Source organism: Arthrobacter globiformis NBRC 12137, assembly GCF_000238915.1.
Classification (GTDB): Bacteria; Actinomycetota; Actinomycetes; order Actinomycetales; family Micrococcaceae; genus Arthrobacter; species Arthrobacter globiformis.
Map to the genome: position 1 here is coordinate 1 of NZ_BAEG01000116.1, position 56,962 is coordinate 56,962.

At 66.5% G+C, this 56,962-nt stretch carries 52 protein-coding genes and 1 pseudogene (1 of these 53 cut by a window edge); 31 read left to right on the forward strand and 22 right to left on the reverse strand.

All coding sequences use genetic code 11. From position 1 onward, the window contains the following. Positions 1–810, reverse strand: an 810-nt coding sequence (locus tag ARGLB_RS21355; protein WP_003806223.1) for an ABC transporter permease, incomplete at its 3' end; no start/stop codon positions are given. A 71-nt stretch (positions 811–881) separates the two neighbouring features. Continuing rightward, positions 882–1,877, reverse strand: a complete 996-nt coding sequence (locus ARGLB_RS21360) for a substrate-binding domain-containing protein (protein WP_003806224.1) — start codon at positions 1,875–1,877, stop codon at positions 882–884. Between the two features lie 268 nt (positions 1,878–2,145). Between ARGLB_RS21360 and ARGLB_RS21365 the strand changes: the two genes are divergently transcribed. From ARGLB_RS21365 to ARGLB_RS21375, 3 genes are all read left to right on the forward strand, one after another. After that, entirely contained in the window at positions 2,146–3,042 is an 897-nt protein-coding gene (locus ARGLB_RS21365; RefSeq protein ID WP_003806225.1) for a sugar phosphate isomerase/epimerase family protein, read from the forward strand. 5 nt (positions 3,043–3,047) lie between these two features. After that, the gene (locus ARGLB_RS21370; RefSeq protein WP_003806226.1) at positions 3,048–3,278 is read left to right on the forward strand and encodes a hypothetical protein; all 231 of its coding nucleotides are present in this window, start codon (positions 3,048–3,050) and stop codon (positions 3,276–3,278) included. 99 nt (positions 3,279–3,377) lie between these two features. After that, entirely contained in the window at positions 3,378–4,790 is a 1,413-nt protein-coding gene (locus ARGLB_RS21375; RefSeq protein WP_003806228.1) for an MFS transporter, read from the forward strand. 61 nt (positions 4,791–4,851) lie between these two features. Here ARGLB_RS21375 and ARGLB_RS21380 read toward each other — a convergent pair whose 3' ends face one another. Together ARGLB_RS21380 and ARGLB_RS23430 are read right to left on the reverse strand one after the other, a co-directional pair. Beyond that, the gene (locus ARGLB_RS21380; protein WP_003806230.1) at positions 4,852–5,331 is read right to left on the reverse strand and encodes a hypothetical protein; all 480 of its coding nucleotides are present in this window, start codon (positions 5,329–5,331) and stop codon (positions 4,852–4,854) included. Positions 5,332–5,415: 84 nt separating this feature from the next. Next, positions 5,416–5,817 (reverse strand): CBU_0592 family membrane protein, encoded by a 402-nt coding sequence (locus ARGLB_RS23430; protein WP_003806231.1) that lies wholly within the window; start codon positions 5,815–5,817, stop codon positions 5,416–5,418. A gap of 264 nt (positions 5,818–6,081) precedes the next feature. Here ARGLB_RS23430 and ARGLB_RS21390 point away from each other — a divergent pair, with 264 nt between their 5' ends. Continuing rightward, a complete protein-coding gene (locus ARGLB_RS21390) occupies positions 6,082–7,005 on the forward strand; it encodes a LysR family transcriptional regulator (RefSeq protein WP_003806232.1) in 924 nt (307 codons plus the stop codon). Between the two features lie 153 nt (positions 7,006–7,158). Then, a complete protein-coding gene (locus ARGLB_RS23435; RefSeq protein WP_139023443.1) occupies positions 7,159–7,308 on the forward strand; it encodes a lmo0937 family membrane protein in 150 nt (49 codons plus the stop codon). A gap of 18 nt (positions 7,309–7,326) precedes the next feature. Here ARGLB_RS23435 and ARGLB_RS21395 read toward each other — a convergent pair whose 3' ends face one another. Together ARGLB_RS21395 and ARGLB_RS21400 are read right to left on the reverse strand one after the other, a co-directional pair. Beyond that, positions 7,327–9,333: an ABC transporter ATP-binding protein gene (locus ARGLB_RS21395; protein ID WP_003806233.1), complete on the reverse strand. Its 2,007-nt coding sequence runs from the start codon at positions 9,331–9,333 to the stop codon at positions 7,327–7,329. Continuing rightward, positions 9,330–11,093, reverse strand: coding sequence for an ABC transporter ATP-binding protein (locus ARGLB_RS21400; protein ID WP_003806234.1), 1,764 nt, complete (start codon positions 11,091–11,093; stop codon positions 9,330–9,332). Before ARGLB_RS21400 ends, ARGLB_RS21395 begins: the two co-directional genes overlap by 4 nt. A gap of 159 nt (positions 11,094–11,252) precedes the next feature. Between ARGLB_RS21400 and ARGLB_RS21405 the strand changes: the two genes are divergently transcribed. From ARGLB_RS21405 to ARGLB_RS21460, 12 genes are all read left to right on the forward strand, one after another. After that, complete coding sequence (locus ARGLB_RS21405) at positions 11,253–11,750, forward strand: hypothetical protein (RefSeq protein WP_003806235.1); 498 nt, start codon at positions 11,253–11,255, stop codon at positions 11,748–11,750. Further along, positions 11,747–12,268, forward strand: a complete 522-nt coding sequence (locus tag ARGLB_RS21410) for a YbaK/EbsC family protein (protein WP_003806236.1) — start codon at positions 11,747–11,749, stop codon at positions 12,266–12,268. Before ARGLB_RS21405 ends, ARGLB_RS21410 begins: the two co-directional genes overlap by 4 nt. Before the next feature lie 19 nt (positions 12,269–12,287). Then, entirely contained in the window at positions 12,288–13,136 is an 849-nt protein-coding gene (locus ARGLB_RS21415) for a PhzF family protein (protein WP_003806237.1), read from the forward strand. Between the two features lie 382 nt (positions 13,137–13,518). Next, a complete protein-coding gene (locus tag ARGLB_RS21420) occupies positions 13,519–14,100 on the forward strand; it encodes an AAA family ATPase (RefSeq protein ID WP_003806238.1) in 582 nt (193 codons plus the stop codon). Between the two features lie 284 nt (positions 14,101–14,384). Further along, on the forward strand, positions 14,385–15,344 hold the full coding sequence (locus tag ARGLB_RS21425) for an SRPBCC family protein (RefSeq protein ID WP_003806239.1): 960 nt from the start codon (positions 14,385–14,387) through the stop codon (positions 15,342–15,344). Between the two features lie 512 nt (positions 15,345–15,856). Then, positions 15,857–16,951, forward strand: a complete 1,095-nt coding sequence (locus ARGLB_RS21430; protein ID WP_245531589.1) for a glycosyltransferase family protein — start codon at positions 15,857–15,859, stop codon at positions 16,949–16,951. After that, the gene (locus tag ARGLB_RS21435) at positions 16,938–18,155 is read left to right on the forward strand and encodes a glycosyltransferase family 4 protein (protein ID WP_003806243.1); all 1,218 of its coding nucleotides are present in this window, start codon (positions 16,938–16,940) and stop codon (positions 18,153–18,155) included. Before ARGLB_RS21430 ends, ARGLB_RS21435 begins: the two co-directional genes overlap by 14 nt. Continuing rightward, positions 18,155–19,360: a glycosyltransferase family 4 protein gene (locus ARGLB_RS21440; RefSeq protein ID WP_003806244.1), complete on the forward strand. Its 1,206-nt coding sequence runs from the start codon at positions 18,155–18,157 to the stop codon at positions 19,358–19,360. Before ARGLB_RS21435 ends, ARGLB_RS21440 begins: the two co-directional genes overlap by 1 nt. Next, a complete protein-coding gene (locus ARGLB_RS21445; RefSeq protein WP_003806245.1) occupies positions 19,357–21,264 on the forward strand; it encodes an ABC transporter ATP-binding protein in 1,908 nt (635 codons plus the stop codon). The genes ARGLB_RS21440 and ARGLB_RS21445 overlap by 4 nt, the downstream gene beginning before the upstream one ends. Continuing rightward, positions 21,261–22,556 carry a phosphotransferase family protein gene (locus tag ARGLB_RS21450; RefSeq protein ID WP_003806246.1) on the forward strand — a complete coding sequence of 432 codons (1,296 nt, stop codon included), beginning with the start codon at positions 21,261–21,263 and terminating at the stop codon, positions 22,554–22,556. The genes ARGLB_RS21445 and ARGLB_RS21450 overlap by 4 nt, the downstream gene beginning before the upstream one ends. Next, positions 22,553–23,653 carry a phosphotransferase gene (locus tag ARGLB_RS22555; RefSeq protein WP_003806247.1) on the forward strand — a complete coding sequence of 367 codons (1,101 nt, stop codon included), beginning with the start codon at positions 22,553–22,555 and terminating at the stop codon, positions 23,651–23,653. Before ARGLB_RS21450 ends, ARGLB_RS22555 begins: the two co-directional genes overlap by 4 nt. A gap of 1 nt (position 23,654) precedes the next feature. Continuing rightward, entirely contained in the window at positions 23,655–25,070 is a 1,416-nt protein-coding gene (locus tag ARGLB_RS21460; protein WP_003806249.1) for a UDP-glucose dehydrogenase family protein, read from the forward strand. A gap of 13 nt (positions 25,071–25,083) precedes the next feature. On the opposite strand, the gene ARGLB_RS21465 is transcribed toward ARGLB_RS21460, so the two are convergent. Next, the gene (locus ARGLB_RS21465) at positions 25,084–25,290 is read right to left on the reverse strand and encodes a hypothetical protein (protein ID WP_003806251.1); all 207 of its coding nucleotides are present in this window, start codon (positions 25,288–25,290) and stop codon (positions 25,084–25,086) included. 395 nt (positions 25,291–25,685) lie between these two features. Between ARGLB_RS21465 and ARGLB_RS21470 the strand changes: the two genes are divergently transcribed. Together ARGLB_RS21470 and ARGLB_RS21475 are read left to right on the forward strand one after the other, a co-directional pair. Further along, entirely contained in the window at positions 25,686–26,000 is a 315-nt protein-coding gene (locus ARGLB_RS21470) for an ArsR/SmtB family transcription factor (protein WP_003806252.1), read from the forward strand. After that, the gene (locus ARGLB_RS21475) at positions 25,997–26,410 is read left to right on the forward strand and encodes an SRPBCC family protein (RefSeq protein ID WP_003806254.1); all 414 of its coding nucleotides are present in this window, start codon (positions 25,997–25,999) and stop codon (positions 26,408–26,410) included. The genes ARGLB_RS21470 and ARGLB_RS21475 overlap by 4 nt, the downstream gene beginning before the upstream one ends. 95 nt (positions 26,411–26,505) lie before the next feature. Here the strand turns inward: ARGLB_RS21475 and ARGLB_RS21480 are convergent, their stop codons facing one another. Genes ARGLB_RS21480 through ARGLB_RS21490 form a run of 3 tightly spaced genes read right to left on the reverse strand, consistent with a single transcriptional unit; the run spans position 26,506 to position 30,205 of the window. Beyond that, positions 26,506–27,828, reverse strand: a complete 1,323-nt coding sequence (locus tag ARGLB_RS21480; protein ID WP_003806255.1) for an MFS transporter — start codon at positions 27,826–27,828, stop codon at positions 26,506–26,508. Further along, entirely contained in the window at positions 27,825–29,423 is a 1,599-nt protein-coding gene (locus ARGLB_RS21485; RefSeq protein ID WP_003806256.1) for an acetate--CoA ligase, read from the reverse strand. The genes ARGLB_RS21480 and ARGLB_RS21485 overlap by 4 nt, the downstream gene beginning before the upstream one ends. Before the next feature lie 14 nt (positions 29,424–29,437). Further along, positions 29,438–30,205, reverse strand: a complete 768-nt coding sequence (locus ARGLB_RS21490; RefSeq protein ID WP_003806257.1) for an enoyl-CoA hydratase/isomerase family protein — start codon at positions 30,203–30,205, stop codon at positions 29,438–29,440. Between the two features lie 113 nt (positions 30,206–30,318). Between ARGLB_RS21490 and ARGLB_RS21495 the strand changes: the two genes are divergently transcribed. Then, on the forward strand, positions 30,319–31,212 hold the full coding sequence (locus tag ARGLB_RS21495; RefSeq protein ID WP_003806258.1) for a LysR family transcriptional regulator: 894 nt from the start codon (positions 30,319–30,321) through the stop codon (positions 31,210–31,212). Positions 31,213–31,225: 13 nt separating this feature from the next. Here ARGLB_RS21495 and ARGLB_RS23775 read toward each other — a convergent pair whose 3' ends face one another. Next, positions 31,226–31,378 (reverse strand): hypothetical protein, encoded by a 153-nt coding sequence (locus ARGLB_RS23775; protein ID WP_003806259.1) that lies wholly within the window; start codon positions 31,376–31,378, stop codon positions 31,226–31,228. A 183-nt stretch (positions 31,379–31,561) separates the two neighbouring features. Here ARGLB_RS23775 and ARGLB_RS21500 point away from each other — a divergent pair, with 183 nt between their 5' ends. The 7 genes from ARGLB_RS21500 (at position 31,562) to bcp (ending at position 39,241) form a co-directional block, all read left to right on the forward strand. Continuing rightward, complete coding sequence (locus ARGLB_RS21500) at positions 31,562–32,362, forward strand: hydroxypyruvate isomerase family protein (protein WP_003806260.1); 801 nt, start codon at positions 31,562–31,564, stop codon at positions 32,360–32,362. 88 nt (positions 32,363–32,450) lie between these two features. Next, positions 32,451–33,329, forward strand: a complete 879-nt coding sequence (locus ARGLB_RS21505; protein WP_003806261.1) for a 2-hydroxy-3-oxopropionate reductase — start codon at positions 32,451–32,453, stop codon at positions 33,327–33,329. A 121-nt stretch (positions 33,330–33,450) separates the two neighbouring features. Further along, positions 33,451–35,229, forward strand: coding sequence for a glyoxylate carboligase (gene gcl, locus ARGLB_RS21510; RefSeq protein WP_003806263.1), 1,779 nt, complete (start codon positions 33,451–33,453; stop codon positions 35,227–35,229). Between the two features lie 68 nt (positions 35,230–35,297). Continuing rightward, entirely contained in the window at positions 35,298–36,539 is a 1,242-nt protein-coding gene (locus ARGLB_RS21515) for a glycerate kinase (RefSeq protein WP_003806264.1), read from the forward strand. Further along, entirely contained in the window at positions 36,532–37,875 is a 1,344-nt protein-coding gene (gene allB / locus ARGLB_RS21520; RefSeq protein ID WP_003806266.1) for an allantoinase AllB, read from the forward strand. The genes ARGLB_RS21515 and allB overlap by 8 nt, the downstream gene beginning before the upstream one ends. Positions 37,876–37,885: 10 nt before the next feature. Then, the gene (locus ARGLB_RS21525; protein WP_003806267.1) at positions 37,886–38,686 is read left to right on the forward strand and encodes a winged helix-turn-helix domain-containing protein; all 801 of its coding nucleotides are present in this window, start codon (positions 37,886–37,888) and stop codon (positions 38,684–38,686) included. Positions 38,687–38,761: 75 nt separating this feature from the next. Then, complete coding sequence (gene bcp / locus ARGLB_RS21530) at positions 38,762–39,241, forward strand: thioredoxin-dependent thiol peroxidase (RefSeq protein WP_003806269.1); 480 nt, start codon at positions 38,762–38,764, stop codon at positions 39,239–39,241. A 139-nt stretch (positions 39,242–39,380) separates the two neighbouring features. Here bcp and purU read toward each other — a convergent pair whose 3' ends face one another. The 7 genes and pseudogenes from purU to glyA form a co-directional block, all read right to left on the reverse strand. Next, the gene (gene purU, locus ARGLB_RS21535) at positions 39,381–40,280 is read right to left on the reverse strand and encodes a formyltetrahydrofolate deformylase (protein ID WP_043420185.1); all 900 of its coding nucleotides are present in this window, start codon (positions 40,278–40,280) and stop codon (positions 39,381–39,383) included. Between the two features lie 2 nt (positions 40,281–40,282). Next, on the reverse strand, positions 40,283–41,656 hold the full coding sequence (locus ARGLB_RS21540) for an L-serine ammonia-lyase (RefSeq protein WP_003806271.1): 1,374 nt from the start codon (positions 41,654–41,656) through the stop codon (positions 40,283–40,285). Beyond that, the gene (locus ARGLB_RS21545) at positions 41,656–42,291 is read right to left on the reverse strand and encodes a sarcosine oxidase subunit gamma (protein WP_003806272.1); all 636 of its coding nucleotides are present in this window, start codon (positions 42,289–42,291) and stop codon (positions 41,656–41,658) included. The genes ARGLB_RS21540 and ARGLB_RS21545 overlap by 1 nt, the downstream gene beginning before the upstream one ends. Then, entirely contained in the window at positions 42,284–45,226 is a 2,943-nt protein-coding gene (locus tag ARGLB_RS21550; RefSeq protein WP_003806273.1) for a sarcosine oxidase subunit alpha family protein, read from the reverse strand. Before ARGLB_RS21550 ends, ARGLB_RS21545 begins: the two co-directional genes overlap by 8 nt. Then, positions 45,223–45,595 (reverse strand): annotated as a pseudogene (locus tag ARGLB_RS23880) (sarcosine oxidase subunit delta). Before ARGLB_RS23880 ends, ARGLB_RS21550 begins: the two are co-directional and overlap by 4 nt. A 30-nt stretch (positions 45,596–45,625) precedes the next feature. Beyond that, positions 45,626–46,846: a sarcosine oxidase subunit beta family protein gene (locus tag ARGLB_RS21560; protein ID WP_003806275.1), complete on the reverse strand. Its 1,221-nt coding sequence runs from the start codon at positions 46,844–46,846 to the stop codon at positions 45,626–45,628. Then, the gene (gene glyA, locus ARGLB_RS21565) at positions 46,843–48,183 is read right to left on the reverse strand and encodes a serine hydroxymethyltransferase (protein WP_003806276.1); all 1,341 of its coding nucleotides are present in this window, start codon (positions 48,181–48,183) and stop codon (positions 46,843–46,845) included. Before glyA ends, ARGLB_RS21560 begins: the two co-directional genes overlap by 4 nt. Before the next feature lie 153 nt (positions 48,184–48,336). On the opposite strand from glyA, the gene ARGLB_RS21570 reads away from it, so the two are divergent. Together ARGLB_RS21570 and ARGLB_RS21575 are read left to right on the forward strand one after the other, a co-directional pair. Beyond that, complete coding sequence (locus tag ARGLB_RS21570) at positions 48,337–49,008, forward strand: GntR family transcriptional regulator (RefSeq protein WP_003806277.1); 672 nt, start codon at positions 48,337–48,339, stop codon at positions 49,006–49,008. Positions 49,009–49,171: 163 nt separating this feature from the next. Then, positions 49,172–49,645: a hypothetical protein gene (locus tag ARGLB_RS21575; RefSeq protein WP_003806278.1), complete on the forward strand. Its 474-nt coding sequence runs from the start codon at positions 49,172–49,174 to the stop codon at positions 49,643–49,645. Between the two features lie 13 nt (positions 49,646–49,658). Here ARGLB_RS21575 and ARGLB_RS22560 read toward each other — a convergent pair whose 3' ends face one another. Next, positions 49,659–51,137, reverse strand: a complete 1,479-nt coding sequence (locus tag ARGLB_RS22560) for a CBM96 family carbohydrate-binding protein (RefSeq protein WP_083839724.1) — start codon at positions 51,135–51,137, stop codon at positions 49,659–49,661. Positions 51,138–51,528: 391 nt separating this feature from the next. On the opposite strand from ARGLB_RS22560, the gene ARGLB_RS21585 reads away from it, so the two are divergent. Next, a complete protein-coding gene (locus tag ARGLB_RS21585; protein ID WP_003806280.1) occupies positions 51,529–52,311 on the forward strand; it encodes a helix-turn-helix transcriptional regulator in 783 nt (260 codons plus the stop codon). 110 nt (positions 52,312–52,421) lie between these two features. On the opposite strand, the gene ARGLB_RS21590 is transcribed toward ARGLB_RS21585, so the two are convergent. Further along, the gene (locus ARGLB_RS21590) at positions 52,422–52,961 is read right to left on the reverse strand and encodes a hypothetical protein (RefSeq protein WP_003806281.1); all 540 of its coding nucleotides are present in this window, start codon (positions 52,959–52,961) and stop codon (positions 52,422–52,424) included. 265 nt (positions 52,962–53,226) lie between these two features. Here ARGLB_RS21590 and ARGLB_RS21595 point away from each other — a divergent pair, with 265 nt between their 5' ends. After that, on the forward strand, positions 53,227–54,294 hold the full coding sequence (locus tag ARGLB_RS21595) for a quercetin 2,3-dioxygenase (protein WP_003806283.1): 1,068 nt from the start codon (positions 53,227–53,229) through the stop codon (positions 54,292–54,294). A gap of 161 nt (positions 54,295–54,455) precedes the next feature. Here ARGLB_RS21595 and ARGLB_RS21600 read toward each other — a convergent pair whose 3' ends face one another. Further along, a complete protein-coding gene (locus tag ARGLB_RS21600) occupies positions 54,456–55,694 on the reverse strand; it encodes a DUF3500 domain-containing protein (RefSeq protein ID WP_003806284.1) in 1,239 nt (412 codons plus the stop codon). Continuing rightward, positions 55,672–56,962: the 3' portion of an FAD-dependent monooxygenase gene (locus tag ARGLB_RS21605; RefSeq protein ID WP_050934451.1), read on the reverse strand. 443 nt of this gene lie beyond the right edge of the window; only the last 1,291 of its 1,734 coding nucleotides appear in the window; the start codon falls outside the window, past its right edge; it ends in the stop codon at positions 55,672–55,674. Before ARGLB_RS21605 ends, ARGLB_RS21600 begins: the two co-directional genes overlap by 23 nt.

A 56,962-nucleotide genomic window follows, 5' to 3' on the forward strand; every position in this document is an offset into this window, starting at 1 on the left:
GCCCTCACCGGACTGCACAGTGTTGAAGGCGAAAAGGTTGTGCATGCCCAGGATCCAGCCGCAGAACCCCACGGCCATGAACAGCCCGATCTTGGTCTTGGTCACCGGCACACCCACCGCGCGGGCGGCGTTCGCGTCGCCGCCGGCCGCGAAGATCCAGTTGCCCACCCGGGTGCGCAGCAGCACCCACGACGCCACCGCCACCAGCGCGATCCAGATGAACACCGTGACGTTGACCTCGATACCTGCGATGTTGACGCTGGAGGCAAAGATCGCCCGTGCTGCCGCGAATCCTTCAATGTCCGAGACGGAAGGGGTTGCCACCGCTCCGCCGATAAGGCGGGTCAGGCCCAGATTCAGGCCGGCAAGCATCAGGAAGGTCGCGAGGGTGACGATGAAGCTGGGCAGCTTGGTCTTGATCAGGATCCACCCGTTCAGGAACCCGATGCCCAGCGAAACGACGAGGGCGAAGGCGACCCCGATCCAGATATTCATGCTGAAGTACCAGCTGAACATGGATGCCGCCAGGGCAGACGTGATGACGGCGACGCCGGTGGAAAGGTCGAACTCGCCGCCGATCATCAGCAGAGCCACACCCACGGCCATGATGCCGATCGTGGAACTGCCGTACAAGACGGTGGCCAGCGAGTTCGGCTGCAAGAACACAGGGGCTATCGCGGAAAAGAAAATGAAGAGGACAACTGCTCCGACGAGTGCTCCGATTTCAGGCCGGACAAGCAGTTTCTGAAGGGGACTCCGTGAGCTGACGCGCTCATCAGGAGTGAAGGTTGTTAGGACAGCATTGGCCATGATTTTGACTCCTTTGCGTGGGGCGCCGGGCCCAGTACCGAATCCGGCACCCCACGGTTATCTCTTGCTGTTTAGCGGATGCCCGACTGGGCGAACTTGGAGACCTCGGCGGCGTTGGTCTTGTCGACGACTGCGGGACCGGTGTAGACCTGCTGGCCCCCTCCGACCTTGAAGCCGCCAACCTTGTTCAGCCAGATGGAGTCGACTGCTCCATAACCCTGGAGGTACGGCTGCTGGTCGACGGTGAACTCGACGCTTCCGTTCTCAACGGCCTTGGCCAGGTCCCCGTTCAGGTCGAATGAGGCGACCTTGACCTTGCTTCCGGCTTCCTTTACGGACTTCACGATGGTCAGCGTGAACGGGGCGCCGAGTCCGATGATGGCGTCAGCATCCGGGGTGGACTGAAGTTTGGCGGTGACGGTCGAAGCCACCGAAGTCATATCGGCACCATTGACATTGAGGCTTTCGGACCCCGGGACCTGCTCCTTTACGCCCGCACACCGGTTCTCCAGCCCCACGTGTCCCTGTTCCTGGATGACGCAGATGGGATGCTTGATCCCCTCGGCGGCGAGCCGCTGGCCGACTGTCACGCCGGCGAGCTTGTCGCTCTGGCCGAAGTGGGTGATCGCACCCATGGCCTTGGACTGGTCTTCGCCGGCATTGAAGCTCACTACCGGAATGCCCGCGTCGACCGCCTTTTTCACGACGTCCTTCAAGGCGTCCGGCTTCGCGAGGGTGACCAGGATCCCGTCGACTTTCTGGTCGATGGCCTGCTGGACCAACTGCGCCTGGCGGCCGCCCTCAGCGTCACCGCTGTAGAGCAGCTCCACGTTGTCCTTCTTGGCAGCGCTTTCTGCGCCTTTCCTCACGATGTCCCAGAATGTGTCGCCGGCCGCCGCATGGGTGATCATTGCTACCTTGAGCCGGGCGGTGTCGGCCACTTGGCCTCCCCCGCTGCCGGAGGCTGCAGGCTCGGTCTTGCCCCCGGTGCTTGAGCACGCCCCCAGTGCCAGAAGTGGAACGACGGCCAGAGCGGTCATGCCCCGCCGCCAGTTGAACTTTGCCACGTGAAATCTCCTTTGATTCGCCATACCCGACCGTGAACTGCTGCTTCTGAACCCTGCCAAGACATGGAGGGAGGACGGGGGCCGGTGGTTTTGTGAACGGATGTGATCCACATCATTTTGTGGAACGGTCCAACGTTAGAACGCGCGGGAAGCATTTGTCAATGGACCGTTCCATCGCACCAATGGACCGTTCCATCGAACTGTGGTTTTATATGAGGACACCTCGCCGCTCTGGCCAACGACCATCATTTGCTTCAAAGGAGAAACAATGACCACCAAGCCTGCTCCGGAGCTGGTCGCATCCTGCTGGACCAGCGCAGGAGACGCTGCGCCCCTGCGGAACCCCGAGACCAGTCCCGTCCCCATTGCTGAGCGGATCGAAGCGATCGCTGCCACCGGATGGTCAGGATTTGGATTGGCTCACGACGACCTTGCCGCTGCCCGCTCCACCCTCGGATTCCACGGGCTGCGAAAGCTGATCGATGATGCCGGGCTCAGCTATGTCGAGGTCGAATTTCTGAGCGACTGGTGGGACGACAGCCTCAGCCATGACTGGCGACCCAAATTCGATCTCCTCCTCGATGCCGCCGAGACGCTGGGCGCACGTTTCATCAAAGTCGGAACGGCTTTCGGGGACGCTGCACCGGATCTGGAAATGTTCGTTGATCCATTGCGGCGCCTGACCGCAGAAGCAAAGGCAAGAGGCACCCGGATTGCCCTCGAACCCATGGCTTTCTCCGCAGTCCGGTCCATACCTGCAGCCGCCGACCTGATGCGGTCCGTGGGCATGCCGGAATGCGGCCTGGCGGTGGATTACTGGCATGTCTTCCGTGCCGGCACCACGCTGGAGGAGCTCTCCGCAGGCCTGACCGCTGACCAAATCTTTGCAGTGGAGCTCAACGACGCAGACGCAGACGTACGGGGAACACTGTTCGAAGACACCCGGGACAACCGACAGCTGTGCGGGCACGGTGCACAGGACGTCACCGGCTTCATCACCACGCTGCAGGACCTCGGCTTCGACGGACCCTGGGGAGTGGAGATCCTGTCAGAAGATCACCGGTCGCTTCCGGTCCGTGAGGCACTGCGGTTGGCACGCACCACGGCATTGGAGTGCTTTCCAGCATTGCGCAGGCAACCGGATAACGCTCTGGAAAGTGTCTGAACACCGTGAAAAATCAGCTCCATCTCCAGCACGACTGGGGGCCTGTGGCGGGCGAACTCGTTGAAATCCGCCATGGCGGGCAGGCTGTCCGCGCGGGAATCGTGGACGGAGTGACCGCGGACGGCGGCATCCTGTGGCTGGCCGCCCAAGGGGCGGAGCCCCGCTCCATGTTCGAGCGCTCACAGGGGTTCAGCGTCTGGATCGAATACAGGTGGGAATCAGCCGCCGCGCAGTAGTTCGTTGGGCCTAAGGGAAGCGGACGACGGCGGGACGTCCCGCCGTCGTCCGCTTACGGGCCGTATCCGTGCCGGTCTGCTGTCAGTACACTGGGACGCATGACCGAGCAGGAACCCGCCCCGGTCGCGGATGCCGAGGCTCCGACTCTGACCGATCCCGACGCCGTCGATACGTCCTTGCGCAGTCCCAAACAGCGGTCCCGCACCTTCGCCGGAATCCTGGTGAATACCGCGCTTGCCAACATCACCACCAGCTATCTCTGGTTCGCCCTGACGTTCTGGGTGTACCTGGAGACGCGCAATGTGATCGCCACCGGCGTGGTCGGCGGCGCCTACATGCTGTTGATCGCCCTGTCCAGCATCAGCTTCGGCACCTTCGTGGACCGCTACCGCAAACTGGCCGTGATGCGCTTCGCTGCCGGCTTCACCCTGGTGATGTTCGTGCTGTCCGGGGTCATGTTCCTCCTTACGCCCGCCGCCCAAATCCTGGATTTGGCCCAGCCCTGGTTCTGGATCTTTACGCTGATCATCCTGGTCGGAGCGGTGGTGGAAAACATGCGCAACATTGCGCTGTCCACCACGGTCACCATCCTCATCGAGCCGGACCGGAGGGCCAACGCCAACGGGCTCGTGGGAATGGTGCAGGGACTGATGTTCATCATCACCTCGCTGCTCTCCGGGCTGTCCGTCGGGCTGCTGGGCATGGGGTGGACGATCGTCGTCGCCCTGGTTCTCACCGCCTTGGCGTTCGCGCACCTGCTCACCCTGCGCATGCCAGAGGAAGTGCGTGCCGCCGCCACAGATGCGCAAGGCGGATTCGACCTGCGCGGTTCACTCGCTGCCGTGCTTGCCATCGCCGGATTGTTCGCGCTCATCCTGTTTTCCACGTTCAACAACTTCATCGGCGGCGTCTACATGGCGCTGATGGATCCGTACGGACTGGAGATGTTCTCCGTGGAGATGTGGGGGGCCGTCTTCGCTCTCGGCTCCACCGGCTTCATCGTGGGCGGCGCACTGATCGGCAAATTCGGGCTCGGCGCCAACCCGCTGCGCGCCATGCTCATCGCCGTGGCGGTGATGGGGCTCCTCGGTGCGGTGTTCACGTTGCGGGAGTGGGCCTGGCTGTACGTCGCGGGCATCTGGCTGTATCTGGTCCTGATACCGTTCGTGGAAGCCGCCGAGCAGACCGTCATCCAGCAGGTGGTGCCCCTGCCCCGCCAGGGCCGGGTGTTCGGATTCGCCATGGCCTTCGAGTCCGCTGCGGCACCGGTCACCGCATTCCTCATTGCCCCGATCGCCCAGTTCTGGATCATCCCGTACGCACGGTCCGCCGAGGGCGCCGCCCAGCTGGCCCCGCTCCTGGGCGAAGGCACCTCCCGCGGCATCGCCCTGGTCTTCCTGGCGGCAGGAGTCATTATGATCGCGGCCGCGTTGGCGGCTTTTCTGACGCCGGTCTACCGCAGGGTTTCGGCATCGTATGCGCGGGCCGCTGCTGGCCCGGAAGCGGGATGACCTTCCGGGCCTCCGCGGCGGTCACAAACCGCGAGGCCTAGGTCCGCGGTGTGATGCAGGGCTACCGGTACCAGCCCACGGCGCGGTCGTAGTTGCACTCCAGCGCGCCTGTACCTGGGTCAGTGCCTCCTCCGGCCGGGAAGTAGATGGCGCCAAAGTTAGCGGCGTCCGCTTCGATCCGTCCCTGGGCCCAGATCTGAGCTGCCTCCAGATCGGTCTCGGGGATGGGTTCCCGCGTGGTGCGGCCCGTCTCGTGATGGATGTCCAATTGGTACTCCCCGGGCTGGGACGTCCCGGGATAATTGCCGGGGTCCTGCTCGTCCCGTCGGCTTATGAGCACTTGGGCGGCAGCATGGAGAGTGGACTGTTTGCTTGGTGCGCTGCCTTGCTGCTGCTGTTTAATTCGGAGGCCCGATGCCGCGCTTTCAACGGTGTCCTCTGGCGTGACGAGGTAGTCTGAGCCGCTGACGTCAGCTTCTGAGCCCCCGACACTTTTCAGATGCTGCCCGAAGTGATCGGAGCTGCTTTGGATGGGGTTCATGCACCCTCCTTGAGGGTATTCGCGGCGATTGCCGACAGGTCCCACCCTAGACCTATTTCACCGCTTTCGGGTCGTGCGCCCGGGTTATGCGCAGCGGGCAGCCCGAGGCGCTTCAATGATAGCGAGCTGGCCGGTTTCGGGGACGCCCGGAAACTGCACCTGCGGCGCTTCAACAATGGCCAGCTGGCCGGTTTCGGGGACACCCGGAAACTGCACCTGCGGGGCCTCTGCAGCGGGCGCCGGCGACTCCTGTGTGGCGCGCATGCGAAGAAGTGCCACCGCGGAAATGAGGAACCAGGCGACGTTCGTGACCACGGACGGCCACGCTTCGTGGAATGCGCCATTGACAATGAAGGCGCACGAACCGAGGAGATTCGCGGTCTGGAATCCTTTGCCGGCCTTCAGCCAACCCATGGACACAGCCAGGTACGCACTGAGAATCGCAACCGCGCCGGCCCAACCGGAGATCTCCCACAGCAGTTCCATGATGTCCTTTCAGAGTTGATGCCCGGCCGCCATTCGCTGGGCGGAGTGAAGATGACGGGCGATATGTTTTGTTTGGAAGAGGCGTCATTGCCGGAGGGAAACAGGCATCGCTGGATCGGCGCATGCTCAGCCGTCCGGGCGTGGATCTCCATCGCTGGACGGTCCGGCCTGTATCCCTTGTCCCTACTTTTACTGCAATTATGGGGACGGAACAGCTTTAGATCAATTGCATTCCACTGAAGACATGGTTTAGAACTACTTAACATGGATATCGATCCGCGCCGGCTGCGAGTTCTTCTTGCGGTTGCCCGTACGGGCGGAGTGCTCGCCGCGGCTGACGAACTGGGGATTACGCCGTCTGCCGTGTCCCAGCAACTCAATAAATTAGAGGACGAGACGGGTCACGCTTTGGTGGTGCGAACGCCCAAAGGCTCGGTCTTGACACCCGCGGGCCTGGCCATAGCTGAAGCCGGCGAGGAGATCGAACGCGCACTCAGCGTCGCCCGCGCCCGGATAGAAGGCGGGGCCAAGATCGCGGGGGTCGTGCGGGTGGGCGGATTCACCAGCTTTGTCCGTACGGTGGTGATCCCGCGCCTGCCCGAGTGGCGCATCCAGTACCCGCAACTGCAGATCCGGATGATTGAGGACGACTACCCCGCCTTGATGCGGCTGCTCCGGCAGCGCGCGCTCGACGCCGTCGTGGTCGAGCTAGATTCGACGACGCCCGGTCAACGTTCGCTCTCCGCTGGCATGACCGAGGAGCCCCTCCTGGACGAGCCCTGGAAACTGGTCGTACCCGCGGGTGCCCTGCTCAGCACCGAGAACATCGATCTTGGCCGGCTGCCTCTGCCGTGGCTCGGCGTCGAGCCCTCAGCCGCCAACGCTGCGGTGCTCGGTCGGCTCCGTGAGTCCACCGGAGCCCAGATGGAGACCGTGCACCAGTACCAGGACACGCTGACCGCCCTGGCACTGATCGCCGCCGGCGAGGGTGTCGCCATTGTGCCCACGTTGGCGCTGACCGGAGTCGTCCAGGACGGCGTGGACGTCCTGGACGTCCCCGGGCTGGGTACGCGACGCATCGTTCTGCGGCGGTTCGACCGGCGACGGTCAGCCAGTATGCCGGTGGACACGGTAGCTCGCCTTCTGCGGGAATCGGCTGCGGCGTTCGACACCCGGTCGACAACCTGACCTGCTCTTTATGTGTCCAGTGCTCTCTGGACACATAGGCGGGGTACGGCTATTTGCGGCTGCCTGCTCCGGGCGTAGGGTGAAAGCACCGCAGCTGGAGCGGCGGGGACGCCACATAGCGTTTCCATCCGCGAGGAAACGAAGGAGATTCTCATGTTGCTTTGGATAGCCATCATCATTGCAGTTCTCTGGCTTCTCGGCCTGCTCGGCAACATCGGCGGCGGACTAATTCACCTGCTTTTGGTCATAGCCGTGGTGGTCCTGGTCTTCCACTTCATCCGCGGCAGGTCCTCCCGCGTGTAGGACGACAGGACGACAGGTTTAAACCTCCGCCGCGGGCGCCGCGAACTGCGCCTCGTACAGCAGCGCATATGCACCGCCCGCGGCCAGCAGGGACGCGTGCGTGCCCTGCTCCACGATCTGCCCGGCCTCCATCACCAGGATGAGGTCGGCGTCACGGATCGTCGAGAGGCGGTGCGCGATCACGAAGCTCGTCCGGTCCGACCGCAGCGCACTCATCGCCTTCTGCACCAGCAGCTCGGTCCGGGTATCCACCGAACTGGTGGCCTCGTCCAGAATCAGCACCGATGGCCGGGCGAGGAACGCACGGGCAATGGTCAGCAGCTGCTTCTCGCCGGCGGACACGTTGGAGCCCTCATCCTCGAGCACCGTGTCGTACCCTTCGGGCAGGGCGCTCACGAACCGGTCCACGTATGTCGCCTGCGCCGCCTCAAGGATTTCCGCTTCCGACGCCGAGGGCCGGCCGTACGCGATGTTGTCCCGGATGGTCCCGCCGAAGAGCCACGTATCCTGCAGCACCATGCCCATCCGCGAGCGCAGCTCGCGCCGGGGAACCGAGGTGACGTCCACGCCGTCGAGCGTTATCCGCCCGGCGTCCAGCTCATAGAACCGCATCATCAGGTTCACCAGGGTGGTCTTGCCGGCCCCGGTGGGGCCGACGATCGCCACTGTCTGCCCCGGTTCCGCCACCAGGCTGAGGTCCGTGATCAGCGGCTTGTCCGGTGAGTAGGAGAACGAGACGTTCTCGAACACAAGGCGGCCCCGGCCGCCAACAGGAGCAGGGCCGGCATCCTCAACCGACTGCTCGTCCTCATCCAGCAACGAGAACACCCGCTCAGCGGACGCCACCCCGGACTGCAGCAGGTTGGCCATGGACCCCAGCTGGGCCAGCGGCTGGGTAAACTGCCGCGAGTACTGGATGAACGCCTGCACATCGCCCAGCTGCATCGCACCGGACGCCACCTGCAGCCCTCCCACCACCGCGATCCCCACATACACCAGATTCCCGATGAACGTCAGTGCCGGCATGATGAGGCCGCTGATGAACTGTGCCCCGAAGCTCGCCTCAAACAGCTCCGCATTCTTCTCCCGGAACCGCTCCTCCACCTCCCGCTGCCGGCCGAACACCTTCACCAGCGCGTGCCCCGTGTACGTCTCCTCGATCTGCCCGTTCAGCTCCCCCGTGTGCTTCCACTGGGCCACGAACAGCTTCTGCGAACGCTTGGCGATCAGCGCCGTCGTCACCAGCGTCAGCGGCACTGTGACCAGCGCTATCAGCGCCAGCACCGGCGAGAGCAGGAACATCATCACCAGCACGCCCAGCACCGTCAGCAGCGACGTGACGGCCTGGCTGATCGACTGCTGCAGGCTCTGCGAGATGTTGTCCACGTCGTTCGTCACCCGGCTGAGCAGTTCGCCGCGCTGGATGGAGTCGAAATACCGCAACGGAAGCCGGTGGATCTTCGCCTCGATCCGCTCGCGCAGCCGGTACACCGTCCGCTGCACCACGCCGTTGAGCACGTACGCCTGGATCCAGCCGAACGCCGACGCCAGCACATACAGCGCCAGAGCCCACAGCAGCACGTTCGCCAGCGCCGCGAAGTCGATTCCCGCCCCCGGCGTCAGGGTCATCGCCCCGAGCATGTCCGCCTGCGCATCCTGGCCGGACGCCCGCAACCCGGCGATCACCTGTTCCTGGCTCGCCCCGGCCGGCAGGTTCTTGGACACCGCGCCGGCAAAGATCAGGTTGGTGCCCTCGCCCAGCAGCCGCGGCCCGGTCACCGAAAACGCCACGCTGACGACGGCGAGCGCCAGTACCAGCACCAGCCACGCCCGCTCGGGGCGCAGCTCCCCCAGCAGCCGCAGGGCGGACGGCCCGAAGTTCAGCGCCTTCTCCGCCGGGACATTCATCCCGGCGAACGGTCCGCCGCGTCCCGGTCCGCCGGCGGGCCGGGGAATGCGTACGACGTCGGCCTGCCGGGTTCCCGGGGCAGCCCCGGTTCCCCGGGGGCGGCTTGAGGTGCTCATGCCGCCTCCTCCGCCGCCAGCTGCGAGGACACTATTTCGCGGTACGTCTCCGACGTCTCCAGCAGCTCCCGGTGCGTTCCGCACCCGACGATCCTGCCGCCGTCGAGCACCAGAATCTGGTCCGCGTCCACGATGCTGGAGACGCGCTGGGCGATGATCACCAGCGTGGCACCGGCGGTGTCCCGCCGCAGCGCCTGCCGGAGCCGGGCGTCCGTCGCGGTGTCCAGCGAGGAAAACGAGTCGTCAAAGATGTACAGCTCGGGCCGCTTCACCAGCGCCCGGGCGATCGCCAGCCGCTGCCGCTGCCCGCCGGACACGTTGGTGCCGCCCTGTGAAACGGGCGCGTCCAGGCCGCCCTCCATCTGCCGCACAAAATCCTCGGCCTGCGCGGTGGCCAGCGCCCTCCACAGCTCCTCCTCGGTGGCGTCCGGCTTGCCGTACAGCAGGTTGCTCCGCACGGTCCCGGAAAACAGGTACGGCCGCTGCGGCACCAGGCCGATATGCCCCCACAATCGGTCCGGATGCAGCTCGCGCACGTCCACGCCGCCCATCCGCACCGACCCGGAGGTGGCGTCGAAAAGCCGCGGCATGAGGTTCACCAGGGTGGTTTTCCCCGAGCCGGTACTGCCGATGACCGCCGTCGTCCGGCCTGCGGCGGCGGTGAAGCTGACGCCGCTCAGGACCGGCCGTTCGGCACCCGGGTAGGCGAATCCGACGTCGCGCATTTCCAGCTCACCGCGGGCGGTGCCGGTTCCAGTCTCGGTGCCGGCCTCTTCCGCGAACACCACCGGGTTTGCCGGCGGCCGGACGGACGACTCCGTCTCCAGCACCTCGCCGATCCGGTCAGCCGAGACGGCCGCGCGCGGGATCATCACGGCCATGAAGGTGGCCATCATGACGGACATCAGGATCTGCAGCAAATAGCTGAGGAACGCCACCAGTGTGCCCACCTGCATGGAGCCGTCCTCGATCCGGAACGACCCGAACCAGATCACCGCCACGCTGGACACGTTCAGCACCAGCATCACCACGGGAAACGCGAGCGCCATCAGCCGCCCGGCCCGCAGCGCCGTGTCCGTGACGTCCGCGTTGGCGCCCGCGAAGCGCTCCGTTTCCAGGTCCTCGCGCACAAACGCCCGCACCACCCGGATGCCCGCCAGCTGCTCCCGCAACACCCGGTTAACGGCATCGATCCGCAGCTGCATCAGGCGGAACAGCGGCACCATCCGGCTCACAATCAGGCCGACACCGATCAGCAGCACCGGCACGCTCACCGCGATCAGCCACGACAGCTGGGCATCCTGCCGGACGGCCATCACCACGCCGCCGATGCTGAGCATGGGCGCGGCCACCATCAGTGTGGCGGACATCAGCACCAGCTGCTGGACCTGCTGGACGTCGTTCGTGGACCGCGTGATGAGGCTCGCCGGGCCAAACCGGGTGACCTCCTGTTCGGAGAACCCGCCCACCCGGGTGAAGATCGCCCCACGCAGGTCGCGCCCCATCCCCATCGCCGCCTTGGCACCGAAGTACACTGCCGTCACCGCGCAGGCAATCTGCAGCAGGGTGATCAAAAGCATGAGGCTGCCCACGCGCAGGATGTAGCCGGTGTCCCCTCTGGCAACGCCCAGGTCAATGATGTCCGCGTTCAGCGTGGGGAGATAGAGGGAGGCAACGGACTGCGCCAACTGAAAAACGACGACGGCGATCAGCAGCCGCCGTTGCGGCTGCAGGTACCTGACAAGAAGCTTCCAAAGCATCCAGGTGCACCCTCGCAGCAGGTCCTCGAAGTGATGGGAAGGCCAGTGTACGTCCGGCGGCTGGGGACAGACTGTAGGCTGGGGCCGTAGCCGGAATTCCGGAAACGGCAAATTCAGCACCGTAAATCGAACACCGCAAATTGAAGAATGGGGACTTCATTGAGCGATCAGCAGTTGGGCTTTGGCGAGCCCGGAAACATACCGGCGGCTGTCCGGCTCTCGGCAGCCTGCTGGGTGGCCAGCGCCGTGGTGGCCGGCATGATGCCCGTCATCCTGGAGGTGGCTGGCATCGACTTTGGCCAGTCGATCCCGGACTGGGCGGTGCCCTATCTGGTGGCGTTCGCCGTCCCGCTGACAGCCCTGCAGGTATTGGCGGCCCAGCATTTGCTGCAGGGTGCCAGATGGGCCCGCATTCTCCTCACTGTCGCCGCAGCCCTGTCGGCGCTCGGCGCACCCGTCGACCTGACGGCCTTAATCCTTGCCGGGCTGGTCCTGACGCTGGCCGGGGCAACGCTGATGTGGCTGCCCGCATCCAACCGCTTTTTCGTGCTGCACCGCAGCGTCCCCGTCTATCCCGTGCCGGCACCTTCCGGCGTTGACACGGCCCTCGCTGACACCGGCCTCGCTGATACCGCCCTCAAGGGAGAACCTCTGTGACTGACACGCTCCTTCTGCCCGCCGTGGCCGAGGCCCTGGCCGCCCACGGCGTGGCCCACGAGGTCCTGGAATGCTTACCGGATCTGGCGGACACTGCGGAGTTCTGCGCCCACTACGGCTTCAGCCTGGAGCAGGCGGCCAACACCATCCTGGTCGCCTCCAAGAAGGTGGAGCCGCCCCGCTATGCGGTGTGCGTGGTCCTGGGCACCACCCGGCTGGACGTGAACCGCTCGGTCCGCGCCCTGCTCGACGTCAAGCGTGCCTCCTTCGCCGACGCCGGCACCACCACCGCGCTGACCGGCATGCTGGTGGGCGGCGTCACCGTGCCCGGCATCGTCGGGCTTCCCGTGTATGTGGACCAGGCCGTGATGGACGTGCCCCGGGTGGTCATGGGAGGCGGCAACAGGTCCAGCAAGATCGTCCTGGACCCGGCCGAGCTCCTCAAACTGCCGGGAGTCGAGGTGGTGGACGGGCTCGCCGGAGCGCGTACAGCCCCCAGCCACGATATGCAGGGCTGAAGTCCAGAGGAGGAACAGCATGTCCGCCACCGTGAACGAATATCCCTTTTCGCAAGTCGACGTTTTCGCCCCCGGGCCAAGGCCCGGCAACCCGGTTGCCGTTGTCCATGACGCCGACGCCCTGACCGCCGACCAGATGCAGAGCTTCGCGAACTGGACCAACCTCTCCGAGACGACGTTCCTGCTGAAGCCGACACAGCCGGAGGCTGACTACCGCCTGAGGATCTTCACACCAGCGTCCGAGTTTCCTTTCGCCGGGCACCCCACGCTCGGCTCCGCGCACGCGTGGCTGGAGAATGGCGGCCGCCCGCAGCGCCCGGGCGAACTCGTCCAGGAATGCGAGGTGGGGCTCGTGAAGATCAGCCGAACCGACAGCGAACAGTTCTTCGAGGCGCCGCCGCTGCTCCGTTCCGGTGCCGTGGAAACAGAAGTGCTGGAGCGGGCCGTTGCGAGCCTGGGCATCACATCCGAACAGGTTCTGGACAGCAACTGGGTGGACAACGGACCCGGCTGGCTCGGTATCCGGCTGGCCTCGGCCCGGCAGGTTCTCGACCTGGCGCCCGACTTCGTGGCCATGGGGCGGCTGATCGTGGGTGTCATCGGCCCCTACGGAAACGGCGGCCCGGCGGACTTTGAGGTGCGCGGCTTCCTTCCCAGCCTGGGCATCCCCGAAGATTCAGTCACCGGCAGCCTGAACGCAGGCCTCGCCCAGTGGCTGGTCGGTTCGGGTGCAGTGGCCGCCAACTACACCGTCAGCCAGGGCACCGTCCTGGGCCGCGGCGGCCGCCTGACCATCACCAGCGAAGGCGGCCGCATCTGGGTCGGCGGCACCAGCCGCACAGTCATCCGGGGCAGCGTCTTCCTGTAGTTTCCGAGGCCGCTCGAATTCCCGCCCGTTCGACGAACGTGCCGGGGACGGGCCGGTGCCCCATTGCGCCTGCCCGTCCCAGTCCGTGGTCTTCGTCGGTGACCTGGATGGTGATCTTCGTGTCGGGTCTCTTGCGGGGCCGCGGCGCTTCTGCACGGCCCCTGCGCAATACTGTCCCCCGCAACGCTCAAGAATGGCGCAACTTTCGGGCAGGATCACTGCAAGATCCGGTGGGCCCGCCGTCGTGCGTTTTAGGGCCGTGCGCGGACCGTGAAGACTGCTGCGGACGGCTGGTGATTGGAACAAAGCAAGTGACGTGCGCCTCAAAGCAGCAACGTTGCCCGGCCCCTTAACGTTGGACAGTGAGACGGAAGGAGGCCACATGCTCATTGTTCTGACAGGAATCGACGGTTCGGGAAAGACGACGGCGGCCCGTTCCCTGGTTGCCGCAGTCCGGGCGGAGGGTAAGGACGCGCTTTTGCTGAGCAACTATGCCGGCCGGCGGCGGATGTCGCTGCTCAGCGCCAAGCTCGGCATCAGGCTGCCATCCCGCCTGGCCGACGCCGCCGAAACCACCATGCGGGTATTCAACGTGCTGGTGTCGCATACCCGGGCATCCCGGTTCCATGGCCTTGTTGTCATGGACCGGCACCTTCATTGCCAGCTGGCGCTGCGCGAGGCAAAGGGCCTGCGCCGCGGACGGCTGCTTCCCTGGCTGCTCCGCACGCTGCCCGCCCCGGACGTGGTTCTCCATCTGGACGTCAGCCCAGAAACCGCGCACCAACGGATCCTGGCGCGCGGGACGGACGAGGAATCCGTGGCCGAACTGGCCGCCCTCCGGAATGCCTACCGCGCACTGCCCGAGCACGCGGACATGGTTAGGATCGACGCCGGCGGCACCCCGGGCGACGTGCTGGCCAGGCTGCTTGACGCCGTCGATTTCCGCCGTCGACTCAAGGTTTAGTCAAGAATTCACGAAACGGCCAAATAGGCCTTCCCTCAGGTTCCGCCGGCTGTACATTGGTGCCAGCTCTCCTCTTTCCCCCCAAACCGGAGTGCTGGAAGCCTCCGCGCTGGAGTCGTCTGATTCGCGCGGAGGCTTCCCCTTTCACCCTCCGCACCGCCTTCACCCCGACACCGCCGGCCATGGCATCCTCTGGCCACGCCCCGCCCTCAACGATATAGTAAGCATGCTGATGACTTCGGATTGCCGGACCATCATCTGTTCACTTCGACGAAGGAGACACTATGAGCACGAGGGTTGAGAAGCGCATTCTGGTGAACGTGCCGGTCAGCACGGCATACAACCAGTGGACCCAGTTCGAAGATTTTCCGCATTTCATGGGCGGCGTCAAGAAAGTGACCCAACTCAGCGATGACCGCCTCGAGTGGGTGGCTGAGATCGCGGGCGTGAAGCGCAAGTGGGAGGCACGGATCCTCGAGCAGAAGCCGGACCAGAAGGTTGCCTGGGCCGCCACGGAGGGGGCCACCAACGCCGGCTCGGTGGAGTTTGAAGACGTGGGCGGAGGCCAGACCTCCATCAGGCTGTTCATCGACTACGAACCCGAGGGGCTCGTGGAGAAGATCGGCGACAAGCTGCACGTCGTGGAGCACCAGGCCGAGGCAGACCTCAAGAGGTTCAAGGCATTCATCGAGGACGAAGGCTACGCCAGCGGCGCCTGGCGGGGATCGGTCAATGAAGGCGGCTCGGTGGGGACCCCTGGCGTTGAGCACGCTGCCGGGTCGCTCGGCGACAGCGGCAAGGCCGGCGTCTCCGGCAAGATGGCGGCTGCTGCCGGAGTGGCGGCTGCTGCGGGCGCGGCAGCAGCAGTTGCCGCGGGCGGCAAGGACAAGGACGCCGACACCGTTTACGTCGTCGACGAGACGGTCACCCCGGTGGTTCCGGAGTACACCGAAACCACCGTCGTTACCGACACGACCGACGCCCCGGGCTTCTCCGGCGGAACTGCGGCGGACACCGTTGCCGGCGGAACTGTTGCCGGCGGAACTGCAGCCGGCGCCGGCTCGGCTCTGACGGACGAGACCGTCGCCCATCCCTTCGACCAGACCAACGGACTGATTGACGACGAAGGCGACTCGGACGAAACCGCCGCGAGCGACACACGCAGCGCCGCAGACCGGGCCGAAAGCGCAGACCGCGATCCCGGCACCATCCCGCCGCTGGGCGGCACGTCCGGCCAGCACTAGCAAAACCAAGTGCCGCCGTCGACCTTTTTTCGACGGCGGCTGCCAACACAATCCCGAAACGACGGCGGGAATACCCGCCGTCGTTTTTTAGTCGTTTGCTGCCTTAAATATCCGTTCGAACGCTTTGTATTGAGCATTGACCTCCACGTCACGCCGTGGCAACGTGGGATTCATCTTTCATGCCCCCAATGCTCGGGGCAGAGCGCAAGCCGTTTCTTGCCGTGGCGCGTATGCCCGGCAAACTAAAGTTAATGCCTCAATCGTTGCGGCAGCGATGCCGCGTGCCCGGACATCTGAGATCTTTGGCGGTTCTCTCATTTCCGACAAAGTCTTCTCTTAGAGGCCTGCCGAACAAGCGTTGTGTTGCGCTTCGGCAGGCTGTGGGGGCCCAAATGGAACACTTAAGAATTGTTCTTTATTCACACGACTCGGTGGGTCTCGGTCACGTTCGGCGCAATCTCGCGCTTGCCCACGCCCTGAGTAACCAGCTTCCCGTCCTGACGGGTCGTCCTGTGACAGGCATCCTCGTTTCCGGCACGGCACTGGCCCCCGGGTTTGACGTTCCTGCCTGCTGGGACTGGGTCATCCTGCCCGGAGTGGAAAAGAGCACTGCCGGCTATCAGCCCCGCAACCTGAGCGTTCCGATGCAGGACCTCATCTCGCTCCGCGCCGGCCTGCTCGAATCCGTGCTGGGCAGCTTCCGACCCGACCTGGTGGTGGTTGACCGCCACGCCACCGGCATCCACCGCGAACTTGAAGCCGCCCTGCGCCGGGCACGCGCGGCCGGGCCCGTCCGCACAGTTCTGGGACTGCGCGAGGTCCTGGATGAGCCTAAGGCAGCGATCGCCGAATGGGAGAAGGTGGGCGGCGCGCCACTGGTCAAAGACCTGTTTGACGCCATCTGGGTTTATGGGGACCCCGCTGTGCATGATCCCGTTGCGTGCGGGGAAATACCGCTGACCGTAGGGAAGCTGATCCACTACACCGGCTACCTTGCGGCAGGGCGGCCGCCCGGCTCCGGGAAGCTCCGCGTGCAGCGCCCTTATTTCATGACGACGGTGGGCGGCGGCGCTGACGGGCACGCCCTGGCAGCCATGGCAGCGGCGACCGATCTGCCGCCGGGAGTGGGGCACCTGATCGTTGCCGGGCCGCAAATGCCCGCCGAACAGCTCAACGATCTGCGCCTACACGCCACGGCGGGCACCAGAATCGTGGACACTCTGGACGACATGGTGCTTCATCTGCGGGGGGCCCAGGCCATCGTGTCCATGGGTGGCTACAACACCGTGTGCGAAATCATGAGCACCGACGTTCCTGCCCTGATTGTGCCGCGCATCCACGCCCGCTTCGAGCAGCGGATCAGGGCCGCCTCCCTGGCTTCCGCGGGGTACCTGGAATATCGCGAGATCACCACATTGACGCCGAGGTTCCTCTCCGGCTGGCTGGTCCGCCGGCTGGGCAGCAGGGTCGACCGGAGGCAGGCGCGGCTTGACGGGCTGGTCCGCGTGCCGCAGCTCGCGGCCGAACTCCTGCAGCCCCTGCTGCACCCTGACGCATCCTCGGCGGCCAGCAGCTCACGGGAAGGTGCCGCGCATGTTGCAATCTGAACCGGCTACCGCCTACATCCTGAAAATGTACCCGCGGTTCTCCGAAACGTTCATCGTGTCAGAGATTCTGGCACGCGAGGCAGCCGGCGACAGGATCGAGATCTTCTCCCTGCGCCCGCCCAACGATCCGCGGTTCCATCCCGAGCTGGCGCGGGTCAAGGCACCCGTAACGTATATTGGCCGCCCGAAGAGCGCCGAGCGTGTCTGGGAGACCTTCCGCGCCGCGGAAGCCGCCGGTCTCGCCCCGGCTGTGTCCCGGGTTTTCGCGGAACTGGCCACCATGGACACAAACGATGCTCTTCAGGCCATCAACCTCGCCGTCACCCTGCAGAACCACAAGATCAGGCACATGCACGTTCACTTCGCGTCAATCCCCACGACCGTGGCGAGGCTTGCCTCGGCCATTACCGGCATCCCCTATTCCTTCACGGCCCACGCGGTGGATATTTTCGTTGGGGCCGTCGACGACGATCTCCGGACCAAGTTTGACCAGGCCCACCACGCCGTGACGATCAGCGAGTACAACCTGAGGTTCCTCCGCCGCCGCTTCCCGGACGTTACCTCCCGCCTGCACCTTGTGCGCAACGGCCTGGAGCTCGAGCGCTTCCCGTACCGCGACCCCCGGCCTGTCGGCGCCACGGTGCGGGTAGCCGCCGTCGGACGGCTCGTGGAGAAGAAGGGATTCCAGCATCTGATGCCGGCGGCCGCGGAGCTGGTGTCGCAGGGTTTCCCGCTGGACATGAGGATCGCCGGCACGGGGGTGTTGGCCGACCAGCTGCAGTGCACGGTCGGTCAGCTCGGGCTGGACAGGCACGTGAGGCTGCTCGGTCCGCAGACCCAGGACCAGGTCCATGAGCTGCTGGACTCCTGCGACGTGTTCGTTGCTCCCTGCGTCGTAGCGGCGGACGGCAACGCGGACGGGATGCCAACGGTGCTGCTGGAGGCCATGGCCGCCGGGGTGCCCTGCATCTCTACGGCAGTAACGGGCATTCCCGAGGCTGTACGGAACGGGCAGACCGGAATCCTGACGCAGCCCGGCCAGCCCCATCTGCTCGCCCAAGCGATCCGCCGCATGAGTTCACCAGCCACAGACCGGGTTGTGCTGGCCAGGAACGCCCGCGCACTGATCGAGAAGGAATACGACGCGCGGCGGCAGGCTGAGGCGCTCCGGGCCCTGTCGCCGGCGGCAAGGAAGGTAGCGTGATGCGCGTCGCCTATGTTTGTGCCGACCCGGGAGTCCCGGTCTTCGGCACCAAGGGATCATCAGTCCATGTGCAGGAAATCGTGCGGGCTTGGCACCGGGCCGGGGCCGATGTCACGGTCTACTGCACCCGTGCAGGGACCGACCGGCCGGCGGATTTGGCCGGGCTGCCCGTCGTCGAAATCCCGCCTCACCGCGCTGACCGGGCAGGGCCTGTTTACGGGGCCGGGCCAGCTTCTGGGGAGGAGCGGGAGCGTGCCATCGAAGAGGCAGCAGCGGCCCTGGCGGAGGCGGTGGTCCGGGACGGCTGCGACGTGATCTACGAGCGCTACTCGCTCTTCAGCCGGGCCCTGGCCATGGCCGCCGGAGCCCTACGGGTCCCAGGGGTGCTGGAGGTTAACGCGCCGTTGATCGAGGAACAGCAGCAGTACCGGCAGCTGTTCGACCGCCGTCTGGCCGAGGCCGTACTCCATCGCAACGCCCTGGCAGCGGACACCGTGGCCGCTGTCTCGGAGCCCGTGGTGCGGTGGGTGAAGCAGCGCGTTCCCGAGGCCAGGACCGTGCTGGCACCCAACGGCGTAAACACGGAACGGATCCGTCCCCGGCCGCGCGGCCGCCGCCACCCGCGCCAACTGACCGTGGGATTCGTGGGCAGCCTGAAACCCTGGCACGGTGTCCCCGCCCTGCTCACCGCGGTGGCGCTGGCCAACGCCGAGGCAGGCACTGACGGAAGGTGGACCGTGAAGATCATTGGCGACGGCCCCGGCAGGCAGAACCTCGAGAGGGCTGCAGCGGGGCTGGGCGTCGAGGCGGAGTTCACCGGCGCCGTGCCGCCTGATGCGGTGCCCGGGCTGCTGCATAAATGCGATGCCGCCGCTGCTCCATACCCGCAGCCTGTCCCCGACCGGGACGACTACTTTTCACCGCTGAAGGTCTACGAGTACCTTGCCGCCGGCATGCCGATCGTGGCCACGGCGGTGGGCCAGATACCGTCCATCCTGGAAGACGGACGCACAGGCCTGCTCGTTGCGCCGGGCGATCCGGCGGCCTTCGCCGCAGCATTGAACCGTCTGGCGGCTGACGCTGCGCTCCGCGAACGGCTGGGCACCCAGGCCCGGGCCGCCGCCGTCGAACACCACAGTTGGGACGGTGTGCTTGCCCTGATCACCGAGTCGCTGGCAATCCGGCGGGAGGTGGCTTGGCCATGACCGCGCACGCCCACCGGGCCCAGCCGTCAGCGCAGCAAGCGGCCGCCGCGCGGAAGCAGGCGTGGCCGCCACGGCGCGGGCGGAACGCCGGGCCGTCAGTACCGGAGTCCGGGCTTCGGCGCACGCTGCGGTGCGTGCGCCCGCATCTCCAGGGCCATCGCCTCCTCATGACTGGTGGATTCGCCGGACTGACGTTCGACGTGGTTTTCCGCCTGGTGGAACCGTGGCCCCTCAAGCTAGTGGTCGATGCCGTTTCCCGCTCGCTTGGCGCCACACTCCACAAACCCGGGCCCTCGATGGACGCCAGCCTGCAGACGCTCATCCTGTGCGGGGCGGCGGTGGTGGCCATCAGCATCGGGCGCGCCATCGCCAACTACTGGTCAGCAGTCTGCTTCGCCCTCATCGGCTCGAGGGTCGCTGCGGACTTGAGGGCACGGGCCTTCCGCCACGTGCAGAGCCTGTCCATGCGCCACCACACACGTGCGTCCACCGGGGACACAGTTCAGCGACTGGTGGGTGATGTGTCCCGCCTGCAGGACGTGGCAATCACCGCCGGGCTGCCGCTCATGGGCAACATGGCCACCCTGGCGGCGATGATCGGCATCCTGCTCCTGCTGGATCCCCTGCTCTCGTTGGTAGTGGTTTTGGCAGGCGGCGTCTTCGTGCTCCTGTCCCGCGCCAGCTCAGGCCAGATCACGGCGGCGGCCGGCAACTCCCGCAAGGGTGAAGGGCACCTGGCCACGACGGCCGCGCAGACTTTGGGTGCCATCCGCGAGGTCCAGGCTTACGGCCTGGAGGACACCATCAGTTCCAGCTTCCGCAGCAGCAACCAGGCAACCTTGGGAACGGGTGTTGCGGCGCTGCGGCTCGCCGCAGGCCTCGAGCGGCGCACGGACGTGCTGATCGGCGTCGCCACGGCAGTGGTCTTGGCCGGCGGCGGCTGGCGGGTCATGGAGCACGTGATCACGCCGGGTGACCTGGTGATATTCCTGATGTACCTCAAGACGGGAATGAAACCGCTCAAGGACGTGGCGAAACAAATTGGCCGGATCGCCCGGGCCACAGCCTCCGGTGAGCGCGTGGCGGACTTGCTGGAAGCACAGACGGACCTGCCGGAGTCCGCCCATGCCCGCCGCCTGGACAACAGGAACCCGGACATCGTGATTGAAGGCGTCTCAGCGGGTCACGGCGACGGAATGGTGCTCCACGGGATCCACCTGACCATTCCGGCCGGTGAGCACGTGGCCATCCTCGGCCCGTCCGGCGCCGGAAAGTCCACTCTGGCCAGCCTGATCCTGCGCATGCTCGATCCCGCCACGGGGTCGGTCAGGGTGGGCGGCGCGGACCTGCGGGAACTTAAAATCGCGTCCGTGCGGTCCCATGTGTCCATCCTGCTGCAGGACTCCGTGCTGTTCGGTGCCTCCGTCCGGGACAACATCCGGTTCGGCCGGCTCGACGCCACGGACCGGGAAGTCGAGGAGGCTGCTGCCCTGGCCCAGGCCGGCGACTTCATCCGGTCTCTTCCGGACGGCTACGACACAGTACTGGGCGAAGCGGCGAAGGACCTCTCCGGCGGCCAGCGGCAGCGGATCGCCATTGCCCGTGCCATTCTCCGGCGGGCCCCGATCGTGATTCTCGACGAAGCGACAGCTGGCCTGGACCCCGCCTCCCGGGATTCCGTCCTGCAGGCCCTCGCCGCCCTAACCCGCGAACGGACCTCCATCACGATCACCCACGATCCCCACTCCGCTCGTTCCTGCGACCGCATCGTGTGGCTCGAAAACGGCAGGATTGTGGAGGAGGGACGCCCGGAGGAGCTGCTGCGGGATCCCGGGTCCAGGTTCTCCCGCTGGATGGATGACGAAGACCCCAGCCGGCCCGACGAGAAGCTGGAAGTGCAATGAACGCCTCGCACTCCGAGTTCAAGAACCCGGACCGTTCCTTGGCCGGACGCGATGATGCGCTCCCCGGCCTGCCCTACCTGTTGGACGACGCCCGCCTGTCCTCGTTGCTCGGCGAAACCGTCCGCGTGACCCGGGTCCGCTACAAACCCCGCACCTCCCTGCTGGTGGCATTCCGGCGCATCCGCAACGGGAGTTTCGATTACGGCTGGGCGCACACCTTGTCCTCTCCCGCCAAGCTGTTGAGGCGCGAAAGTACATCACGGTCCCGTGGCGGGAACGTACGCATTCTCCGGCCCGATCCCAGGCAGGACGACATGCTGGTGGCGGTCGGCGGCACTGCCGACGACTGGGCCCTGCACAAGAACCTGTTGTGGCTTTACGAGCACGGCATCGAACGGCTAGGGCTCCACTACGGGCCGGACACTGGCCTGCCGGCCGGCAGCAGCGTGCTGCGCTACAAGCCCGAACGTCGGCTGGTGCTCTTAGCATCCAGCACCGCGGCCCCGGTAGTGCTCAAGGCCGCCGCGAAACCTGCCTCGCCCGGACAACAAGCACATTTCCTGGACCGGCTACGCCTGCACGGTGTTCCCCTCCTCCCCCAGTTGGGGGACACGGAATGCCTGGCGAATGGAATCAGCGCCTGCGTGGCCTGGGGCCGGGGTGACCTCACCGAGTTCGACGACGATTCCAGAGCCTTCACTGCCGGGGAAGCCCTGGCCAGACTGCATGGGATACCGATCACCGGCAGGACGGTTGCCGAAGCGGCTGATTCCAGCCTCCAGGACGGAGCGGGCAGCTGGCTGGCCCAGGTCACCGCGCAGCTGAAGGCCACCCGCAGCATGGTCTCCTCTCTAGTCCCTGCATACGAGGAACCGGCACGGTGCATCGAGGCCGAGCTCGGTTTCCTGCTGTTGGAAGGAGCCGGGTCCGGCCGGGTCCTGGTTCATGGCGACTTCTCTCCGGATCAGGTGCTGGTGGGAGGGTCAGAGGTTCGTCTTATCGATTTCGACCGTGCGCGTCCCGGGATGGCGGAGGCCGATCTGGGATCGTTCGCCGCAGTGGAGGAGACGGTGCTGCCGGGATGGGAGAGAGCACATGCAGGTGGCCCGAAGACAGCCCGCCTCATCGAAGGCTACGTCGGAGCGGGCGGCCGGTTCTCACAGACCGCGGTAGATGCCTGGGCTGCTTTCCGGCTCTTTAACAACAGCGTTGAGCCCTTCCGGAACCGGTCCCCGGAATGGGCGGCAGGCATGTCCTGGCATCTCAACCGGGCAATGGAGCTGATCTCGTGAACTGGCATCCTCCCGTTCCCCACCGGGTGACCGACGCCGCCGGAACCGTTTGGTCCGTCCGGCGGGCGTGGCCCGGCGCTTCGGCGGGCCGATATGTCCTGGAAGTCCGGAATCCGGCCCGGCCCGGTGTCCTGGCGGGCCACTTCAGTGAGGGCCGGTTCGACCCCGTCACTGTCAATGACCACCGCTTGCCCGCCCTCTCCGCAGAATCGTCGAAGGGCGAAGTTGTGGTTCACCGGGCCCACAAACGCGCTGTGCTGCGCACTTCGGCAAGCTACATCAAGGTGTTCCGCCCCGGATGGGCGCCCGCGGCGGCCGTCGGCCACGGCACAGCCACCGCTCCCCCGGCCGGTGGCGGCTTCAGAACCCCCCGGCTGATCAGCGTCGGGCAGGATGTCCTGGTCTTCAGCCCCGTCGCTGGCCGTTCCTTCTACGAGCTCGGCCAGGATCAAACCGGCATCACCGATGCGTTCTATGCCAGCAAATGGGATGAGTGGCAGCGGGCCTGGACGGCGACTTTAACCGGAGCCGGCAGCACGGCCTTTCTGGAGCGCCTTCCGCTGCACGACGCAGAGGCGGAACTGGTCATCCTGCGGCGTTGGATCGAGCACTGGCTGCGCCACAGCGAGGGCATCGCCGAAGCCGCTAAGGAACGCGCGGCTCTCCTGGCACGGGCCGATGTGGTGACGGCCGGCCTCCTCGCCACGCCGCGGGATCGCCTGGGCTGGGCCCACGGGGACCTGCATGACAAGCAGATGCTTGGCCAGGGCTACCCGGGTGCGCCGGGCCTGCTGGATTTTGACGAGGCCTGCACGGCCGAGGCGGCCTTGGATCTGGCCAATCTGGACGTGCATCTGGAACTCAGGTGGCGGCAAAAACTGCTGACCACCCGACGGTATGACATCGCCCACGCCAGCATAATGTCCGCGGCCGAACGCATTCACGCCAGCCCCGGCAGGCTTGCCGCCTATGCCGCTTCCACACGGCTCCGGCTGGCATGCCTGTATTCGTTCCGGCCGCCTTGGGGGCCGCAGGCAGCCACGTACCTAACGTCCCTGGACCCGGCCCCGCGGGAACAGCCAGAAAGCCGACACTAACATGATCAATTTCCCAAGGCGGGAAGCGGACGCGCTTTCCCTGTCCGTTATCGGGACCGGGTACCTTGGCGCAACGCACGCCGTCTGCATGGCACTGCTGGGGCACAGCGTGGTGGGGATCGACGTCGACGAGAACAAGATCCGTTCACTCGCCAGCGGAACACTGCCGTTCTACGAACCGGAACTGCAGGAACTGCTCCGCCGGATGCTGGAGAGCGGCAGACTAAGCTTCAGCACCGACTTCTCCGCCGCGGCGGGCGCAGACATTCATTTCCTGTGCGTCGGTACCCCGCAGATGCCCGACTCGCCGGCCGCCGACCTCCGCTTCCTGGACGCCGCCCTCGCCCGGCTGGCACCGCACCTGGACAGGGCCTGCCTCGTCGCCGGCAAATCCACCGTGCCCATCGGCACCGCCGAGCGGCTCGCAGCATTCCTCCGGTCGAGCTCGCCCGCGGGTGATCAAGCCGAACTCGTCTGGAACCCCGAGTTCCTCCGGGAAGGGCACGCCGTCGAGGACACCCTGCACCCGGACCGGCTCGTGTTCGGCGTGGCGTCCGAGTGGGCCCGGGATCGGCTGGCAGCCTGCTACGCGCCCGTCATCGCCGACGGCACCCCAGTGGTGGAGACCGACCCCGCCACCGCCGAACTGGTCAAGGCCGCCGCCAACTCCTTCCTGGCCACCAAAATCTCCTACATCAACGCGATGGCCGAAATCTGCGAAGCCACCGGCGCCGACGTCAACCAGCTCGCCACGGCCCTCTCCTACGACAACCGGATCGGCGGCCGGTTCCTCAAGCCCGGCCTCGGCTTCGGCGGCGGCTGCCTGCCCAAGGACATCCGCGCCTTCACCCACCGGGCCAAAGAGCTCGGCGTCGGGCAGGCCGTGGGCTTCCTGCAGGAGGTCGACGCCATCAACCAGCGCCGCCGCCAGCGCACCGTGGACCTCATCACCGAAATGGCCTGCGGGGACCTGGCCGGCGTGCACGTCACCGTCCTCGGCGCAGCCTTCAAACCCGACTCCGACGACATCCGCGACGCCCCCGCCCTCGACGTGGCCCGCATGCTCCACCAGGCCGGAGCCAAGGTCACGGTGTTCGACCCCAAAGCCATGGACAACGCCCGGCGCGCCTACCCGGACCTCGCCTACGCCGACACCCTCGAAGCCGCCGTCACCGGCGCCGAGATCGTGGCCCTCCTCACCGAATGGGACGTTTTCCGCCGGGCGGACCCCGCCGCGCTCGGCGCCCTGGTGCAGCGGCGGAACATCGTCGACGGCCGGCACGCACTCGACGCCGAGGCCTACCGCGCCGCCGGCTGGGACTACCGCGCCCTCGGCGCCCCGAGCAAGCTGCCGGCCCCGGTTTCCCGGGGGCAGGGTTCATTCATTGCAGCGGCGCATGTGGCTGAGCCCGTATAGCAGGCAGGACCGGTCAGAGCGCGGGGTCCGGTGTTCCTGCTGACTTGTTGCGGGTTTCCATCAGGTGCAGCTGCAGTTTCGCTTCTGCTTCCCGGCGCCGTTTGGCCTGCTCACGCATCTTCCGTGTTGCCTCGGAGCCTTCGGAGTGGATCAGTCCGGCCGTTGGATTGCGGGGAACGCCACCGCCGGAGGGTGCCGCCGCCATAAGTTCTTCGCCCATGCCCCATCGTCACATGGTCGTGACTTTGCGGGAAGAGTTGCCGCCGGAGCGTGACCGGATCGGAACCTGGCGGCATTCATAAGGGCCGGCGGCGTTTGGGAAGGCGCCCCGGGCTCGTAAGGATCGCTCTCCGGGGCTCTTGCCGTCGGCCCCATCTTTATTTTACGAGCCCGGAGCCCCGTAAAACAGGGCTTTTCAGGTTTCCCGGATCCCCAAATCAAGCGAATATCCGGCAAATCTGCACCGCTTTGCTGCACAGCCGGAGGACCCACCCCCCGGAAACCACGGAATCAGCGCCGGCACCGCCGGGAAAGAGGTGCAGATTTGTTCGGGCCACCGACTCGGCTGACCGGCCCCGGCTTTCATTTCGGATTTTTCCGACATATCCTGCAGGCGTGCTTCCCGATATCTTCGGCGCCTTGGCCAACCCGGCACGGCGCACCATCCTCGACGAGCTCCGCAACGGTCCGCGGACAGCGGGCGACCTCACGGGTCTGCTCGAGCAGAGCCGCTCCGCAGCATCGGAGCACCTCGCCGTGCTCCGCGAGGCCGGGCTCGTCCGGGAAGAGCGGCGCGGCAGGCATCAGGTGTATCACCTGCAGGCCGCCGGCATGGCCGAAGTGGGCAGCTGGCTAAAGCATTACGAGCACTATTGGAGCCGGCGCCTCGACGCGCTGGGCGACCTACTTGACGAGGAGAACCCATCATGACTGACAACACGATCCGCCTCACGCGCCACTTCCCGCATCCACCGGAGGCGGTGTGGAAGGCAATCACGACGCCGGAACTGCTCGCCCGCTGGTGGGCGCCGGGTGACATCGCCCCCACCGTCGGCCACCGATTCACCCTCGACATGGGAGCTTGGGGCACCCAGCAGTGCGAGGTCCTCGGCGTTGACCCCGGCACGTCCATCAAATTCCTGTTTGCCGAAGGCGCCCTGGACACCACCATCACGTGGACGCTTGAACCCGTCGAGGACGGCACGGTCCTGCACCTGGAGCACGCCGGCTTCAAGCTCGATACCCCGATGGGCCAGCAGGCCTTGCAGGGCATGGGCAAGGGCTGGCCCGGCGTCCTGTCGCGGATAGACGGGGTCCTCGTCGACGCAGCGCGTCCTTAGTCCGGCAGCGCGAATATCCCGCAACCAGGGAAAGGCCGGCACCGCTGGTGCCGGCCTTTCCCTGGTTTCCCCGCAGCCGGGGCTTCCAGTGCGAACTACAGAACTGTCGTACGAGACAGGGAGAGGTTCTTCGTCTCCCTGAAGAAAAGAATAACGACGACGGCGGAGACTACCGCCACGCCCATCAGGTAGAAGGCGGGAGCCAGGGGTGTGCCGAAGCCTGCGACCAGGCCGGTGGCCACAAAGGGCGCGGTGCCGCCGAAGAGAACGTAGGCCAGGGTGTAACCGATGGCCGAGCCGGACGCCCGGACAGAGCTGGGGAACATCTCCACCAGGGCCGGCACGTTGGAGGTTCCGATCACGGCCACCAGGGCGCCCAGGATGCTCGTCCCCAGGATGGCGAAGCCGAGTCCCAGCGGCATGATCGCGAAGGCGGGAATCGTCATCACCACGAAGCCAACGCACGCCACCAGCAACATCCTCTTGCGTCCATACTTGTCACTGGCCCTGGCCGCGACCGGGCAGGTCAAAGTGTAGACCAGCATGGTGACCACGCTGGTGATCATCGATTCAGTGCTTGAGTAGTGGAGGCTGGATGTCATGTAGGCGATCATGTAACTGCTCATCAGGTAGTAAGCCACGGCGTTGGTGATGCTGTAGCCGAAGAGCGTGAAGATCTGCCGGGCACACATGCGGACAGCGTCGCCGAGCGGCCTCTTGGCCACTTCACCCTTGTTCTCGAGTCCCCGGAAAACGGGAGTGTCATCCACGCGCGACCGGATGTACAAACCGATCAGGCCAAGCGGCGCAGCGAGCAGGAAGGGGATCCTCCAGCCCCAGGCCTGCAGGTCGGCCGGGCTGAGGTTTGCCGTAATGGCGGCGCCGAGCAGGGCGCCGGCGACGGAGGCCAGGCCCACAGTGGCCGGAATGATGCTGGCGTAAGTGGCACGCTTGCCAACCGGGGCGTACTCAACAATGAAGGCGGATGATCCGGTGTACTCGCCTCCTGTGGTGAAGCCTTGGACGGCCCGGAAGACGAACAGCAGGATGGGCGCCCAGATGCCGATCACGGCGAATGTTGGCAGGATGCCGATACAGAACGTGGCTGCGCTCATGATCACCACGCAGAGACCGAGCATCTTGTTGCGTCCGATCCTGTCGCCGTAGCGGCCGAAGAACGCTGCCCCGAGCGGCCTGGCGATGAAGCCGCCGGCGAAGATCGCCCACACGGCCAGCAGGGACGCCGTCGTCGAATAGTCCGGGAAGAAGAGCTTTGCGATCGTCACCGACATCACCGCATAGGCGGCGGAATCGAACCATTCCACGAAGTTTCCGACGGCGGCCGCTGCGGCCACGCGCTTCAGGCTGCGCCGGGGGGAAGACTCAGTTTCAGCGACGTTCTGGGTCATGGTGTTCATGATGGCTGTCCTTCGAGACGGGGAGAAGGGGTTGTGTGCGGGCGTTCACGCAGTTGCGCGCGCTGGACTTTTCCGGTGGCCGATTTCGGCAGCTCGGCGACGTATTCGATGAATCGCGGGTAGGCGAAGCGGGAGAAGTTCTCCTTCACGTGGGCCACGATGGTTTCACTCAGTTCCGCTCCCCCACAGTGGCCGGGCATCAGTTCCACCCATGCCTTGATGGACTGGCCTCGGAGTTCATCGGGCACGCCGGTAACCGACACGTCCCGCACGGGATCGAGTTCGCGAATGACTGCCTCCAGCTCATAGGGCCCCACTCGGTAGCCGGACGTTTTGATGACGTCGTCAGTTCTCCCCAGGAACCAGAAGTAGCCGTCATGGTCCGCGTAGGCCTGGTCCTTGGTGTGGTACCAGCCGCCCCCGAATGCGGCGGCGGACGCCTCGGGCAGGTTCCAGTATCCCAAGGGAAATTGCGGGTTGGAGCGCGCGCGGAGGCAGATCTCGCCGGTCTCGCCGACGGGAACTTCCTGCTCATGCGAGTCCAGCAGCCGGACGTCCCATCCAGGAAGTGGTCGGCCCATGGATCCGGGTTTCACCGGAACGTCCGGGTAATTTCCCAGCAGCGGATACGACTCCGTTGAACCGTAGTAGTCGAGCAGCGTCACGCCGTACTGCGACCGGAACCAGGCGATCAGGTCCTGCGTCAGCGGCTCATTGGACGAACAAACCGTCCGCAAGGACAGCGGGAAGCGAGTCCCGGCGTCGGGCACGTCTTCGCGCAGCTTGCGCAGGAACGTCGGGTTGACGAGCGCGCTGGTGACGCCGTTGCGGCTCATGCTGTCCAGCAGGGCCGCGGGGTCGAAGCCGCCGGCGGGGCGGAAGACCAGGTGGGTGGCGCCGAGCCGCAGCGGGCCCATCAGCTTGGCGAGCGACCATGCCCAGTCCCCCGCGCCGTAGAAGACGTCGCCGTCGCCGATCTGGTGACAGAACTCGAACTCGTTGTGCCCCAGGAGCGTCCTGTGGGCGTGGACGATTCCTTTGGCCCGGCCTGTGGTGCCCGACGTGTAGAAGATGAGGGCGGGATCGTCGGCTTTCGTTTCGACGTCCTGGAACTCCGTGGGCGCCTCGGCGATTGTGGGGCTGTCGATATCGATGAACGTCCCGTCGTAGCCGTCGAACAGTGATTTTGCGGAGTCCTCGGCGAGGATCACCGACGCGCCGCTGTCTTCGAGCCGGAAGCGGATGGGTTCTGCCGCCCAAAGCAGGGACATGGTGACCAGAATGGCACCGGTCCGCAGCACGCCGAGGTAGGCGGCGGGGGTGTCGGCGCGCTGCGGCAGGAGCACGGCGACGCGGTCGCCTTTTTTGATACCGGCGGCCTGCAAGGTGGCGGCAATCTGGCGGGAACGGTCCTGGATTTCGCCCCAGCTCACCTCTCGTTGACCTTCGACGGCGGACTCCAGGATGAGTGCGCGCTTGCTCCGCGGGTGCCGGTCGGCAACGTCCACGGCCATGTTGTAGTACTCCGGCACCTCCCAGCGGTGGGCGTCGAGCAGTTCTGCGTAGCGGTCCTGGGTGGCAGTGTTCGGCGTCACGACTGCGGCTCCCCTCAGCGTCCGCGGCCCGCGAGGAAACGGGCCATTTCCCGCTGCGGTTCGCCGGTGCCATAGGCCTCGCGGTGGACGCGCTTGGCTTCGGCCATGGCGTCGCTCAGGTCGTCGTCCTCGAGGCTGCGCAGGCGGTTCTTGGTCAGGCGGACGGCACCCGGGGGAAGGAGGCTCAAGCGTGCGGCGAGGTCCTGCGCGTAAGCCAGCACGCCGCCGTCGTCAGCGAGGTAGTTGAGCAGGCCGAGGCGCTGGGCTTCTGCGGCGTCCACCAGCTCGCCGGTGAGGACGAACTGGGAGGTTTTGGACTTGCCGAGGATGCTCCACATCGCCCAGATTCCGGTGATGCTGGGGATGCCGGAGAGGACTTCGGGCTGGCCCATGCGGACTTTCGAGTCGCCGACGCGGAGGTCCGCGAGGAGTGCGTACTGGAAGCCGGAGCCCGCGGCGACGCCGTTGACGGCGGCGATGGTGATCTGGTCGAGGTCGCGGACGGCGCGGTAGAGGCGGTCGAAGCCGTCGATCCACGCCTCGGCGGACGCGTGGTCCTCGGGATTCATGGATGCCGTCTCGGCCAGGTCCTGCCCGGCGCAGAACGCGCGTCCGCTGCCGGTGAGGATGACGGTGCGGACGTCCTCGTTGCCCTTCAGGCCTTCCAGATGGCCGATGAGTTCGCTGCGCATGGCCTCGGTCCAGGCATTGAGCTTGTCAGGCCGGTTGAGCGTGATCGTGGCAGTTGAGCCGGTTTGTTCGAAGACGACGTCTTGGGACATTGGGGGGTTTCCTTCCGTGGATGCTGCGGATTGCATCCATCAGAGCACCGCCGCATGTGACCCGTCTAACATCAAAATCCACTCGCTGTGATACCAAACTGATATGGTGCGGCATGGACATCCACCATTTGAAGTACTTCGTGGTGCTCAGCGAGGAGCTGCATTTTGGCCGCGCCGCCCAGCGGCTGCACATGGCCCAGCCACCGCTATCGCAGCGGATCAAGGACCTGGAGAAAGAACTCGGGGTTCTGCTGTTTCACCGCCGGCGCACCGGCGTCGAGTTGTCCGAGGCCGGTGCACTGCTGCTGGAGCACGCCCGCAATGTGCTGGACAACGTGGCCATGGCGCAGGAGTCGATGCGGCGGATCCGCCCGGGCGCCTCGGGCATCCTGCAGGTGGCGGTGCCGCCGGACACGAACCCCCGCGCTTTGGAGGCGATGGTCTCTTCGTTTGCCTCCGCCGCGCCGGATGTATTGCTGAACCTGCACGAGCTGACCACGGTGGAGCAGGTTGAGCGGCTGCGCGACGGCGAACTTGACGTTGCGGTGGTCCGTCACCCTTTGAGCAGCGTGGGTTTTGAGTCGGGGCCTGTTGCGTCCAAGGCCTTGGGAGTGGTCCTGAATGCTTCGCATCCGCTGGCTGCCTTGTCATCCGTGCGGCTGGGCGACCTGTCCGGGAACCCGCTGATCATCTTCCCGCGGCACATGGCCCCGCCCCTGTACGACTCGTTCCTTCAGACCTGCCGCGACGCCGGGTATCTGCCGGCAGCCATTGTCCACGCGCGCAACCAGCATTTCACGCACGGACTGATCATGGCCGGCCGGGGCGTGCACTTCAACGAAGAGCCGTGGACGCCGCTGCCTGACGGGATCGTGTGGCGCCCTCTGGTCGGCGATCCGCTGGCCTGGCGGACCTCGGCACTGTGGCTTAAGAGCCGCAGGTCAGCTGAGACGGACGCATTTGTTGAGGCTGTGCGGGCCGGGTTGGCGGCGGGCGGGCACGGGTAAAGAAGGCTCAGGGCTATCCGCCGATCGGGTGATCCTTCTCAGCCCAGTCCATGGCGCCCAGTCCGCGGTCCTCCACCGTGAGCAACTGCAGCTCGAGCATGTCTTCGGCCAGGCTCGCGGCGGGGCCAACCCTGTCCTCGTCGGTCATCCGGAATTCTGCGGCCACGGCTGCTCCTCGCTGGTTATCAGACGGCTTCGTTCTTTCACCCTAACCACTCCCCTTGACTACCCTGCCAACTCTTCCCTACACTTTTCATAAAGCAGAATCTAAATTCCACAAAGCGGAAACGGTAGAACAGCCGATAAGCAGGGAAGATAGATCAAAGCCCCTCCCCCGGAAGGACCTACGATGACGTACACAGTGAACTGCTCCATCCTGCTGACGGAACTGCCCCTGCTCGAGCGCCCCGCAGCCGCGAAGGCGGCGGGTTTTGACGCCGTCGAGTTCTGGTGGCCCTTTGAGAGCTCAGTCCCTTCCGACAGCGAGACCACGGCTTTCGAGCGTGCCATCACGGACGCCGGCGTCCAGCTCTCCGGCCTGAACTTCAACGCCGGCAACATGCCGGGCGGTGACCGCGGCCTGGTCTCCTGGGTGGGCCGTGAAGGTGAGTTCAAGGACAACATCGACGTCGTCGCCGGCATCGGCGAACGCCTCGGCTGCACGGCCTTCAACGCCCTCTACGGCAACCGCCAGGAGGAATTCAGCCCGGAGGAGCAGGACGAATTGGCTGCCAGGAACCTCGCCGCCGCAGCCGAAGGCGTGGCCCGGATCGGCGGCACCGTCCTCCTCGAACCCGTCAGCGGAGCCCCGCGGTACCCGCTCCTCAAGGCCCAGCACGCGCTCGACGTGATCGCCCGGGTCAAGGCGGAATCCGGCGCGCAGAACATCAAGCTGCTCGCCGATTTCTACCACCTGGCCGTCAATGGGGACGACGTCGCCGCCGTCATCGAAAAGCACGCCAAGGACTTCGGCCACATCCAGATTGCCGACAACCCCGGCCGCGGGGCTCCCGGAACCGGCGAGCTTCCCCTCGGCGAGTGGATCGCCCGCAGCCGCGAACTCGGCTACGACGGCTACATCGGCCTCGAATACAAGGAACCGCAGGAAACCGCCTTCAGCTGGGCGATCCGCGAACACGCCGCCAACTAGCCGCTGAGCGAGCTTGTCGAGATCTCGGTTTCGGCAAGCTCAACCAGCGACGACCAGAACCACCACAGACTTCAGAAAGAGAACCATCATGAGCAATGTTGCAGTCATCGGACTCGGAATCATGGGCCTGCCCATGGCCATCAACCTCGTCAAGGCCGGCCACACCGTCACCGGCTACAACCGCAGCCAGGACAAGATCGACAAGCTCATTTCCGAAGGCGGCAAGGGCGCCTCCAGCATCGCCGACGCCGTCAAGGACGCCGACGTCGTCATCACCATGGTGCCGGACTCCCCCGACGTCGAAGGTGTGGTCAGCGGCGCCGACGGCGTCTTCGCCAACGCCAAGCAGGGCACCCTCTGGATCGACGCGTCCAGCATCCGCCCCGACGTCGCCAAGCGCCTCTCCGAGGACGCCGTCGCAGCCGGCATCCGCCCCCTCGACGCCCCGGTTTCCGGCGGCGAACAGGGCGCCATCGACGCCGTCCTTTCCATCATGGTCGGCGGCGACAACGCAGACTTCGAGGCAGCCCAGGACGTCCTGAACGCCGTCGGCAAGACCATCGTCCACGTCGGCCCTTCCGGCTCCGGCCAGACCGTCAAGGCTGCCAACCAGCTGATCGTCGCCGTCAACATCGAGGTCCTGGGCGAGGCCATCGCCTTCCTCGAGGCCTACGGCGTGGACACCGACGCCGCCCTCAAGGTCCTCGGCGGCGGCCTGGCCGGCTCCAAGGTCCTGGACCAGAAGGGCCAGAAGATGCTGGACCGCAACTTCGACCCCGGCTTCCGCCTGGCCCTGCACCACAAGGACCTGGGCATCGTCACCTCTGCCGCCCGCGAAGCCAACGTCTCCATCCCGCTCGGCGCCGTCGTCGCCCAGCTGGTCGCCGCCACCGTCAACCAGGGCGACGGCGGCCTGGACCACTCGGGACTCTTCAAGCAAATCCTCCAGCTCAGCGGCCGGAAGTAAGCCAGCCGCCACCAGGGCGGACAACAAACAACAAACCAGGGCACCCGCCGTCGTACATAACGACGGCGGCTCCCCCGGTACACCCAAAAACAGGCTTTCCCACAGATTTTAGGAGTACACAATGACCAAGATGCGCACCGTAGACGCTGCCATCGCCATCCTGGAAAAGGAGGGCGCCACCGAGGCGTTCGGCCTGCCAGGCGCGGCGATCAACCCGTTCTATTCGGCCATGCGGGCCCACGGCGGCATCCGCCACACGCTGGCCCGCCACGTTGAAGGCGCCAGCCACATGGCCGACGGCTACTCGCGTGCAGCCGACGGCAACATCGGCATCTGCATCGGCACCTCGGGCCCCGCCGGCACCGACATGATCACCGGCCTGTACGCGGCGTGGGCCGATTCCATCCCGATGCTCTGCATCACCGGCCAGGCCCCGGTTGCCAAGCTGCACAAGGAAGACTTCCAGGCCGTGGACATCGAGTCCATCGCCAAGCCCGTCACCAAGATGGCCATGACCATCCTGGAGCCCGGCCAGGTTCCCGGCGCCTTCCAGAAGGCCTTCCAGCTGATGCGCTCCGGCCGCCCCGGCCCGGTGCTGCTGGACCTGCCGATCGACGTGCAGATGGCCGAGATCGAATTCGACATCGACACCTACGAGCCCCTGCCCGCCGAAAAGCCCAAGGCCTCCCGCAAGCAGCTGGAGAAGGCCCTGGACATGCTGACGGCCGGCGAGCGCCCGCTGATCGTGGCCGGCGGCGGCATCATCAACGCCGGCGCCTCCGCGCAGCTGGTGGAACTGGCCGAGCTGCTGAACGTTCCCGTCATCCCCACCCTGATGGGCTGGGGCGCCATCCCGGACGACCACGGGCTGATGGCCGGCATGGTGGGCCTGCAGACCAGCCACCGCTACGGCAACGAGAACTTCCTGCGCAGCGACTTCGTGATCGGCATCGGCAACCGCTGGGCCAACCGCCACACCGGCGGCCTGGACACCTACACCGCGGGCCGGAAGTTCGTGCACATCGACATCGAGCCCACCCAGATCGGCCGCGTTTTCTCCCCGGACTTCGGCATCGCCTCCGACGCCGGCGCCGCCCTGGACGGCCTGTTGGAGATCGCCCGCGAACGCCGGGCCGCCGGAACCCTGCCCGACTACAAGGCATGGGTTGCCGAGTGCGCAGAGCGCAAGGCCACCCTGCACCGCAAGACCCACTTCGACAACGTGCCGATCAAGCCGCAGCGCGTGTACGAGGAGATGAACAAGGCATTCGGCAAGGACACCACCTACGTGTCCACCATCGGCCTGTCCCAGATCGCCGGCGCCCAGATGCTGCACGTGTTCGGCGCCCGCAAGTGGATTAACGCCGGCCAGGCAGGCCCGCTGGGCTGGACCGCCCCGGCCGCCCTCGGCGTCGTGCGCGGCAAGCCGGGCGAAACGGTGGTGGCGCTGTCCGGCGACTACGACTTCCAGTTCATGATCGAGGAACTGGCCGTGGGCGCGCAGTTCAACCTGCCGTACATCCACGTGGTGGTGAACAACTCCTACCTGGGCCTGATCCGCCAGTCCCAGCGCGGGTTCAACATGGATTACCACGTGTCACTGGGCTTCGACAACATCAACTCCCCCGAGACCGAGGGCTACGGCGTTGACCACATCAAGGTGGTTGAAGGCCTGGGCTGCAAGGCCATCCGCGTGACTAGCCCCGAGGACATGCCGGCCGCGTTTGACAAGGCCAAGGCACTGATGGGCGAGTTCCAGGTTCCCGTGGTGGTGGAAGTGATCCTGGAAAAGGTCACCAACATCTCGATGGGCCTCGAGATCAACGCCGTGAACGAGTTCGAGGACCTGGCAGCCTCCGCCGCCGACGCCCCCACCGCCATCCTGGCCCTGCAGGACTAACAACCTGCGGGACCGGCACCCAGCTGGACAATACAGCCGCACCCAAAAGTACCGAAGATAGGCAAGCAATGCGCATCGTGATCGCGCCGGACAAGTTCAAGGGCTCACTCTCCGCCCCGGACGTCGCCCGGCACCTTGAAACAGGGCTCCGGAAGGGCGCCGCCACAGCGGACGGCCCCGGCCCTGCGGGACTGGGCACCGCCGAGGGACCGGGCACCCTTGAGGTACTGCGGATTCCCGTGGCCGACGGCGGCGAGGGCACCCTCGACGCCGCCGTCGGCTCCGGCTTCACCCGCCGCCGCGCCGTGGTCAGCGGCCCCACCGGGCAGCCGCTGACGGCGGAGTTCGCGGTCCGCGGCCGGGAGGCCGTGATCGAAATGGCCGTCGCGTCCGGCCTCGCCGTCCTGCCGCCTTCCGCTGTGTCCGAGCACGACGGCGGGCGGCCGGGTTCGGACTCTGCCCGGACTGCCAGCAGCCTGGGCACCGGGGAACTGATCCGCGCGGCGCTCGACGCCGGCTGCCGGCAGATCATCCTCGGCGTCGGTGGCAGCGCCAACACCGACGGCGGCGCTGGCGTGCTGCAGGGACTCGGCGCCCGGCTGCTTGACGCCGCCGGCAACGAACTGCCCCTCGGCGGCGCGGCGCTGGCGCAGCTGGCAGCCATCGACTTCTCCGGCTTCGACGCCCGGCTGGAGGAATCCCGCTTCATCCTCGCGAGCGACGTGGACAACCCGCTGCTCGGACCGGAAGGCGCGGCAGCCATCTTCGGGCCGCAGAAGGGTGCCACCGCCGCCGACGTCGGCGAGCTCGACGCGGCCCTGGCCAACTTCGTCCAAGTTCTCGCCGCGGAGATCGGGCCGCGCGCGGTCAAGGCCGCCAGCGCGCCGGGCGCCGGAGCGGCCGGCGGCGTCGGCTACGCCGCGATCGCGGCACTGGCGGCATCACGCCGCCCGGGCATCGACGTCGTGCTTGAATTCACCCGGCTGGCAGAACGGCTGGCCGGCGCGGACCTGGTGATCACCGGCGAAGGAAGCCTGGACGAACAGAGCCTTCTGGGCAAGACGCCCATGGGCGTAGCCCGCGCTGCAGCTGCGGCCGGCGTGCCGGTGCTCGCCGTCTGCGGACGGACAACGCTGACGCCGGAACAGCAGCAGACATCCGGTTTCCGGCAGGTCTACCCACTGACGGCGCTGGAAAGCAATGTAGAGATATGTATAGCTGAAGCAGGCCGACTGCTTGAAGAATTGGGTCAGCACATCGGCGTGCACCTGACCGACAGTGCTTACACGAAGGAGCCCCTGAATGTCTGAAGAACGCTTTGACCTGGTCATCCGGGGCCGGCGCATCCTCACCACCGCCGGGATCGCCGCCCGTGAAGTGGGCGTGCGCGGCGGAAAGATTGTGGCCCTCGAGCCGCTCGGCAACGGCCTCGCGGGCGCCGAGGTCATCGAACTGGCCGACGACGAAACCCTGATCCCGGGCCTGGTGGACACGCACGTCCACGTCAACGAGCCCGGCCGCACCGAGTGGGAGGGCTTCGCCTCCGCGACCCGCGCGGCAGCCGCCGGCGGCGTCACCACCATCATCGACATGCCGCTGAACTCCATCCCGCCCACCACCAATGTGGAGGGCCTCAAGCTCAAGCGCGAGGTGGCCGAGGACCAGGCCTTCGTGGACGTCGGCTTCTGGGGCGGCGCCATCCCCGGCAACAAGGCCGATCTGCGGCCGCTGCACGACGAGGGCGTCTTCGGCTTCAAGTGCTTCCTGCTGCACTCCGGCGTGGACGAGTTCCCGCACCTGGAGGCGGACGAGATGGAGGAGGACCTGCGCGAGCTGAAGTCCTTCGACTCGCTCATGATCGTCCACGCCGAGGACTCGCACGCCATCGACCACGCACCCCATCCCGGCGGCGCCCACTACTCCACCTTCCTCGCCTCCCGCCCCCGCGGCGCCGAGAACAAGGCCATCGCCGAGGTGATCGAGCGCGCCCGCTGGACCGGCGCCCGCGCCCACATCCTGCACCTTTCGTCGTCGGACGCGCTGCCCATGATCGCTTCGGCAAAGCGCGACGGCGTGCACCTCACCGTGGAGACCTGCCCGCACTACCTCACGCTCATGGCCGAGGAAATCCCCGACGGCGCCACCGCATACAAGTGCTGCCCGCCCATCCGCGAGGCCTCCAACCGCGAGCTCCTCTGGCAGGGCCTGCAGGACGGCACCATCGACTGCATCGTCTCCGACCACTCCCCCTCGACGCTGGACCTGAAGGACCTCGAAAACGGCGACTTCGCCGTGGCCTGGGGCGGGGTCTCCTCGCTGCAGCTGGGCCTGTCCCTGATCTGGACCGAGGCCCGGCACCGCGGCATCCCGCTGGAACAGGTGGTCTCGTGGATGGCCGAGAAGCCGGCCGCACTGGCCCGCCTCTCCAACAAGGGCCAGCTTGCCCTGGGCTACGACGCCGACTTCTCCGTCTTCGCCCAGGACGAGGCCTTCGTGGTGGACGTCTCCAAGCTCAAGCACAAGAACCCCATCACCCCGTACGACGGCAAGGCACTCTCCGGCGTCGTCCGCCGCACCTACCTGCGCGGCAGCGTGGTGGACGGCCAGACCCCCGGCGGCAAGCTGATCCGCCGCGGCGGCATCTGAGGACCGCGCGGTGGCTGTGCATGCCCATTCACCGCGCGGCACTTCGGCCCCCTGGGGCGCCAAGGCCCACGGTGCTGCCAACGCCCCCGGACCAGCCAACGCCCACAGGCCTGCCATGGCCCCGGGGACTGCTAAAGCCCACGGCCTGGCGGTCTGGGTAGCTCCCCCCGAAGGCCAGGACATCGATCCGGCGGTCCTGGCCCGGGCCGCCGAGCTGGTGCTGGCGCGGGCCCTTCATTTTGCTCCGGAGGCGGAAGTCCACTGGCCCGCCGCCGGAGCTGCAACTTCCGCCGCCGGGACGCACCCAGGCATGCCCCCAGGGGAGGGGGAACCCAACGGTGCGCCCGACGGCGGAACTCCCGTGCCGCCGTCGTCCTCCCTGGAAGATTCCCCGCAACCGGAACCAGCGGAACTGAACTCCTCAGTACCGTCGTCCACGGAAACGGACGACGGCGGCGCCACCCACCTCCCGCCGTCGGCCGGGCACGTCAGCCGGGTGGCCGTGGACCTTGCCCGGTCCGAAGTGCTGCTGGACGGCGAGCGGGTGCCGCTGACCGGCGTCGAATTCAAGCTGCTGCGCTACCTCGTGGAGCACTGCTCGCGGACTGTTGACCGGGAGGAGCTGCGGCTGTTCCTGGAGTCGTTCGACAGCCCCGGCGCCGCCACCCGTTCCATCGACGTCTACGTGGGGCGGGTACGGCGGAAGCTGCTCGGCGGGCGGCACGCGATCGCCACGGTCCGCGGCGGCGGCTACCGCTTCATCTGCGGACCCGCAGCCACGGTGCGCGGACCGGCGGAATACAGTATCTAGGGCTGCTGTTATCCATATCAGTCATTGTGCCTGACCAGATTTTTCGCTCGACCCAGATCCATCAGAAGGAATGCCATGAGCCCCAAACTGACCACCAAGCTCCAGCCCGGAACCCAGGCGCCGGATTTCACCCTGCAGGACGCCGAAGGCAAGCAGACCGCGCTGGCCGACTACCGCGGCAAGAACGTCATCGTGTACTTCTACCCCGAAGCCGCAACTCCCGGCTGCACCACCGAGGCCTGCGACTTCCGCGACAACCTGGCCTCCTTCCAGGGCTCCGGCTATGCAGTGCTGGGCATCTCCCCCGACGCGCCGGAGAAGCTGGCCAACTTCACGGGCGACTTCGGGCTCACCTTCCCGCTGCTGGCTGACGAGGACCACGCAGTGGCCTTGGCCTACGGCGCCTGGGGCGAGAAGCTCGTCGACGGCGAGGTGCAAGAGGGCATCGTCCGCTCCACCGTCGTCCTGGATCCCGAAGGCAAGGTCACGCTGGCCCAGTACCAGGTCAAGGCGCAGGGCCACGTCCAGGCGCTCCGCGAACAGCTGGGCGTCTGACCCGGACGCTCTCTCACATTTCGCTGCTAAGTCACCGACGCTCTCTCACTTTTCGCAGCTTAAACCGAAACGCTCCTGCAAGAACTGGACCAGTTCAAACTGCAGGAGCGTTTCGGTTTAAGCGGCAGGCGTGAGGTCCCTACTTCAGGACCACGGTCCGGTTGCCGTTCAGGATGATGCGGCCTTCGCAGTGCCAGCGGACGGCGTTGCTGAGCGCCTTGCACTCGGTGTCCCGACCGGCGGCGACCAGGTCCTCGGGGCCGAAGGTGTGGTCCACCTCGACCACCTGCTGCGCGATGATCGGGCCCTCGTCGAGTTCCGCGTTCACGTAGTGCGCCGTGGCACCAACCGTCTTCACGCCGCGGGCGTAGGCCTGGTGGTACGGCTTGGCACCCTTGAACGAGGGCAGGAATGAGTGGTGGATGTTGATTGCCTTGCCATCCAGTTTCCGCGCCAGGTCGTCGCTGAGAACCTGCATGTACCGGGCCAGCACCACCAGCTCGACGTCGAGCTCGTCCACGATTTCCAACAGCCGCGCCTCTGCCTGCGGCTTGGTGGCCGCGGTGACGGGGATGTGGAAGAACGGAATGCCGTGCCAGTCCACGAGGGCCTGGTGGTCGGTATGGTTTGAAACCACGCCCACAACCTCGATGGGCAGTTCCCCCACGCGGGCCCGGAAAAGCAGGTCGTTGAGGCAGTGTCCGAACTTCGAGACCATGATCAGGACCTTGCGGCGGGACCCGTTCCGTTCCAGCCGCCACTTCATGTTGTACTTCTCGGCAACCGGGCTGAAGCCGGCACGCAGCTGGTCCAGCGTGGATTCGTTCCCGTCGGATGCGAAGTGCACCCGCATGAAGAAGTGGCCTTCGGACCGGTCGCCGAACTGCTTGTTGTCGATGATGTCGCAGCCGTATTCCAGCAGGAAGCCGGAGACGGCGTGCACGATGCCGGGGCCTTCGGGGCAGTCGAGGGTCAGGACGTGCTCGACGCCGTTGCTTGCCTGCCCGGAGGCGCGGTCCTCAGTCTGGATAGCAGTCATGTTCAGCACTCAATTACATTCACAGCGAGGCCTCCTCGAGAGGTTTCCTTGTACTTGGTTTTCATGTCGGCTCCGGTGTCGCGCATGGTCTTGATGGCCTTGTCCAGCGACACCTTGTGGCTGCCGTCCCCGTGCAGGGCCAGCCGCGCGGCGTTGATCGCCTTGACGCTGGCGATCGCGTTCCGCTCGATGCACGGGATCTGCACCAGGCCGCCCACGGGGTCGCAGGTCAGCCCGAGGTTGTGTTCGATCCCCACCTCAGCGGCGTTCTCCACCTGTTCGGGCGTGCCCCCCAGCACCTCGCAGAGTCCGGCCGCGGCCATGGAGCATGCGGAGCCGACCTCGCCCTGGCAGCCCACCTCCGCACCGGAGATGGAGGCGTTGATCTTGAACAGAATCCCGACGGCGGCCGCCGCCAGCAGGAAGCGCACCACACCGTCGTCGTCCGCTCCCGGAACAAACTTCATGTAGTAGTGCAGGACCGCCGGCACGATGCCGGCTGCCCCGTTGGTGGGGGCGGTGACGATGCGGCCGCCGGCCGCGTTCTCCTCGTTGACGGCCAGCGCGTAGAGGTTCACCCACTCCATGGCGCGGAGCGGGTCCGTGCTGCCGGAGTCCTTGGACAGGGTCTTGAAGAGCGACGGCGCCCGCCGCCTCACCTTCAACCCGCCGGGAAGGATGCCTTCCGCGGCGCAGCCGTTGTCCACGCATTCGCGCATGACGGCCCACAGCTTCAGCAGTTCCTCACGGAGTTCCGCCTCGCTGCGCCAGACCAGTTCGTTGGCGAGCATGACGTCCGAGATGGACATGTTTTCGCGGCTGCAGATCTCCAGGAGCTCGTTGGCCGTGGTGAAGGGGTACGGCAGCGGGGTTTCGTCCGCAATCACCTTGGCACCGGCGTCGGCATCCCCGTCAACGACGAACCCGCCGCCGATGGAGTAGAAGCTCCGTTCGCTCAGCACCGTGCCCGCGTGGTCCAGGGCGCGGAAGGTCATGCCGTTGGGGTGGGCCGGCAGCGACTTGCGGCGGTGCAGCACCACGTCCTCGTCCCAGTTGAAGTCCACCCGGTGGTCGCCGCCGATCCGGAGTTCGGCGTCGAGGGCGGCGGCTGCGACCTGGTCGTCGGCGGTGGAGGTGTCCACCGTCTCCGGTTCCAGGCCCTGCAGGCCCAGCACCACGGCCTTGTCGGAGCCGTGGCCCCGGCCGGTGGCACCCAGGGACCCGAAGAGCTCTGCCTGGACCCGGGTGGTGGCACTCAGCAGTCCACCGCCCTTGAGCCCGTCGGCGAACTGCTTTGCCGCCCGCATCGGGCCGACCGTGTGTGACGACGACGGCCCGATGCCAACGGAAAACAGATCCAGGGCGCTTAGCGCCATCAGGGCACCTCGGGGGAAGCGAACTCCCTCATGGCGTCCAGGAGCCAGCGGCCCAGGTAATCCGCGAACGAGGCGCGGGGGAACAGCCGGAAGCTTTCTTCCCCGGTCTTGAACAGGGCCACCGGGATGTTGCCGACCTCGGTGTTCAGGGCGGTGCCCGGCTTGAGGGTGCGGGGGTGCAGGTCAAGGGCGCAGCCCTTCTCCAGCACGGCGCGGGCCCGCGGGCCGGACAGCTCGAACGTGGTGCGGTTGGCGGACAGGTCCACCACCTGCCCGGCGGCGTCGCCCAGGGCGGACTTGAGGGAGCCGATCAGGTCCCCGCCTAGGGAGTCGTGGGCGTCTTCCGGGGCCACCACCAGGAACTCCTGCGGGCCGAGCCACAGGACGCTGACGCGTTCCGTGCCGCCGACATCGCCGCAGCGCTCCGGCAGGCCGCCGGTGACGGAGGCAATCCGGGCGCCGGCCTCGGAGCTGCGGTCCACCCGGACTCCGACCATGGTCTGGAACGGACCCTCGTTCAGGGTGACGGTTCCCTGCACGGACCCGGTGTCGAATGCTTCGGCCAGGTGTGAGGCTGGGCTGCGGCGGATTTCCCGGAGTCCATTGATGCCTGTGAAGGCTGCGGTGTTAGCCATCTTTGCGGGTCCCTTCGGGGTCAAAAAGTACGGTTTCGGCCACGACTACGTCGACGAGCTGGTTGCCTGCAGCGGCCACCAGGGTCTCGCCGATCCGGTTGCGGCCGTTCTTGATCAGGGCCAGGCCGAACGAGCGGCCCAGCGCGGCGCTGTGGTAGCTGGAAGTCACGAAGCCCTGCATCGGGACGGGGCCGTAGGCGGGGCTGGTGCTGATGCCCTTTTCCACCAGCTGGGTTCCTTCCGGAAGCCTCAGCGAGCCGTCCACCGGCAGGACGCTGACCAGGTGCTTGCGGTCATCGCGCTGCTGGTCCAGCCGGGAGTAGGAGCGCTTGCCGATGAAGTCCTTGGCCTTGGAGACGATCCATTCCATGCCGGCATCCTGCGGGGTGACCGTGCCGTCGGTGTCCTGCCCGACGATCGGGTAGCCCTTCTCGGCACGCAGCACGTGCATGGTCTCGGTGCCGTAGGGGGTGATGTTGAACTCGGCACCTGCCGCGGCAACGGATTCCCAGGTGTTCAGCCCGTACCAGGACGGCACGTTGATTTCGTAGGCCAGTTCACCGGAGAACGAGATCCGGCAGATGCGGGCCTTCACGCCGGACGCGAGGGTGGTTTCGCGGAAGGTCATGAATGGGAAGGCCTCGGCGTCGAGTCCGCCGTTGGCGGCCAGTTCCGGGGCAACCTTGGCGATGACGTCGCGGGACTTGGGCCCGACGACGGCGATCGTGCTCCACTGTTCGGTCACCGAGGTGCAGTGCACGTCGAGTTCCGGCCATTCGGTCTGCAGCCATTCCTCCAGCCAGTCCAGCACCTTGGCGGCGCCGCCGGTGGTGGTGGTCATGAAGTAGGTTTCCTCGTCCAGGCGCAGGGTCACGCCGTCGTCGAAGATCATGCCGTCCGAGAGGCACATGACCCCGTAGCGGGCGGAGCCCGGGGCCAGCTTCTTGAACGCGTTGGTGTAGATCCGGTTCAGGAACTCACCGGCGTCCTTGCCGCGGATTTCGATCTTGCCGAGGGTGGTGGCGTCCATGAAGCCCACGGAGTCGCGGACGGCGGCGCACTCGCGGAGCACAGCCTCGTCCATGTCTTCCCCGTTCTGCGGGTAGTACCACGGACGCTTCCACTGCCCGACGTCCTCGAACAGTGCGCCCTGGGCAACGTGCCACGGGTGGATCGAGGTGACGCGGGCGGGATCGAACAGCTCGCCGCGCTGGCGGCCGGCCAGCGCCGCGAAGGCCACCGGGGTGAACGGCGCACGGTAGGTGGTGGTGCCGATGTCGCCGATGCCCCGGGACGCTTCGCCTGCGGTGCGCAGTGCAGCGGCGATGACGCCGATCGCGTTGACGCCGGACGTCTTGCCCTGGTCGTTGGCGGTGCTGATGGAGGTGTAGCGCTTGACGTGCTCCACGGACCGCATGCCGGCACCGGTGGAGCGCAGGACGTCGGCCACGGACTGGTCACGCTGGAAGTCGACGAAGTGGTGGTGCCAGTCGTCGGGGGTTCCGGTCTGGCCGGGGACCAACCACAGCTGGCGGGTCGGGGCGGATGCCTTCGGCTCCGCCAGGGCGGAGGGCTCGACGGCGGTCTCGAAGCCGGCGGCGATCGCGGCCGCGGCTCCGGCCGAGATGCCCTCGGCGAGGCAGTCCGCGAGTTCGAAGCTGCCGCGGCCGGAACCGATGGTCTGCTGGTTCGGAACCACGGTGGCCGGCACGAAGGCCGCGAGGTCCTCGTCCCAGCGCAGCTTGCCCTGGCGCTGCGAGTGCAGGTGCACCAGCGGGCTCCAGCCGCCGGACACTGCCAGCAGGTCGGCGGCGATCTCTTCGATGCCCGAGGTGAGTTCGCCGTCGTCGTTGATGCTGCGGACGGTGACGCTGTTCAGGCGGCCGTCCGAGCCGGCGGCCGTGTTGGCAACCGCGCTGCCGATGAGCACCCGGGTGCCGGCTTCGACGGCGGCGGCAGCCACCGGCGTGAGGGCCGGACGGGCGTCGACGACGGCCGCGACCTTGACGCCGGCGGCGAGGAGGTCCGCGGCCAGGGCGTAGGCGCTGTCGTTGGTGGTGTTGATGACCACGCGGGACCCGGCGGCCACGGCGTAGCGGTTCAGGTAGCTGCGGACAGCCGAGGCGAGCATGATGCCCGGGCGGTCGTTGTTCTCGAACACCAGCGGACGCTCGTGGGCGCCCGGGGCCAGGACAACCTGGCTGGCACGGATGTGCCAGATGCGCTGCCGGGAGACGCCGGCGGCGGCCGGGCTGGAGAGGTGGTCGGTGCGGTTCTGCACGGCGATGACGTAGTTGGCGTCGTAGGCGCCGAAGGCGGTGGTGCGGTTCAGCACGGTGCTTTCGGCACCGGAGACGAGTTCAGCCTCGACGTCGGCAACCCATTCCAGGGCGGGCTTGCCCTCGATGGTTTCCGCCAGTTCGGAGGCGGTGGAACCGGAGAGCAGCGAACCGCCGAGTTCGGGCTGGTCGTCCATCAGGATGACGCGGGCGCCGGTGCGGACTGCTTCGCGGGCCGCGGCCAGGCCGGCGGGGCCGCCGCCGATGACGAGGATGTCGGTGTGGACGTACTTCTTGTCGTACTCGGCGCGGTCATCCGCGGGGTCCAGCTTGCCCAGGCCGTTCAGGAAGCCGGCCTTCAGGCCGTCCACCAGCGAAACGGTGGTGGCGGGAAGCATGGACTCGGCAACATCACCGGGGAACCGGGCTTCGATCCGGACCAGGGCGTTGGGCTCTTCCACGCCGGCCGCCAGGATGCCGCGGGCACGGTCCTCGTACAGCGAGTTGCCGGCGGCGATGCGGCCGTTGGCCAGCAGCGCGGAGGCCAGGGTGTCGCCCGGGTGTCCGGTGAATTCCTCGCCGTCCACGGTGAAGCGCCAGGAGATGCTGCGGTCGATGCGGCCGCCGGTGCTGAGGCGCGCGTTCTGGGAGGTCACTTGGTCGCTCCTTCCGGGGCGGTGCTGGGGCTGAGGGGGGTGGTGCTGGCGGCGCCGGTGCTCGCGGTGCCGGTGTCAGCTGCGGGTGGGACGGGCGCGGCGGGCCGCGGCACCCCCCATCTGGTACACGGCCTGGATGTCGTATGTGACCGTGTCGCGGAGCATGTTGAACCACTGCCGGCAGCCGGTGCTGTGCACCCACCGTTCGGCGAAGGTGCCCTTGGTGTTTTCGCGGTAGAACAGGTACTCGGCCCATTCCCGGTCGGTGAGGTCGTTGGGGTTCTCGGGGTAGGGCACGTGGGCCTGGCCGCCGTAGTGGAACTCGGTTTCGTCCCGCGGGCCGCAGTTGGGGCAGGAGATAAGCAGCATGTGCGTCTTCTTCTTTCTTGTGGACCGTGGCTAGTGGGCGACGGCGGCTGCGCCGTGTTCGTCGATCAGGGCACCGGTTTCGAAGCGTTCCAGGGCAAACGGCCTGTTGAGCTTGTGCGGTGCTCCGGTCGCGATGGTGTGCGCGAAGGTCAGACCGGCAGCCGGCGTGCCCTTGAAGCCGCCGGTTCCCCAGCCGCAGTTGACGAACATGTTGTCCACCGGGGTGGTGCCCACGATCGGTGAGGCATCGAGGGTGGTGTCAACGATGCCGCCCCAGGTCCGGAGCACGTGTGCCCGGGCAAAGATCGGGAACAGTTCGACGGCGGCCGCCATCTGGTGCTCGATCACGTGGAAGGAACCGCGCTGGCCGTAGCCGTTGTAGGAGTCGACACCGGCGCCCATGACCAGCTCACCCTTGTGCGCCTGGGAGACGTACACGTGGACGTGGTTGGACATGACGACGGTGGGGTGCACGGGCTCGTGCAGCTCGGAGACCAGGGCCTGCAGCGGGTGGGACTGGATGGGGAGCCGGAAGCCGGCCATTTCCGCCAGGACCGAGCTGTGGCCGGCGGCGCAGAGGCCCACCTTCTCGGTGTTGATGGTGCCGCGGTTGGTCTTGACGCCCACCACGCGGTTGCCGTCCTTGACGAAGCCGGTAACTTCGCAGTTCTGGATGATGTCCACGCCCATCTCGTCACACTTGCGGGCGAAGGCCCAGGCGACGTGGTCGTGCTTGGCGATGCCGGCGCGCGGCTGGTAGGTGGCGCCCATGACCGGGTAGCGGATGTCGTCGCGGATGTTCAGGATGGGGCAGAGTTCCTTGACCTGCTGCGGGTCGAGCCATTCCGCGTCCACGCCGTTGAGCTTGTTGGCGCCCACACGGCGGATGCTCTCGCGCACGTCGCCCAGGGTGTGGGCCAGGTTCATCACACCGCGCTGGCTGAAGAGGAAGTCGTACTCCAGCTCCTCGGGCAGGATCTCCCACAGCTTCAGGGCGTGCTCATAGATGGCGGCGCTCTCGTCCCAGAGGTAGTTGGAACGGATGATGGTGGTGTTGCGGGCCATGTTGCCGCCGGCCAGCCAGCCCTTTTCCAGCACCGCGATGTTGGTCATGCCGTGGTTCTTGGCCAGGAAGTATGCGGTGGCCAGGCCGTGCCCGCCGCCGCCGACGATCACGGCGTCATAGGAGGACTTGGGCTCGGGGTTGTGCCACAGGAAATCCGGGTGCTCCGGGAGCTGGTGGGTGCTCACTGGGCTGCTCCAATCATGTCATCTTCGAAGGCGGCAATCTCGGGTGCGCCGCTGAGCTGGGGGTACAGGGGGAACTGCTCGGCCAGTGCAGTGACGCGGGCGCGGAGTTCGACGGCGGTGCCGTCGACGAGCGTTCCGGTGCCGGCGGCAGTGGTCAGCGCTGTGGCGATGATGTCCGCTACCTCGGTGAACTCGGTGGCGCCGAAGCCGCGGGTGGCCAGGGCGGGGGTACCGATCCGGAGGCCGGAGGAAACCATCGGCGGGCGGGGGTCGAAGGGGACGGCGTTGCGGTTGACGGTGATGCCGATCCGGTGCAGCGTGTCCTCGGCCTGCTGGCCGTCCAGCTCGGAGTTCCGCAGGTCAACGAGGACCAGGTGGACGTCCGTGCCGCCGTTGACCACGGTGATGCCGGCGGCTTCGACGTCGGGCTGCAGGAAGCGCTCGGCCAGCAGCTTTGCGCCCTCGAGGACGCGCTCCTGGCGCTCCTTGAAGCCCTCGGTTGCTGCCAGCTTGAAGGCCACGGCCTTGGCGGCGATGACGTGCTCCAGCGGGCCGCCCTGCTGGCCGGGGAAGACGGCGCTGTTGATCTTCTTGGCGTACTGCTCCTTGGCGAGGATGACGCCGCCGCGGGGACCGCCCAGGGTCTTGTGCGTGGTGGTGGTGACGACGTCGGCGTACGGCACCGGGTTCGGGTGCAGGCCGGCGGCGACGAGGCCGGCGAAGTGGGCCATGTCCACCATCAGGTAGGCACCGACGAGGTCGGCGATCCGGCGGAACTCGGCGAAGTCGAGCTGGCGGGAGTAGGCGGACCAGCCGGCCACGATGAGCTTCGGCTTGTGCTCCAGGGCCAGGGCCTCGACCTCGGCCATGTCCACGCGGAAGTCGGACTCGCGGACGTGGTACGGGACCACGTTGTAGAGCTTGCCGGAGAAGTTGATGCGCATGCCGTGGGTGAGGTGGCCGCCGTGGGCCAGGTCCAGGCCGAGGATGGTGTCGCCCGGGTTCAGCAGCGCGAACATGGCGGCGGCGTTGGCCTGCGCGCCGGAGTGCGGCTGGACGTTGGCGAACTCGGCGCCGAAGAGTGCCTTCACGCGGTCGATGGCCAGCTGCTCGACGACGTCGACGTGCTCGCAGCCGCCGTAATAGCGCTTGCCCGGGTAGCCCTCGGCGTACTTGTTCGTGAGGACCGAGCCCTGCGCCTCCATGACGGCCGCAGGAGCGAAGTTCTCCGAGGCGATCATTTCCAGCGTGGACTGCTGGCGGTCCAGCTCGCGTGCGACGGCCTGCTGGATCTCGGGATCGACTGCGGAAAGTCGGTCGTTCAACTGCTCAACCACGAATGCTCCTTATGAAATACCACTTTGCTTATGACTGATATATCAGTGTGAGGTCAATGGTATGATTGAGCTCACAACATAGTCAATAGCAGGAAGCAAAATGGCACTTCGCTTCCGCCTGAAGCCCTTGAAAGCAAGGAACGGAGCCTCGCTGTGAATGCTCTTCCCGCCATGCCACCCGCCGAGGACGAAGCGCTGTCCCAGGCCGAGGCTGCCTACCGGCAGCTCCGCGACAAGCTGATCATGCTGGACATCCGCCCGGGTGAGCCCATCAATGACGGCCAGCTGGCGACTGAACTGGGCTTCGGGCGCACGCCCGTCCGTGAAGCCATCAAGCGGCTGGAGGTGGACCACTTGGTGGTGTCCTACCCCCGCCGGGGAACATTCGCCACCACCGTGGACTTCACGGAACTCGCCGACGTCTCGGAAATCCGGGAACTTCTTGAGCCGCTCGCGGCGCGCCGGGCTGCCAAGCGGGCCAACACCGCCATGCGCGAGGAGCTGCTGGACGTCGCCAAGGCCATCTCGGAGCTGGCGCCCACCCCCGCCCAGTCGCGGGAGCTCATGCGCTACGACCTCACGGTGCACCGCCTGATCTACCGTGCCGCGGCCAACCCGCACCTCGAGGACACCCTGATCCGCTACGACAACCTCGCCACGCGCATCTGGTGCCTGGTCCTGGACAAGGTCCCGTCGGTGAGCGGCCACATCAGCGAGCATGTGGACCTGCTCAAGGCCGTGGCCGAGGGTGACGCGGACAAGGCGGGCGAGCTCGCACTGCACCACGTCACGAGCTTCGAGGAAACCATCCGCAAGGTGCTGTGAACCGCGGCGTCGGATCGCCGCAGGCCTTGTTGGCGGACAGAGCGCTTGTTGACGGTCACGGCGGCGGCTATTCTGCCAGAAACGTCCGCCGCCAATGAGGGTGACCGCAGGGCCAGGTACCTGCCACTTCCAGGCCTGACCAGCGTTTCGAAAGAGGCACGCCGTGTCCGTTTCACCGCCCCCTCCAGCCGCGTCCCGGCGTCGTCTGCTCTTTATCCTCCTTGCCGCCGTGGTGGTGGTCCTGGTGGGTGTGGCCATCGCCGTTTCTGCGCAGGCACCCCGGACGGACCGGCAGGCCGCCACCACTCCCCCTTCCCCTTCATCTGCGGCCGCCGCCACCGACGCGCCGGGCTCCGCGTCGCCGGCCTCCGCTTCCCCTACGGAGGAAGCAGCGAAACCGGCGGCCGCGGAGCTCCTGGACCAGGCCAACACGGTCTGCGAAATGCGCGTGACGGAGAAGTACCCCACCGCTGAGGTCCAGCCCGGAACAAAGTCCAACGCCGGGGCGAAGAGCGGCACCTTTGAGACCACCGGCTCATACACTGACCCGACGGCCGGCAAACCCGCGCCCACGGCATTCCGGTGCTCCTCTGTCAATGCCAGCGGCAGCTGGACCGTGAACCTGGACCGGGGCTAGGCCTGGAGCGGGGCTAGAGGTTCAGCGGCGGCCGGAGGCTCGGCGCTGTCCTGGCATTCAGCAGGAGGTTGGTGATGCCCAGCATTTCCTCCGTGGCCCTCAGCAGCGAGTAGTGGCTGTAGGCGCCGGTAACGACAGTCCCCGGAATGATGGATGGTGCCACCACGAAGTTAGGGATGGGCGTGTCCTCGTCATACAGGACCACGACGGCGGTACGTCCCGCCTGGTAGCTCTGGCTCGCCAGGATTACCGGCAGCCACCTTGAAAGCCACGTGTCGCCGGTGGAGATGCTGCAGTCGTGCGTGTCATTGCAGACGTTCGGGGTAATCAGCGAGAAGCTGGGAAGCGTATTGTTCGTCAGGTCGTTGAACAGGTTCCCGGACGTCGTGGTCCCGAGCGGGACGTTGTTCGTGGCGCAGGCGGCCCTGTCGCCCGTCCCTTGGTAATACGCCTCCGGATTATGCCGCACCGCGTAAAGACCGGAATTGGTCAGCCTGCAGTTGGACGGCATGTCTTCCTGGTAACTCTTCTGGGTCAGTCCGCGTGCCCGGACCTGGCGGAAGAGATTATCCGCGGTGATGGGCGGGAGGCTCCCCGGGCTATTGTCTGTCGACACACCCTGCGTGCTTCCCGATGTCATCGCCAGGTAGCTGGGCAACGAGGGGAACTGGGACCCGGCGTCGCTCCAGTTGGTCAGGCTGGCGCACTTTTGGGCCATCTGCGTCATATAGGGTGCGCTTGGGCTGCCGATGACCTGGGAGTACCTCTTGTTCTCGTAAATGATCCAGACAACGTGGTCGTAGGTCGCCGGCGGTGCGGCCGCTGTCCCGCAGGGATTGGTTCCCGGCGGGGGTGGCGGGGGCGGCGGAGGCGTGGAGCCGGTGGTAAGGACGAGCTGCGGCCGGCGGGTGGCGTCACTGAATTCCCTTGAGTTGTAGATGGCTCCGTCGGAGTTCGTGCTGCTGATGCGCAAGGAGTACGTGCCGTCGGCCTTGATGAGGCTGAAGACATCCACTTCAACCCAGCTTCCGGCGCTGACAGCTCCCAGCGATGCGATGTTCGTGCTGCTGGCGGCAGGGGCGTTTGACCAGGTCACAGATCCTTCGGCCCAGCTGTTGTCTGGCACGTGCCGGAACTGGCCGCCAACCGGCGAGGGGTCCGCCACGAAGAGCCGCAGCTTGGCGGCCGTGACCGTGCCGCCGGTACCTGTGACAACGAATTTCAGGAACGACATCTCCACGGGACTGTTGTCAGCCTTTAAGCCGGTTGCCGTGCCGTAATTGGTTCCGGGTGTGGCACTTTTCACGACCGCGTCGGCCGATGGCCCAAGGGTAATTGTGGCGGCCCGCGCAGGAACAGCAGTCAGAGAAAATGTGGCCGTAAGCAACAATGCTACAGCCACGGAAAATGGTCGAAGATGCGCATTCTTCGACCAGTGATGATTATCAGGCAGATTACCCCGTGGAACCACAGAGCTTAATTGGAGTTTCATGAGAAAATTCCCATCTTGGCGTAAGCATTCTCCATGTGCGCAGTCAGAACAGCGGCGGCCCGCTCCACCTTCAGCAGGCTGACTGCGGGATGAACAATGGCTCTGACTGTGAAATGGCGTTTCGATGTCACCCTGGGGCTGGCCAGGAACCTCGACGGCGAGGGCTTCCACATCCTTGATTGACTGGACGGAGCGGTGCCTTTTGCCGGTGGCCTCATTATAGGAAGCCCTATAAATGGAGGGATGTACGCACTCTTGCGTATGGGCCTTTATGAGGTTTGCACTTGCGGCAACCAGTCAGCAAGTTTTGCAAAGCAATTATCAGAAATTGTCATCCAACCATTCGCTGTAGAACTGCCGAGGCCTGCTCTTAATTGGTTAGAATTCTCGGATGGCGCACAATGAGGCGTTATATCGGGACTGGCTGGAATTTGTCGGCGAGTTCCTGCAGCACCCATTTGCGGCCCACCCCAGTCCGGAAGAGGACATCTCGAAGCGGCTCGCAGCGTCGTTCAACGCTGCCTGCTGCAGCCGCAGCAGCGTCGGGCCGGACTGGGTAGACCATATGGAAGGCTGCTGGCCCGGCGATTATCTTCCCAAGCTGCCGCCCGGCCCGCGCATTCCTGATGCCACCTGGCAGCCGCTGCTGCGCTGGTACGCCGTATCCGGACTTTCCGGTCCCCAGTCGCTGGCCCGGGTCCCCAGCCAAGTGGCGGATTGGCGCATGCAATCCGCATGGCAGGATCTGGTCAAGCCGATGGGAATCAACTACCAGCTGGCCATCCCTCTGCTTCTGGATGGACCCGTTCACCGCGCTTACCTGCTGGCGAGACCTGACCGCGAGTTCAACGAGGACGAGCTCACCCTGGCCATGGCCCTTCAACCGATGCTGACAGGCCTGTACCGGCAACTTTCCTGGGCCTCGGAGGACAAGGCAGCAGACCGGCCCGGACTGACCCAGCGGGAGCTCGCCGTCCTGGAGCTGCTCGGCCAGGGGCTGACCGCCACATCCCTGGGCCATCACTTCAACATCTCGCCGCGGACGGCCCAAAAGCACCTCGAACACATCTACCGCAAGCTTGACGTGGGCGACCGCCTGATGGCCGTTCAAAAAGCCGCCCGGTTGGGTCTGCTGGGCCAGCCGTTGGTAGTGGTACCAAATGGCAGGATCTGAGGACGCGTCGCAGTGGGGCAACGGGATGTGAGGAACCGTTTGCGGGGAACGGGGAATCCCCCGGGACCGTCCCGGGGGATTCCTTGTTCTTGCGTGAATTCAGGTGGCTTCTAGCGGCCGCCGCCTCCGATCACGCCTTTCTCGACGGCCTTCGTGACGGCGTCGGCTTCGGCCTGGGTCAGGGTGCCGTCCTTGACCGCAGTGTCGAGCTTGGTCTTCAGCGCTGCGGCCCGTTCTGCCTGGGCAGCGGCGCGGATTTCCGTCAGGGCTGCGGTGACCTTCGATTCGTCGACTCCGAGTGCCGTCGCCAAGGACTTGGCCATCGCCGCATCCTGGGCTGTGCGGTCAGGCTTGGTGCCCTCGGTAGGCGCCGTCGTGGGCTTGTTGGCCTCGCGGAACGCCTGGATTGCCTCGGTCACCTTCGCTTCGTCAACGCCCAGCTTGGTGGCAAGGTCTGCCGCGATCTGGCCGCGGTCGCCCTTGTGGCCCCGGAAACCGTCGGTCGATGCGCTGCTGTCCGTGGATGCGCTCGATGATGCGCTGGGGCTCGGGGTGGTGGCGGCTGAGGCCATTCCGGTAACCCCCAGGCCTGCGCCCAGCGCCAGGGCGCCAGCGGTGATGCCGAGGGTGATTCTCTTGCTTCGTGACATGGTGTCTCCTTGATCGGCCGTGCGGTACGGCATTGAACGGAAGGGCATCTGTCGTAGCCCCTCACTCAAAGATCCGGCAGCAGCTTAGGGCACCGCTGTTCGGAAACTGTCAGGAGGCTGTGAACCCTGAAAGCCGTGATCCCGAAAACTGTGAACCCGCCCCCGAACTTTTCAACCAATGAAATCCGCGCATACTTCGACCACCTGATCCGCCAAGCTTGTCCAAACGACGTCCCCGCGGCGATGCCGAAGAAAGAAGGAAGCAATGACCCTCAGCGTGGAGGAAATGAACAAGCAGCTGCCGGTTGCCAATGCGTTGCCCGGCGAGGCCGTGCCCTACTACATGGCCTCCGGCGAGGGTGCCCGCTACGAGATCGACGGGCAGCTGGTTACCGTGATCGCCCGCGCCGCGGACACCGGCGGCATCTTCAGCGCCGCCTACATCTCCGGCGGCATGGGGGCAGAATCCCCCTTCGTCACCCACAGGATCGAGCACAAGACCCTCTACGTGTTTGACGGCATCCTCCATGTCTGGCTCCCCGGCGAGAGCCGCATCCTGACGCCGGGCGATTCCGTGGTGATTCCGCCGGGAACGCCGCACGCCTACCGGATGGCCAGCCACTACACGCGCTTCCTGAACTGGATGACGCCCGGCGGGGCCGAGGCCTACTACGAGCGTGTCGGCACGCCCATCGATTCGCATGTCCCGCCCGTGCACGCCGGCCGCAAGCCGAGCCTCCGGGAGCAGGCGGAAGTCGGCGCCGAATTCGGCATCTCCTTTCCGGACGTCGAGCGCGTGGCACCGAGCCTGCAGCAGAATGCCGGGCGGCCTGCCACGCAGACTCCCTACTTCCTCAGTGCCGGCGAAGGGGAACGCATGGTCAGCTACCAGACCATGTTCACGTACCTCTCCCGGCCGGAAAACACGGGTTCGAACTACTTTGCCGTCCACACCAAGGGCGCCAAATCCCCGTACATCCCGCTGCACTTCCACTCCGAGCACACAGAAAACTTCCTCTGCACGGAAGGCCGCATGTGGCTCTACGCCAACGGCCGGGAGGTGCTGCTCACCAAGGGCGACTTCCTGCACGCCCCGGCGGGCACCGTCCACTCCTTCGCGCTCGACTCCCACAACACGCAGATGCTCGGGTTCCTGACGCCGTCGGTCTTCAACGGCTTCTTTGAATACTTCAACCAACCCACCGACGACTACATGTACACGGAGGGCGGTGAGCCCTACATGGACATGGAGGGCTTCGGTCGCGCCCAGGCCGAGATGGACCTCACCGTCGTCGGCCCGCCGCCCCAGCGCCGCGCGGCCCTGGACATCTAGTCAGGAAGCTATCTAGGGCGCCGAGCCAGCAAGAAGGCCCGGACTCTCACGGAGTCCGGGCCTTCTTGGTGTTGATATAACCATCAATTGCTCCGTAGCTGCCCTTTTGGACCGTGAAAAGGGCAGCTACGGAGCAATCGACGGGGGTTTCAGTGGGGGTTTCAGCCCTTCGCCGCCTGCCGCACCAGCGCACGCCCGTAGTCGTTGCCGTTGGGGGTGCGGAGCACGGTGTGCATGTGGAACGGGGCCGGGGTGTCGTTGTTGAGGAACACGCCGGTGTGGTGGTCCAGTTCCATGACCACCACGGGGCTCTGGATCCGGAAGTAGAAGGCGTCCTCACCCTGCCAGCCGCCGATCCAGGAGAACCGGGTTTCGCCGTAGTGCTCCCGGATCTCCCGCATCCGCGCGGCGCGGGGCCCTGCAGGAAGGCAGGCGACGAAGTCCTCCACGAGCCGGTCCAGCAGCGCCAGTGATTCAGGCGGCAGGGAGCCGGCCAGGATGCCCTCGTAGGGGATCACCCGGTTGTCCTGGAAGCAGCCCGCCAGATGGCGTTCGTCGCCGGGATGCAGCCGGCCCTCGGGCATCGCCGGGTCCACCATCTCCGCGAAGGTAAGCGCCTCCCCACGCAGGGACTCAGGCAGCGACGCCATCAGGTCACGGGCCAGGCTGATGCGCTCCTTGAACACCTTCACGCCCTGGTGCGGGCCGGCGTCAATGACGTCCGGCTCGGCACCAAGGAACATCGGCGACAGGACCAGCTGGGTTCCGGCCACCAGGCAGTTGAGCGCCAGGTGATGGCCGAACAGCTGCCAGCCCCACGGCTCCGTTTCCGACGGTTCCCCGTAGAGGGCGAAGTTGTAGCTGTATTCGTTCATGAGCTCCGGCAGTTCCACCAGCTCGCCGAGGAAGCCGTTGATGCGCATCAGGTTCCGCGCCAGCGCGTACCCTTCCGGACTCAGGCTGGCCTCCACGACGGCGAGCGCTGCATCGCGCACGGCCGGGTCCAGGTCCTCGAGGCGCAGCCCGGTATCGTGCTGCATGAATTCCGGGTTCGCCCAGCTCTGCCATTCGTGGGCATCCACGGCGTAGCTCAGTCGGTCGCGCTGTTCCGCCGAGGCGGTGGCGAGCAGCTTGTCTGCCGCGGCGGCCATCTCCGCCGTCGGCGCTTCTTCCCCGGGCCGCGCCTCGGCGAGGCTGAACAGCCCGGGGCGGATGACGCCGTCGTTCGTTACACCGACGAACGGCTCCGGGTACAGCTTCTGCCAGCCCTCGATCATGGGGCCGGCAAAGGAGTCGGTCTTGGCCTCCTCGGCATAGGAGCGCGCGTCCAGTCCGCGCAGCCGCGCCACGCGCGGGTGGTCAGGCGCGTACAGGTAATCACGAAACGACGGCGCCGGCATTGGTGCCCTCCTTCAGTTGGTCGAGTGGGTGGGCGGCGCCCCAGCCGGCCGCGACGGCCAGGGCTGCGGCGGCTGCCTGCGCGGAGGACCCGCGCCAGGCAACGTGCTGGTCCGGACGGACGAGGACGGCATCGGCCGCCCACAGTTCCGCCATTGGCGTCCCGTTGTCGGAAGGCCCGACGGCGGCGACGGTCACCGGGATGCCGTGCCCGGCACCCGCAGCGAGGACTTCCGCGTACGCGGTTTCCGCCGCGTTGCCGGCGAGTGCCTCGCTGTCCACGAGCAGCGAAAATCCAGGCCCGAGGACGTCGTAGAGGGAGGTGCCGCCCTCCAGCCAGGCGTGCGGCACCAGGGCGCCGGGGCTGGCCGAGGGGACGTAGCGGATCGGGTCCTCGGCCGGTACCGGTGCGCCGTCGGGGACCACCAGCGGGGACTCGGCGTAGCTGTACCCGAGGACCAGGCCCAGCGAATCGAACTCGCTTTGCTTCACCGCAAGCGCGTCGTGGGCACCGGCCCGTGCGGCCTCACCTGCAACCCCGGCCGCCGTCAGGGCGGGGTCGGCGAAGTGGTAGGCGAGGGCCTTGCCGTTGGCCGCGGCGTCGCGGATGGTCCGGTCTGCAACGGGCCGGCGCTCCAGCCCGTAGCTCTCCAGCAGCCGCGGCCCCGCCCAGCCCTCGAAGGCGGCCGCGATTTTCCAGGCCAGGTTGGCGGCGTCGCCGATGCACGTGTTGAAGCCGTGGCCGCCCCACGGCGGGTTCTGGTGGGCCGCGTCCCCCACCAGGAAGACGCTGTCCGTGGCATAGGACGGCGCAAGGAGCATGCGGGCAGTCCAGGGATCCGTTGCGATCACCTCAACGTCAACGTCCGCCCCCACGAGGGAGCGCACCAGGGCGGCCGGATCCAGGTCCGGTGCTCCGCCGACGTCGTGGCTGGCGACGCCCTGGATGATGGCCCACCAGGTCTCGTCCAGGTCCATCCGTCCCACCATGCCCGCCGCGCCGGGCCCCAGCACCCAGTACTGCACGGCGGGGTCCAGTGTGATGGTGGCGGCGAGGTCGCGGGAGCGGAAGAGGATGCTGATGTTGGACAGGGAAGCTGACTCCCCCTCAAGCCGGAGGCCCAGGCCGCGGCGGACCGTGGAGGAGCCGCCGTCGGCCCCGGCCAGGAAGGCGCAGTCGACGGCGGTGCGGCGCCCGGAGTCGTCGGCAACGGTCACGCGCTGCCCGCCGTCGGGGAGGGCCTCGAAGCTGTCCACCCGCAGCCCCGTC

Coding starts and splice junctions, on each gene's coding strand:
- ARGLB_RS21420 (WP_003806238.1), top strand. CDS start 13,519: ATGCTCATTGTTCTGACAGGAATCGACGGTTCGGGAAAGACGACGGCG.
- allB (WP_003806266.1), top strand. CDS start 36,532: ATGTCTGAAGAACGCTTTGACCTGGTCATCCGGGGCCGGCGCATCCTC.
- ARGLB_RS21415 (WP_003806237.1), top strand. CDS start 12,288: ATGTCCGCCACCGTGAACGAATATCCCTTTTCGCAAGTCGACGTTTTC.
- ARGLB_RS21375 (WP_003806228.1), top strand. CDS start 3,378: ATGACCGAGCAGGAACCCGCCCCGGTCGCGGATGCCGAGGCTCCGACT.
- ARGLB_RS23435 (WP_139023443.1), top strand. CDS start 7,159: ATGTTGCTTTGGATAGCCATCATCATTGCAGTTCTCTGGCTTCTCGGC.
- ARGLB_RS21390 (WP_003806232.1), top strand. CDS start 6,082: ATGGATATCGATCCGCGCCGGCTGCGAGTTCTTCTTGCGGTTGCCCGT.
- ARGLB_RS21495 (WP_003806258.1), top strand. CDS start 30,319: ATGGACATCCACCATTTGAAGTACTTCGTGGTGCTCAGCGAGGAGCTG.
- ARGLB_RS21515 (WP_003806264.1), top strand. CDS start 35,298: ATGCGCATCGTGATCGCGCCGGACAAGTTCAAGGGCTCACTCTCCGCC.
- ARGLB_RS21440 (WP_003806244.1), top strand. CDS start 18,155: ATGCGCGTCGCCTATGTTTGTGCCGACCCGGGAGTCCCGGTCTTCGGC.
- ARGLB_RS21450 (WP_003806246.1), top strand. CDS start 21,261: ATGAACGCCTCGCACTCCGAGTTCAAGAACCCGGACCGTTCCTTGGCC.
- ARGLB_RS21500 (WP_003806260.1), top strand. CDS start 31,562: ATGACGTACACAGTGAACTGCTCCATCCTGCTGACGGAACTGCCCCTG.
- ARGLB_RS21380 (WP_003806230.1), bottom strand. CDS start 5,331: ATGAACCCCATCCAAAGCAGCTCCGATCACTTCGGGCAGCATCTGAAA.
- ARGLB_RS22560 (WP_083839724.1), bottom strand. CDS start 51,137: ATGAAACTCCAATTAAGCTCTGTGGTTCCACGGGGTAATCTGCCTGAT.
- ARGLB_RS21505 (WP_003806261.1), top strand. CDS start 32,451: ATGAGCAATGTTGCAGTCATCGGACTCGGAATCATGGGCCTGCCCATG.
- ARGLB_RS21600 (WP_003806284.1), bottom strand. CDS start 55,694: ATGCCGGCGCCGTCGTTTCGTGATTACCTGTACGCGCCTGACCACCCG.
- ARGLB_RS21435 (WP_003806243.1), top strand. CDS start 16,938: ATGTTGCAATCTGAACCGGCTACCGCCTACATCCTGAAAATGTACCCG.
- gcl (WP_003806263.1), top strand. CDS start 33,451: ATGACCAAGATGCGCACCGTAGACGCTGCCATCGCCATCCTGGAAAAG.
- ARGLB_RS21490 (WP_003806257.1), bottom strand. CDS start 30,205: ATGTCCCAAGACGTCGTCTTCGAACAAACCGGCTCAACTGCCACGATC.
- ARGLB_RS21460 (WP_003806249.1), top strand. CDS start 23,655: ATGATCAATTTCCCAAGGCGGGAAGCGGACGCGCTTTCCCTGTCCGTT.
- ARGLB_RS23430 (WP_003806231.1), bottom strand. CDS start 5,817: ATGGAACTGCTGTGGGAGATCTCCGGTTGGGCCGGCGCGGTTGCGATT.
- ARGLB_RS21445 (WP_003806245.1), top strand. CDS start 19,357: ATGACCGCGCACGCCCACCGGGCCCAGCCGTCAGCGCAGCAAGCGGCC.
- ARGLB_RS21395 (WP_003806233.1), bottom strand. CDS start 9,333: ATGAGCACCTCAAGCCGCCCCCGGGGAACCGGGGCTGCCCCGGGAACC.
- bcp (WP_003806269.1), top strand. CDS start 38,762: ATGAGCCCCAAACTGACCACCAAGCTCCAGCCCGGAACCCAGGCGCCG.
- ARGLB_RS21545 (WP_003806272.1), bottom strand. CDS start 42,291: ATGGCTAACACCGCAGCCTTCACAGGCATCAATGGACTCCGGGAAATC.
- ARGLB_RS21425 (WP_003806239.1), top strand. CDS start 14,385: ATGAGCACGAGGGTTGAGAAGCGCATTCTGGTGAACGTGCCGGTCAGC.
- ARGLB_RS21590 (WP_003806281.1), bottom strand. CDS start 52,961: ATGTCACGAAGCAAGAGAATCACCCTCGGCATCACCGCTGGCGCCCTG.
- ARGLB_RS21365 (WP_003806225.1), top strand. CDS start 2,146: ATGACCACCAAGCCTGCTCCGGAGCTGGTCGCATCCTGCTGGACCAGC.
- ARGLB_RS21595 (WP_003806283.1), top strand. CDS start 53,227: ATGACCCTCAGCGTGGAGGAAATGAACAAGCAGCTGCCGGTTGCCAAT.
- ARGLB_RS21480 (WP_003806255.1), bottom strand. CDS start 27,828: ATGAACACCATGACCCAGAACGTCGCTGAAACTGAGTCTTCCCCCCGG.
- ARGLB_RS21400 (WP_003806234.1), bottom strand. CDS start 11,093: ATGCTTTGGAAGCTTCTTGTCAGGTACCTGCAGCCGCAACGGCGGCTG.
- ARGLB_RS21465 (WP_003806251.1), bottom strand. CDS start 25,290: ATGGGCGAAGAACTTATGGCGGCGGCACCCTCCGGCGGTGGCGTTCCC.
- purU (WP_043420185.1), bottom strand. CDS start 40,280: ATGACTGCTATCCAGACTGAGGACCGCGCCTCCGGGCAGGCAAGCAAC.
- ARGLB_RS21475 (WP_003806254.1), top strand. CDS start 25,997: ATGACTGACAACACGATCCGCCTCACGCGCCACTTCCCGCATCCACCG.
- ARGLB_RS21585 (WP_003806280.1), top strand. CDS start 51,529: ATGGCGCACAATGAGGCGTTATATCGGGACTGGCTGGAATTTGTCGGC.
- ARGLB_RS21540 (WP_003806271.1), bottom strand. CDS start 41,656: ATGGCGCTAAGCGCCCTGGATCTGTTTTCCGTTGGCATCGGGCCGTCG.